This is a genomic window from Falsiroseomonas frigidaquae (assembly GCF_012163145.1).
Taxonomy (GTDB): domain Bacteria; phylum Pseudomonadota; class Alphaproteobacteria; order Acetobacterales; family Acetobacteraceae; genus Falsiroseomonas; species Falsiroseomonas frigidaquae.
The window spans coordinates 226,998-283,868 of the sequence record NZ_JAAVTX010000007.1 but is presented as its reverse complement, the minus strand read 5'-3'; the positions used below and the strand labels follow the sequence as shown (position 1 = coordinate 283,868).

The 56,871-nt window shown below is 70.6% G+C and carries 49 protein-coding genes (2 of these 49 running past the window's edge); 34 read left to right on the top strand and 15 right to left on the bottom strand.

From position 1 onward, the window contains the following. Window positions 1–846, bottom strand: partial view of a DMT family transporter gene (locus HB662_RS23995; protein ID WP_245185860.1) — the 5' portion only. 66 nt of this gene lie to the left of the window's left edge; the window shows 846 of its 912 coding nt (coding positions 1–846); the start codon lies at window positions 844–846; its stop codon lies off the left edge, out of view. A gap of 4 nt (window positions 847–850) precedes the next feature. Next, on the bottom strand, window positions 851–1,042 hold the full coding sequence (locus HB662_RS23990) for a hypothetical protein (RefSeq protein ID WP_168053626.1): 192 nt from the start codon (window positions 1,040–1,042) through the stop codon (window positions 851–853). A 259-nt stretch (window positions 1,043–1,301) separates the two neighbouring features. Between HB662_RS23990 and HB662_RS23985 the strand changes: the two genes are divergently transcribed. The 11 genes from HB662_RS23985 (at window position 1,302) to HB662_RS23935 (ending at window position 15,388) form a co-directional block, all read left to right on the top strand. Further along, on the top strand, window positions 1,302–2,528 hold the full coding sequence (locus HB662_RS23985) for an ABC transporter substrate-binding protein (RefSeq protein ID WP_168053624.1): 1,227 nt from the start codon (window positions 1,302–1,304) through the stop codon (window positions 2,526–2,528). Window positions 2,529–2,640: 112 nt separating this feature from the next. After that, window positions 2,641–3,519 carry a branched-chain amino acid ABC transporter permease gene (locus HB662_RS23980; protein WP_168053622.1) on the top strand — a complete coding sequence of 293 codons (879 nt, stop codon included), beginning with the start codon at window positions 2,641–2,643 and terminating at the stop codon, window positions 3,517–3,519. Beyond that, window positions 3,516–4,457 carry a branched-chain amino acid ABC transporter permease gene (locus HB662_RS23975; protein WP_168053620.1) on the top strand — a complete coding sequence of 314 codons (942 nt, stop codon included), beginning with the start codon at window positions 3,516–3,518 and terminating at the stop codon, window positions 4,455–4,457. Before HB662_RS23980 ends, HB662_RS23975 begins: the two co-directional genes overlap by 4 nt. Further along, complete coding sequence (locus HB662_RS23970) at window positions 4,454–5,200, top strand: ABC transporter ATP-binding protein (protein ID WP_168053618.1); 747 nt, start codon at window positions 4,454–4,456, stop codon at window positions 5,198–5,200. The genes HB662_RS23975 and HB662_RS23970 overlap by 4 nt, the downstream gene beginning before the upstream one ends. After that, window positions 5,193–5,894: an ABC transporter ATP-binding protein gene (locus tag HB662_RS23965; protein ID WP_168053616.1), complete on the top strand. Its 702-nt coding sequence runs from the start codon at window positions 5,193–5,195 to the stop codon at window positions 5,892–5,894. Before HB662_RS23970 ends, HB662_RS23965 begins: the two co-directional genes overlap by 8 nt. Before the next feature lie 16 nt (window positions 5,895–5,910). Further along, window positions 5,911–7,302, top strand: coding sequence for an MmgE/PrpD family protein (locus HB662_RS23960; protein WP_168053614.1), 1,392 nt, complete (start codon window positions 5,911–5,913; stop codon window positions 7,300–7,302). Beyond that, entirely contained in the window at window positions 7,299–8,975 is a 1,677-nt protein-coding gene (locus tag HB662_RS23955) for a hydantoinase B/oxoprolinase family protein (protein WP_209443458.1), read from the top strand. Before HB662_RS23960 ends, HB662_RS23955 begins: the two co-directional genes overlap by 4 nt. Next, entirely contained in the window at window positions 8,972–11,050 is a 2,079-nt protein-coding gene (locus tag HB662_RS23950) for a hydantoinase/oxoprolinase family protein (protein ID WP_245185859.1), read from the top strand. The genes HB662_RS23955 and HB662_RS23950 overlap by 4 nt, the downstream gene beginning before the upstream one ends. Window positions 11,051–11,055: 5 nt before the next feature. Beyond that, window positions 11,056–11,646, top strand: a complete 591-nt coding sequence (locus HB662_RS23945) for a cysteine hydrolase (RefSeq protein ID WP_168053612.1) — start codon at window positions 11,056–11,058, stop codon at window positions 11,644–11,646. After that, window positions 11,643–13,031, top strand: a complete 1,389-nt coding sequence (locus tag HB662_RS23940; protein ID WP_168053610.1) for an FAD-dependent oxidoreductase — start codon at window positions 11,643–11,645, stop codon at window positions 13,029–13,031. Before HB662_RS23945 ends, HB662_RS23940 begins: the two co-directional genes overlap by 4 nt. A 14-nt stretch (window positions 13,032–13,045) precedes the next feature. Then, complete coding sequence (locus HB662_RS23935) at window positions 13,046–15,388, top strand: xanthine dehydrogenase family protein molybdopterin-binding subunit (RefSeq protein ID WP_168053608.1); 2,343 nt, start codon at window positions 13,046–13,048, stop codon at window positions 15,386–15,388. 10 nt (window positions 15,389–15,398) lie between these two features. Here HB662_RS23935 and HB662_RS23930 read toward each other — a convergent pair whose 3' ends face one another. Together HB662_RS23930 and HB662_RS23925 are read right to left on the bottom strand one after the other, a co-directional pair. Then, window positions 15,399–15,746, bottom strand: a complete 348-nt coding sequence (locus tag HB662_RS23930; protein ID WP_168053606.1) for a DUF6220 domain-containing protein — start codon at window positions 15,744–15,746, stop codon at window positions 15,399–15,401. Further along, window positions 15,743–16,297, bottom strand: coding sequence for an NAD(P)H-dependent oxidoreductase (locus HB662_RS23925; protein WP_168053604.1), 555 nt, complete (start codon window positions 16,295–16,297; stop codon window positions 15,743–15,745). The genes HB662_RS23930 and HB662_RS23925 overlap by 4 nt, the downstream gene beginning before the upstream one ends. 85 nt (window positions 16,298–16,382) lie before the next feature. Between HB662_RS23925 and HB662_RS23920 the strand changes: the two genes are divergently transcribed. Next, window positions 16,383–17,279 (top strand): LysR family transcriptional regulator, encoded by an 897-nt coding sequence (locus HB662_RS23920; RefSeq protein WP_168053602.1) that lies wholly within the window; start codon window positions 16,383–16,385, stop codon window positions 17,277–17,279. A 4-nt stretch (window positions 17,280–17,283) separates the two neighbouring features. Here the strand turns inward: HB662_RS23920 and HB662_RS23915 are convergent, their stop codons facing one another. Then, a complete protein-coding gene (locus HB662_RS23915; protein WP_168053600.1) occupies window positions 17,284–19,110 on the bottom strand; it encodes a solute carrier family 23 protein in 1,827 nt (608 codons plus the stop codon). 62 nt (window positions 19,111–19,172) lie between these two features. Further along, on the bottom strand, window positions 19,173–20,777 hold the full coding sequence (locus tag HB662_RS23910; RefSeq protein WP_168053598.1) for a Na/Pi symporter: 1,605 nt from the start codon (window positions 20,775–20,777) through the stop codon (window positions 19,173–19,175). A 219-nt stretch (window positions 20,778–20,996) separates the two neighbouring features. On the opposite strand from HB662_RS23910, the gene HB662_RS23905 reads away from it, so the two are divergent. The 8 genes from HB662_RS23905 to HB662_RS23870 all read left to right on the top strand — a co-directional run bounded on the left by HB662_RS23905 (window position 20,997) and on the right by HB662_RS23870 (window position 30,471). Further along, on the top strand, window positions 20,997–21,401 hold the full coding sequence (locus HB662_RS23905) for an ATP-binding protein (protein ID WP_168053596.1): 405 nt from the start codon (window positions 20,997–20,999) through the stop codon (window positions 21,399–21,401). Window positions 21,402–21,410: 9 nt separating this feature from the next. Beyond that, window positions 21,411–22,217 (top strand): CheR family methyltransferase, encoded by an 807-nt coding sequence (locus tag HB662_RS23900; RefSeq protein ID WP_168053594.1) that lies wholly within the window; start codon window positions 21,411–21,413, stop codon window positions 22,215–22,217. Further along, window positions 22,210–23,430 carry a chemotaxis protein CheW gene (locus tag HB662_RS23895; protein ID WP_168053592.1) on the top strand — a complete coding sequence of 407 codons (1,221 nt, stop codon included), beginning with the start codon at window positions 22,210–22,212 and terminating at the stop codon, window positions 23,428–23,430. Before HB662_RS23900 ends, HB662_RS23895 begins: the two co-directional genes overlap by 8 nt. 49 nt (window positions 23,431–23,479) lie before the next feature. Then, the gene (locus tag HB662_RS23890) at window positions 23,480–24,517 is read left to right on the top strand and encodes a chemotaxis protein CheB (protein WP_168053590.1); all 1,038 of its coding nucleotides are present in this window, start codon (window positions 23,480–23,482) and stop codon (window positions 24,515–24,517) included. After that, the gene (locus tag HB662_RS23885; RefSeq protein WP_168053588.1) at window positions 24,514–26,103 is read left to right on the top strand and encodes a response regulator; all 1,590 of its coding nucleotides are present in this window, start codon (window positions 24,514–24,516) and stop codon (window positions 26,101–26,103) included. The genes HB662_RS23890 and HB662_RS23885 overlap by 4 nt, the downstream gene beginning before the upstream one ends. A 22-nt stretch (window positions 26,104–26,125) precedes the next feature. After that, window positions 26,126–28,843, top strand: coding sequence for a chemotaxis protein CheA (locus tag HB662_RS29845; protein ID WP_168053586.1), 2,718 nt, complete (start codon window positions 26,126–26,128; stop codon window positions 28,841–28,843). Between the two features lie 127 nt (window positions 28,844–28,970). Then, the gene (locus HB662_RS23875; protein WP_168053584.1) at window positions 28,971–29,540 is read left to right on the top strand and encodes a fasciclin domain-containing protein; all 570 of its coding nucleotides are present in this window, start codon (window positions 28,971–28,973) and stop codon (window positions 29,538–29,540) included. 271 nt (window positions 29,541–29,811) lie between these two features. Further along, complete coding sequence (locus HB662_RS23870; protein ID WP_168053582.1) at window positions 29,812–30,471, top strand: hypothetical protein; 660 nt, start codon at window positions 29,812–29,814, stop codon at window positions 30,469–30,471. Between the two features lie 37 nt (window positions 30,472–30,508). Here HB662_RS23870 and HB662_RS23865 read toward each other — a convergent pair whose 3' ends face one another. Beyond that, complete coding sequence (locus HB662_RS23865) at window positions 30,509–31,339, bottom strand: amidohydrolase family protein (protein ID WP_168053580.1); 831 nt, start codon at window positions 31,337–31,339, stop codon at window positions 30,509–30,511. Window positions 31,340–31,437: 98 nt separating this feature from the next. On the opposite strand from HB662_RS23865, the gene HB662_RS23860 reads away from it, so the two are divergent. After that, a complete protein-coding gene (locus tag HB662_RS23860; protein WP_168053578.1) occupies window positions 31,438–32,388 on the top strand; it encodes a tripartite tricarboxylate transporter substrate binding protein in 951 nt (316 codons plus the stop codon). A gap of 36 nt (window positions 32,389–32,424) precedes the next feature. Here the strand turns inward: HB662_RS23860 and HB662_RS30000 are convergent, their stop codons facing one another. Together HB662_RS30000 and HB662_RS23850 are read right to left on the bottom strand one after the other, a co-directional pair. Beyond that, on the bottom strand, window positions 32,425–33,606 hold the full coding sequence (locus HB662_RS30000; protein WP_342449578.1) for a PP2C family protein-serine/threonine phosphatase: 1,182 nt from the start codon (window positions 33,604–33,606) through the stop codon (window positions 32,425–32,427). After that, complete coding sequence (locus tag HB662_RS23850; RefSeq protein WP_168053576.1) at window positions 33,603–35,294, bottom strand: methyl-accepting chemotaxis protein; 1,692 nt, start codon at window positions 35,292–35,294, stop codon at window positions 33,603–33,605. The genes HB662_RS30000 and HB662_RS23850 overlap by 4 nt, the downstream gene beginning before the upstream one ends. A gap of 176 nt (window positions 35,295–35,470) precedes the next feature. Here HB662_RS23850 and HB662_RS23845 point away from each other — a divergent pair, with 176 nt between their 5' ends. The 4 genes from HB662_RS23845 (at window position 35,471) to HB662_RS29830 (ending at window position 39,497) form a co-directional block, all read left to right on the top strand. Beyond that, window positions 35,471–36,178, top strand: a complete 708-nt coding sequence (locus tag HB662_RS23845; RefSeq protein WP_168053574.1) for an RraA family protein — start codon at window positions 35,471–35,473, stop codon at window positions 36,176–36,178. Further along, complete coding sequence (locus HB662_RS23840; RefSeq protein WP_168053572.1) at window positions 36,175–36,561, top strand: hypothetical protein; 387 nt, start codon at window positions 36,175–36,177, stop codon at window positions 36,559–36,561. Before HB662_RS23845 ends, HB662_RS23840 begins: the two co-directional genes overlap by 4 nt. A gap of 4 nt (window positions 36,562–36,565) precedes the next feature. After that, complete coding sequence (locus tag HB662_RS23835) at window positions 36,566–37,009, top strand: acyl-CoA thioesterase (RefSeq protein ID WP_168053570.1); 444 nt, start codon at window positions 36,566–36,568, stop codon at window positions 37,007–37,009. 373 nt (window positions 37,010–37,382) lie between these two features. After that, entirely contained in the window at window positions 37,383–39,497 is a 2,115-nt protein-coding gene (locus HB662_RS29830) for a putative bifunctional diguanylate cyclase/phosphodiesterase (protein WP_168053568.1), read from the top strand. 46 nt (window positions 39,498–39,543) lie between these two features. On the opposite strand, the gene HB662_RS23825 is transcribed toward HB662_RS29830, so the two are convergent. The 5 genes from HB662_RS23825 to HB662_RS23805 are packed head-to-tail and all read right to left on the bottom strand — an operon-like array spanning window position 39,544 to window position 45,844. After that, window positions 39,544–41,409 (bottom strand): ABC transporter ATP-binding protein, encoded by a 1,866-nt coding sequence (locus tag HB662_RS23825; RefSeq protein ID WP_245185857.1) that lies wholly within the window; start codon window positions 41,407–41,409, stop codon window positions 39,544–39,546. Then, window positions 41,406–42,296 (bottom strand): DMT family transporter, encoded by an 891-nt coding sequence (locus tag HB662_RS23820; protein ID WP_342449577.1) that lies wholly within the window; start codon window positions 42,294–42,296, stop codon window positions 41,406–41,408. The genes HB662_RS23825 and HB662_RS23820 overlap by 4 nt, the downstream gene beginning before the upstream one ends. 22 nt (window positions 42,297–42,318) lie before the next feature. Continuing rightward, on the bottom strand, window positions 42,319–43,929 hold the full coding sequence (locus HB662_RS23815) for an amidohydrolase (RefSeq protein WP_168053566.1): 1,611 nt from the start codon (window positions 43,927–43,929) through the stop codon (window positions 42,319–42,321). A 2-nt stretch (window positions 43,930–43,931) separates the two neighbouring features. Continuing rightward, on the bottom strand, window positions 43,932–44,477 hold the full coding sequence (locus HB662_RS23810) for a hypothetical protein (RefSeq protein ID WP_168053564.1): 546 nt from the start codon (window positions 44,475–44,477) through the stop codon (window positions 43,932–43,934). 44 nt (window positions 44,478–44,521) lie between these two features. Then, window positions 44,522–45,844 carry an NAD(P)/FAD-dependent oxidoreductase gene (locus HB662_RS23805; protein ID WP_168053562.1) on the bottom strand — a complete coding sequence of 441 codons (1,323 nt, stop codon included), beginning with the start codon at window positions 45,842–45,844 and terminating at the stop codon, window positions 44,522–44,524. Window positions 45,845–45,950: 106 nt separating this feature from the next. Between HB662_RS23805 and HB662_RS23800 the strand changes: the two genes are divergently transcribed. The 8 genes from HB662_RS23800 to hflX are packed head-to-tail and all read left to right on the top strand — an operon-like array spanning window position 45,951 to window position 53,965. After that, window positions 45,951–47,057: an extracellular solute-binding protein gene (locus HB662_RS23800; RefSeq protein WP_168053560.1), complete on the top strand. Its 1,107-nt coding sequence runs from the start codon at window positions 45,951–45,953 to the stop codon at window positions 47,055–47,057. Between the two features lie 58 nt (window positions 47,058–47,115). Next, window positions 47,116–48,057, top strand: coding sequence for a 2-hydroxyacid dehydrogenase (locus HB662_RS23795; protein WP_168053558.1), 942 nt, complete (start codon window positions 47,116–47,118; stop codon window positions 48,055–48,057). Next, a complete protein-coding gene (locus HB662_RS23790; protein ID WP_168053556.1) occupies window positions 48,058–48,828 on the top strand; it encodes a class II aldolase/adducin family protein in 771 nt (256 codons plus the stop codon). After that, entirely contained in the window at window positions 48,828–49,934 is a 1,107-nt protein-coding gene (locus tag HB662_RS23785; RefSeq protein WP_168053554.1) for an ABC transporter ATP-binding protein, read from the top strand. The genes HB662_RS23790 and HB662_RS23785 overlap by 1 nt, the downstream gene beginning before the upstream one ends. Next, entirely contained in the window at window positions 49,931–50,773 is an 843-nt protein-coding gene (locus HB662_RS23780) for an ABC transporter permease (RefSeq protein ID WP_168053552.1), read from the top strand. The genes HB662_RS23785 and HB662_RS23780 overlap by 4 nt, the downstream gene beginning before the upstream one ends. Then, on the top strand, window positions 50,770–51,555 hold the full coding sequence (locus tag HB662_RS23775; RefSeq protein ID WP_168053551.1) for an ABC transporter permease: 786 nt from the start codon (window positions 50,770–50,772) through the stop codon (window positions 51,553–51,555). The genes HB662_RS23780 and HB662_RS23775 overlap by 4 nt, the downstream gene beginning before the upstream one ends. A 10-nt stretch (window positions 51,556–51,565) precedes the next feature. Next, a complete protein-coding gene (locus HB662_RS23770) occupies window positions 51,566–52,576 on the top strand; it encodes a dimethylarginine dimethylaminohydrolase family protein (protein WP_168053549.1) in 1,011 nt (336 codons plus the stop codon). A 33-nt stretch (window positions 52,577–52,609) separates the two neighbouring features. Next, window positions 52,610–53,965, top strand: a complete 1,356-nt coding sequence (gene hflX / locus HB662_RS23765; protein WP_168053547.1) for a GTPase HflX — start codon at window positions 52,610–52,612, stop codon at window positions 53,963–53,965. 3 nt (window positions 53,966–53,968) lie between these two features. On the opposite strand, the gene HB662_RS23760 is transcribed toward hflX, so the two are convergent. After that, window positions 53,969–55,543: an ABC transporter substrate-binding protein gene (locus HB662_RS23760; protein ID WP_245185856.1), complete on the bottom strand. Its 1,575-nt coding sequence runs from the start codon at window positions 55,541–55,543 to the stop codon at window positions 53,969–53,971. A gap of 165 nt (window positions 55,544–55,708) precedes the next feature. On the opposite strand from HB662_RS23760, the gene HB662_RS23755 reads away from it, so the two are divergent. Further along, window positions 55,709–56,871, top strand: partial view of an amidohydrolase gene (locus HB662_RS23755; protein ID WP_168053545.1) — the 5' portion only. It continues 469 nt past the right edge of the window; only the first 1,163 of its 1,632 coding nucleotides appear in the window; it begins with the start codon at window positions 55,709–55,711; the stop codon falls past the right edge of the window.

The following is a 56,871-nucleotide window of genomic DNA, read 5'->3' as shown; positions in this document are numbered from 1 at the left end:
GAGCAGGCTCCAGCCCGGCGCTTCCCCGAAGACCGCCAGGCCGATCATCGCAGCCGCCGGGATCTGCACGTATTCAATCGGCGCCAGCAGCCCCACAGGCGTGCGTCGCGCCGACCAGGAGGCGAGGAAATCCCCGGCGATCGCGCAGGCGGAGCCGGCGATCAGTAGCAACAGCGCCTTCAGGGACGGCGTCTGCCAGACGAAAGCGGAAACCGGCCCCCAGATCAGCACGGAGCATATCGCATACCAGGCGACGACGCGCGCCGGCGGCTCGGTGGAGGACAGGTTCTTCACCGCCACCAGCACGCCAGCGCCGCAGGCGCCGCCCGCCAGCGCGGCCATCAGCCCCAGCGCCGGCGCGTCTGCCAGCCCACCGGCCGGGCCGACGATCACCAGCACGCCGGCAAAGCCCACCGCGGCCGCGATGGCGCGGTCCCAGCCCACCTTCTCCCCCAGCAGCAGGAAGGCCAGCGGCAGCGCCCAGAGCGGCTTGGCGTGCAGGATCGCCACCGCATCTGCCAGCGGCAGCCACAGCAGCGCGAACATGGACAGGATGAAGCTGAGGGAGCCGGTGGCGCAGCGGGCGACATGGGCGCCGGGCCGGCGGGTGGCGAGCGCCGCGCTGCCGAATCGTAGCAACCAGGGCAGCATCACCAGGGTGGTGAAGACGCCGCGGGCGAAGGGGACCAGCGGCACCGGCAGGCCTTCCTGCATCGCGGCACGGAAGCAGGCACTCATCACGGCGAAGATCAGGCAGCAGCCCACCATAAGGCCCATGCCCACCAGAACGCGCCGCCCATCCGGCGAGGCGGGCGGCGCCTGGGAAGGGGGCGCCGCCTCCGGCATGGGGCTACTTGCGCTCCGGCGCCAGCTCCGCCTCGAGCTCCTTGATCCGGGCGAGCAGGGTGGTGCGCAGGGTGGGAGAATTATGCGGCTTGATCCCGGCCAGCGTCTCCTTCAGCTCCGCCAGCAAGCGGCGCTTTTCCTGAGGAGACCGCCGGATCGGGCGGTTGTCGGAGAACTGGCCCTCATGCGAGCGCATCGGCGTGACCTTCCCGGGCTGTTGTTGACGGCCAGGGGTTACGGGCAGGCGCGGCGGGCGTCAACGCGCGCAGAGGCTGCCCATTCATGCATCAGCGTGCCTTGCCGACCGGCAGCTTTCGCCTGCGCGCGCCGCCTGCCGCGCCCCGGCAGCTTGCCCAAAAGGACGTGGCGGCGCAGATATCGGCCCAGCGCGGTTGCGCGCTGCAGGCCAGCGCGGGCGCCGCGCCGCAGGGATCATGAACGGGGAACCGAGAACAATGCCGAACGCATTCCAGCCCTCCCGCCGCGCCGTGCTGCTTGGAGCAGTAGGGGGGGCCGCCGGCACCCTGGCCGCCCCCGGCCTGCTGCGCGCCCAGCCCGCCGCCATCAAGCTCGGCATCCTGCAGCCCGTGACCGGCGCGCTGGCGCAGGATGGCGAATATGGCCGCCTCGGCGCCGAGCTGGCGATCAATGAGATCAACGCGACCGGCGGCATCAAGGCCCTCGGCGGCGCGCAGATCCAGATGGTGTTCGGCGATGCCCGCTCCTCGCCCGAAGGCGGCACGGCGGAAGTGGAGCGCATGCAGGCGGAGGGTGTGGTGGCCGTGGTCGGCGGCTTCGCCAGCCCGATCTGCCTCGCTTCCTCCCAGGCCGCGTCCCGCTACGACCTGCCCTATGTGGCGGATGTCGGCGTCTCGGATGCCATCGTCACGCGCGGGCTGAAGAACACCTTCCGCTTCTCCCCGGGCTTCGGCAGCATCACGGCCGCGGCGCTCGACAACCTGGTGAAGCTGAACGACGCCGCCGGCAAGCCGGCCAAGACCGTGGTCGTGGTGCATGAGGATGGGCTGTTCGGCTCCGGCATGGCCCGCCTGATGGGCGCCGAGCTGCCGAAGCGTGGCTTCGAGGTGCTGGAGACGATCAGCCACCCGACCCCGGCGCGCGACATGTCCAACATCGCGCTGCGCATCCGCGCTCTGAACCCGGACCTGATCATCCCCTCCAGCTACTACGCCGAATTCGTGCTGCTGAGCCGCACGCTGCAGCAGCGCCGCATCCGGCCGAAGGGCATCTACTGCGTGCTGAACGGCGCGGCCTCCAACTACCGCTTCGTGCGGGAATTCCCGGACGCGGCAAACCTGGTGATGGACGTCAACCACTGGGCCGACCCGCGCAAGCCGAAGACGGCGGAGCTGCGCCGGCAGGTGGAGGCGCAGAACCGCTTCTGGCTGTACAATACGCCGATGAACTATTCCGCCGTGATGCTGGTGGCCGATGCGCTGGAACGCGCGGGTGCCGCCGACCGCGCCAAGGTGATCGATGCGATCGCGGCGACGGATGGCAAGTTCGACCGCCACATCATGCCCTATGGCCCGACGCGCTTCGTCAACGGCCAGAACCAGGCGGGGCAGGCGGTGAATACGCAGATCCAGGGCAACGACATCAAGGTGATCTTCCCCGCCGAGTTCGCCGACGCCCAGGCTGTCTTCCCCTGGCCGGCCTGAGGTTTTCCATGACCCTCACACGCCGGGCGTCGGCCCTGCGGCCGCCTTGGCTTCGCCGCACGCGCGGCGGCGGCCATTCGGCCGCTCGGCGCGCCTGAGGTAGAGGCGCCGCATGCGGAATTTTCCACCCGAGATCGTGATGGAGGCCGTGGCCAACGGCCTCCTCACCGGCGCGGTCTATGGCCTGGTCGCGCTGGGGCTGACGCTGGTCTACGGCGTTCTGCACATCATCAACTTCGCGCATGGCGCGCTGCTGACGCTGGCGATGTATGCCGCCTGGGTGGCCTGGGCCGCCTTCGGGCTGGACCCTTACGTCGCGATCCTGCCGCTGGTGCCGATCTTCTTCGCGCTCGGCTATGGCGTGCAGCGCCTGGTGATCGGGCCGGCCAGCCGGGGCGAGGATTCCAACATCCTGCTGGTCACGCTCGGCCTGTCCATCGTGCTGGAGAACGCCATGCTGGCGATCTTCCGGTCCGATACGCTGTCCGTGCAGGTGGACTACGCGATGGAGGTGATCGAGGCGGGACCGATGCTGCTGTCCTTCCCGCGGGTCGTCGGCTTTGGCGTTGCCTTCGTGGTGGCGGCAGTGCTGTTCGTGCTGCTGCGGATGACCGATACCGGGCGGGCGATCCGCGCCGTGGCGAAGGAACGCACCGGCGCGGCGCTGGTCGGCATCGATGTCGGCCATGTCTACGCCGTGACCTTCGGCATCGGCACGGCCTGCCTGGCTGTGGCGGCCTGCCTGCTGCTGCCTTCGTTCTATGTGAACCCGCGGGTCGGTAATGCCTTCGTGCTGGTGGCCTTCACCATCGTCGTGCTCGGCGGCATGGGCAGCGTGCCGGGCGCGCTGCTGGGCGGGCTGGTGATCGGCGTGGTGGAGAGCCTGTCGGGACTCTATCTCGGCGACAGCCTGGGGCAGCTCGGCATCTTCGTCATCTTCATCCTGGTTCTGCTGTTCAAGCCGACCGGCCTGTTCGGGGCGCGCGCATGACGGCGCGGGATGTCTTGCCGATCCTGCTGTTCGGCGCGGTCGCGGCGCTGCTGCCGGTCTTCGTCACGGCGGGCACGCTGCTGAACTTCGCCATCTTCACGCTGATCCTGTGCCTGGCGGCGCAGGGCTGGAACATCCTCGGCGGCTTCGGCGGGCAGTATTCCTTCGGGCATGCGGCGTTCTTCGGCACGGGCGCCTATGCCACCGCAGTGCTGCAGGTGCGCTACGGCGTGAACCCCTATGTCACCTTCCTGGCCGGCATCGCGTTGGCGTCGGTGGTGGGCTGGGTGATCGGCTTCCTGTCCTTCCGCTCCGGCCTGCGCGGCAGCTATTTCGCGCTGGTCACGCTGGCCTTCGCCGAGGTTTTCCGAGTCCTGTCCAATGCCGTGCCCTTCACCGGCGGCGCGGCGGGGCTGCTGATTCCGCTGAACCAGCGGGCGGCGAATTTCCAGTTCGAATCGCGCGGCTGGTTCTACCTGCTGGTGCTGGCGCTGGTCGTCGTGGCGCTGCTGCTGACCCGCGCGCTCGAACGCTCCCGCCTCGGCGCGCAGCTTGTCGCGGTGCGGGAGAATGAGGATGCGGCACGCGCCGTCGGCGTCGATGCGCTCCGGGTGAAGCTCTCCGCCATCACGCTATCCGCTGCCATGACCGGCGCGGCGGGCGGGCTTTATGCGCAGTATTTTCTCTACCTCGACAGCACCATCGCCTATGGCACCTGGATTTCGGTGGAGGCGCTGCTGGCGCCGATCATCGGCGGGGCGGGCACAGTCTTCGGCCCGGTGATCGGCGCCGTCATCCTGCACACGCTTGCGGAGGCGACCCGCATGATGGTCGGCCGCATCCCGGGCATCGACCTGGTGATCTACGGCGTGCTGCTGATCCTGGTGGTGCGCTTCCCGCCGCGCAACCTGCTGCCCTGGCTGCGGGGGCGCCGATGAGCTTCCTGCAGATCCGCAACGTCTCGATGCGCTTCGGCGGGCTGATGGCCGTCTCCGACGCCAGCTTCGACGTCGCCGAGGGCAGCATCACCGGGCTGATCGGACCCAATGGCGCGGGCAAGACCACGCTGTTTGCCATCGTCTCCGGCTTCCAGAAGCCGACCAGCGGCCAGGTGCTGTGGCGCGGTGCGGAGATCACCGCGCGGCCACCGCATGTGCTGGCGGCGGAGGGCCTGTCCCGCACCTTCCAGATCGTGCAGCCCTTCGCCGGGCTGTCTGTGCGGGAGAATATCGCCGTCGGCGCCTTCCTGCGCCACCGCCGTCGCGCCGATGCCATCGCGCTGGCGGAGCAGGTGGCGGAACAGGTCGGCCTGACCGCGGAACTCGACAAGCCTGCCGCCGCGTTGACGGTCTCCGGCCGCAAGCGGGTGGAGCTCGGCAAGGCGCTGGCGACGCAGCCGAAGCTGCTGCTGCTGGATGAGGTCCTGGCCGGGCTGAACCCCAGCGAGGTGCGCGACATCGTACCGGTGGTGCGCGCCATCCGCGATTCCGGCGTGACGGTGCTGATGATCGAGCACGTCATGCAGGCCGTGATGAACCTGTGTGAGTCGGTGCATGTGCTGGCGCAGGGCCGCATCATCGCCAGCGGCACGCCGGCCGAGGTGGTGGCGACGCCTGCGGTGGTGGAGGCCTATCTCGGCCATGGCGCGGCCAGCCGGCTGTCAGGGGGCGCGCATGCTTGAGGTGCGGGACCTGGTCGCGGGCTATGGGCTGACGCGGGTGCTGGAAGGCGTCTCGCTGGACGTCACGGCCGGCGAGATCGTCGCCGTGCTGGGCTCCAACGGCGCCGGCAAGACCACGCTGAACATGGTGCTGTCCGGGCTGGTGAAGCCGCGCAGTGGCGAGGTGCGCTTCGCCGGCGAACGCATCACCGGCCTGTCCCCGGCGCAGGTGATGGCGCGCGGACTGATCCAGGTGCCGGAAGGCCGCAAGATCTTTCCGAACCTGAATGTGCGGGAGAACCTGGAGCTCGGTTCGTACCGCCGCGCCAAGGCGAACCGCGCGAAGAATCTGGAGAAGGTCTTCGCCACTTTCCCGCGCCTGCGCGAACGCGTGGCGCAGGCAGCGGGCACGCTTTCGGGCGGCGAGCAGCAGATGCTGGCGATCGGCCGCGGCATGATGGCGGAACCGAAGCTGCTGATCCTGGACGAGCCTTCGCTCGGCCTGTCGCCGCTGCTGGTGGAGGAGATGTTCACCCTGATCCGCCGGCTGCATGGCGAAGGCCTGGCGATCATGCTGGTGGAGCAGAATGTCGCGCAGTCCCTCGACCTCGCGGACCGCGCCTATGTGCTGGAACACGGCGCCTTCGCGCTGGCCGGACCCGCCGCCGAGGTGCGGGAGAATCCGGAACTGAAGCGCGCCTATCTCGGATTGTAGGGAAGGAAGAAGCACCATGGCCATCGTGACGCAGGGCGTACAACCCGCCTCCGCGCTGCTTGCCGCACCACCCTCATCCTGGCTCGGCGAATGGGCCGCCTTCGCGGCGCGCGCCCGTTTCGTGGATCTGCCGGCAGAGGTGGCGCAGCGCACGCGGCTGGCGCTGCTGGACTGCATCGGCGCAATCGCGGCCGGCGCGCAGGAAGGCGAGGCGCATGCGCTGGCGGCGCGCATGATCTGGCGCGAAGGCGGCGGTGACTCGCCCGTCATTGGCTATGCCGGCGGCGCGCGGCCTGGCACGGCGGCCTTCCTCAACGGCACTTCCGGCACCATGCTGGAGCTGGATGAGGGCAACCAGTATGCGCGCGGCCATCCGGCCATCCATGTGGTGCCCGCGCTGCTGGCGGCGCCGCGCGGCGATGGTGCGGGATTCCTGATGGCGCTGGCGCTGGGCTATGAGTTGGGCGCGCGCGTCGGTATCGCCAGCAAGCTGAATGTCGCGATGCATCCCCATGGTACCTGGGGCACGCTTGGCGCGGCCGTGGCTGTGGCCAAGTTGCATGGCGCCGGCGCGGCGGAATTCCGCGGCGTGATCAACATGGCCTCCTCGCTCGGCCTCGCCACCTCCCGCAACAACATGCTGGAGGGCGGCACCGTGCGGAACACCTATGCCGGCGTGTCCAACATGCTGGGGCTGACGGTGTGGGATCTGGCGCGGGCGGGCTTCGAGGCGGAGCGCGACGGCGTCGCGACCATCTTCGGCCAGGTCTCCGGCAGTGACTTCCGCCCCGATGAGATGGTGGCCGAGCTCGGCACGCGGTGGGAAGTGGCGCGCAACTACTTCAAGCGCCACGCCGCCTGCCGCTACACCCATGGCGCGCTGGACGCGCTGGCGCGCATCACGGCGAGCACCGGCAAGCTCGACCCGGCGCAGGTCAAGTCGATCGCGGTGGAGACCTACGTGTGGGCTGCGCAGCTCGACAGCACCGCGGCGCCGAACATGCTGGCGGCGAAGTTCAGCATTCCCTTCGCGCTGGCCACCTTCATCGTCCACGGCGCCGCCACGGTGCCCGCCTTCCGCGGCCCGGCGCGGGAGAATCCCGAGATCCTGGCGCTGGCATCGCGCGTGACGGTGGATGAGGATGCGGCGATGACGGCGCAGCTTCCGGGCCTGCGCCCGGCGCGCGTCACGCTGGTGATGCAGGACGGCACGCGCCACGTCGCGGAGGTCACGACCAACCGCGGCGACACCGAGGACCCCTTCACGGAGGCCGAGGTGCGCGAGAAATTCCATGAATTGACGGACCCGGTCTATGGCCGGGCGCGTGCCTCGGCGATCGAGGGCGCGGTGATGGGGATGGGGCCGCATACCGAGGCCTCCGCATTGGTGGAACTTTTGAAATCATGAGTCTGGATGCCGTCACTCTGGCCGTGCTGAAGGGCCGGCTGGAACAGATCGCCGATGAGATGGACGCGACGCTGTACCGCAGCGCCTTCAACCCGATCATCGCGGAGGCGCGCGACGCCTGCCACGGGCTGTACCAGGCGGAGAGCGGTGCCACGCTGGTGCAGGGCACCAAGGGCCTGCCGATCTTCGTCGGCGCCATGTCCTTCGCCGTGCAGGCCGTGATCAAGCGGGTGCAGGCGGGCGCCGGGCTGGAGCCGGGCGACACCTTCATCTTCAACGATCCCTATGAGGGCGGCACCCACCTGAACGATTTCCGGCTGGTGCGGCCGGTGTTCCGTTCGGGAAAGCTGTTCTGCTGGCTGGCGAGCGTCGGCCATTGGCTCGACATCGGCGGCAATGTGCCGGGCAACTACAATCCGCGCGCGACGGAAAGCCACCAGGAAGGCGTGCGCTTCCCGCCCGTGAAGCTGTTCCGCGCCGGGGTGATCCAGCAGGACATCCTGGACATCCTGGCCGCCAATTCGCGCGTGCCGCAATCCAACTGGGGCGACCTCAACGGCCAGCTGAATGCGCTGGACCTCGGTGAGCGGCGGCTGCTGGAATTGCTGGACGATACCGGCGATGCCGTGGTGGAAGCCGCCTTCACCGCGCTCGCCGATCGCGCCGCCGCGCTGATGCAGGCAGAGGTCGAGGCGCTGCCGGATGGCCACTACGCCTTCGAGGATTACCTCGACAATGACGGCGTGGTGGATGAGCGGCTGACCATCGCGCTGGACATGACGGTGCAGGGCGGGCGGATGACGCTCGATTTCTCGCGCAGTTCGGCGGCGTGCCTCGGGCCGATCAACATCAGCTACGCCACCAGCGTCGCCGCCTGCTATGTCGCGCTGAAGCACGCCTTCCCGGATGTGCCGGCGAATGCGGGCGTGCTGCGGCCGATCGACTTCGTCATCCCGGATACGTCGATGCTCGGCGTCGGCCCGCCGCGGCCGGTGGCCGGCTATACCGAAACCATCCTGCGGCTGATCGGCGTGATCTTCGGCGCGCTGGGCAAGGCCGTGCCGGAACGCGCCACGGCGGCGCCCTTCGGCACCATCAATGCGCTGTCGCTGTCCGGCCAGAAGCAGGACGGCACGCGATGGGTCATGTTCTCCTTCTTCGGCGGCGGGCTCGGCGGCAATCCGGAATCGGATGGGCTGCACCACGCCAACAACCCGATCTCCACCGCGACGATTCCGCCGGCGGAGATCATGGAAGCCGCCTATCCGGTGATGTTCACGCAATGGGCGTTGCGGCCGGATAGCGGCGGTGTCGGCCTTCATCGTGGCGGCGTCGGCGCGGTGTATGAGATCGAGGCGCTGTCGCCCGGTACCACCGAAGTGGCGCTGCTGGGCGAGCGTGGCCGCTACGCGCCCTTCGGTGTCTCGGGTGGCGGGCAGGGGGCGCTCAACCGCTTCGCCTGGCAGGACGGGCAGGGCTGGCAGACGCCGCCCATGGCCAGCAAGATCGTCGGCGTGAAGCTGCAGAAGGGCCAGCGGCTGCGGCTGGAAAGCCCGGGCGGCGGCGGCTGGGGTGATGCGAAGCAGCGGCCGAGGGAGGCCGTGGCGCGCGACCTGCGGCTCGGCTTCGTGACGGCGGATGTGGCGAAGCGCGAATACGGATACGAGGCATGAGCGGCGATTCCATGGTTGGGTCGGGGGTTGGCCCGGTGGTCGGAGTAGATGTCGGCGGCACCTTCACCGATCTGTTCCTGTTCGATCCTGCGCTCGGCACCTTCCGTGTCGCCAAGGTGCCGTCGAACCGTGGTGATGAGGCGGTGGGCTTCATGGCCGGCCTGCGAAAGCTCGGCGGCCCGGCGGGGTTCGAGGCGATCGTGCACGGCACGACGGTCGGCACCAATGCGCTGCTGGAACGCAAGGGCTGCAAGCTCGGCATCATCACCACCGCCGGGTTCCGGGACGTGCTGGAGATGCGCCGCCGCGACCGCCGCCACACCTGGGGGCTGTGGGGCGAATTCCAGCCGGTGACGGAACGCGACATGCGGGTGGAGGTGGCGGAGCGCGTGCTGGCGGATGGCACCATCCACACCCAGGTCCACGCGGCGGAGGTGCAGAAGGCGGCGCGGGAATTGCTGGCACGCGGTGCGGAAGCCTGCGCCATCGTCTTCATCAATTCCTACGCCAACCCACGCAATGAACGGGCCGCGGCCATGGCGGTGCGGGCGATGTGGCCGAACCCGCATGTCTCGGTTTCGTCCGAGATCCTGCCGGAGATCCGGGAGTTCGAGCGCGCCTCCACCACCGCGCTGAATGCCTATCTGCAGCCGGTCGTCGCCAGCTATCTCGGCAAGCTGGAACGCGCGCTGGGCGAGGATGGCTTCAGCGGCCGCTTCCACATCGTGCAGTCGAATGGCGGCATCATGTCCACCGCAACGGCGCGCGGCGTGCCGGTGCGCACCGCGCTGTCCGGCCCCGCTGCCGGCGTGATCGCGGCGGCGGCGATCGCCAAGGCGGCGGGGTTCGAGAACGCCATCACCTGCGACCTCGGTGGTACCAGCTTCGACGTCTCGCTGGTCAGTCGCGGGCGGATGGAGCTGGCGGCTCAGGCGACCATCGATTTCGGCCTGGTGATCCGCAGCCCGATGATCGAGATCACCACCATCGGCGCCGGCGGTGGCTCCATCGCGCATGTCGATCGTGGCGGGCTGCTGCAGGTGGGGCCGGAATCCGCCGGCAGCCGCCCGGGGCCGGTCTGCTACGGCCAGGGCAATACGCGACCGACCCTGACGGATGCGAATGTCGTGCTTGGCCGCATCAATGCCGACAAGCCGATCGGCGGCGCGCTGGCGCGGCTGGATGTGGAGGGGGCGAAGGCCGCCATCGCGGAGCATGTGGGCGGGCCGCTCGGCCTCGATCCCATGCAGGCGGCGGAGGCCATCGTGCGCGTCGCCAATGCGAAAATGGCCGGCGCCATCCGGCTCGTCTCCATCGAGCGTGGGCATGACCCGCAGAAGTTCGTGGCGCTGCCCTTCGGTGGCGGCGGTGCGCTGCATGTCGGCGCGCTGATCAAGGAAGTCGGCCTGCAGGCCGCGCTGGTGCCGCGCTTCCCGGGCGTGACCTCGGCGATTGGCTGCGTCATCGCCGATGTGCGGCACGACCAGGTGCGCACGCTGAACCTGAATCTCAATGGCATCGATGCCTTCGCGCTCGACAAGCGGATGGTGGAGGAGGCCACTGCCGCCCGCGCCGTGGTGGATGGCGCCGGCCTTCCCGTGACGCGCACGGAAATCCGCTTCGAGCTGGACATGCACTATGCCGGCCAGACCCACACGGTGGGCGTGCCGGTGCCGGTGCATGTGATCGACGGCACGACGGGGGTGTCCGAGGCCATCATCCGCACCGCCTTCGAAGCCGCCTACCAGACCGCCTTCAGCCGGCTGCTGCCGGGACTGCCGATCCGCATCGTCTCGCTGCGCACGGCGGCCATCGGCGTGCGCCCCGATTTCGACCTGAAGGCGCTGGCGCCGCCCAAGGACGCCACGGTGGAAGGTGCGGCGCGTGGCGTGCGCCAGGTGTGGTTCGACGGCGCCTGGCACGCGGCGAACGTCTGGTCTCGGCTGGACCTGCCAGAGGGTGCGCGGGTGCATGGCCCGGCCATCCTGGAACAGCCGGATGCGACGGTGGTGGTGGACCCGGATCTGGTCGCCCGCGTCGATGGCTACGGCAATCTGATCATCGAGCGGGAGTGACGCGAATGCTGGCCGATACCGCGCTGCTGCTGTGCGACCTGCAGAATGATTTCATCCATCCCGACGGCGCCTATGGCCGGGCCGGGCAGGGGGCGGCGGAGATCGCCGCCATCCCGGCGCGGCTGAAGCCGCTGGCGGACAGGCTGCGGGAGAAGGGCGGCTGGATCGCGTCCACCCACTTCACCCTGTTCACCGGCAAGCAGGGAGAACCCTTCATCGACCCGCATCTGCGCCACCTGCGGCCCTTCCTGAAGAAGGGCGATTTCGTGCAGGGAAGCTGGGGCCATGCGGTGGTGGATGAGCTCGCGCCGTCCGATCTGCCGGTGGAGAAGGTGGGCTACGATGCCTTCTACCAGACACGCCTGGAATGGCTGCTCCGTAAGGCCGGCGTGAAGAAACTGCTGGTGGCCGGCATCGTCACCAATGGTGGCGTGTCCTCCACCGTGCGCGGCGCGCATGTGCGGGAATTCGACGTGACGGTGCTGGAGGATGCCTGCGCCGCCTTCTCCCGCGATGTGCATGAGACGGCGATCGCGGCGCTGCGCCCGGTGGCGAAGATCAGCACCGTCGCGGCCGAACTGGCGAAGCTGCAATGAGCATCAGCCGCGAGCAGGACCCGGTCTTCGACGCGGAGGTTCCTGTCGCCATCATCGGCGCCGGCGCCGCCGGCCTGGTCGCGGCACTCGCCTGCCGCGGCTCAGGGGTGGAGCCGCTGGTGCTGGAGCGGGATGCGGTGCCGCGCGGCAGCACATCCCTCTCCGCCGGGCTGATCCCGGCCGCCGGCACGCGGTTCCAGCGCGCCCATGGCATCACCGATGATGCCGAAACCTTTGCCGCCGATATCCAGCGCAAGGCGCATGGCGATGCCGAGCCGGGCACGGTCGCCACGGTCGCGCGGGAAGCGGCGCCGACGCTGGAATGGCTGGCGGAAGCGCATGGCCTCGATTTCAGCGTGGTGCATGATTTCGACTATCCCGGCCACAGCCACCGCCGCATGCACGGCCTGCCGAGCCGCAGCGGCGCGGAGCTGGTGGACAGGCTGCGCGCGGCAGCGGAAGCCGCCGAGGTGCCGCTGCTGACCGAAGCCCGCGTCACCACCCTGGTGCTGGACCAGCATGGCGCGATCCGCGGCCTGGTGGCGCAACGGCCGGATGGCACGCGGGAACGCATCGGTGCCAAGGCCATCGTGCTCGCCTGCTGCGGCTATGCCGGCAACAAGTCGCTGGTCGCGCGCTACATCCCGGACCTGGCAGAGGCCGTCTATTTCGGCCATCCGGGCAATGAGGGCGAGGCGCTCGCCTGGGGCGAGGCGCTGGGCGCCGAGCTGCGCGACATGACCGGCCACCAGGGCCACGGCTCCGTCGCGCATCCGCAAGGCATTCTGGTCTCCTGGGCCGTCATCATGGAGGGCGGCTTCCAGGTAAACGCCGCAGGCGCGCGCTTCTGGAACGAATCCAGCGGCTATTCCGAGGCCGGCCGCGCCGTGATGAGCCAGCCCGGCCACATCGCCTGGGACATCTTCGACAGTCGCATCGCGGCCGTCACGCGGCAGTTCGAGGATTTCCGGCAGGCGGAGGCGCAGGGCGCGGTGCTGGTCGCGGACAGCATCGCAGAGCTGGCGCGCCTCACGAAGCTGCCGCTGGAGTCCGAGATGGCAACCGTCGCCGCGCTGAAGCAGGCCGGCGCCACCGACGGCTTTGGTCGCACTTGGGCCGGTGTCGCGCAGCTCGCGCCGCCCTATTGCGCCGTGCGCGTCACCGGCGCGCTGTTCCACAGCCAGGGCGGCATGGTGGTGGATGACCGCGCACGGGTGCGCCTTGCGGCTGGCGGGATCGTGCCGAATCTCTTCGCGGCGGGCGGTGCGGCCTGTGGCGTATCCGGGCCGGACGCTTCGGGCTACCTTTCGGGAAATGGGCTGCTCAGCGCAGTGACCCTCGGCCGTATCGCCGGGGAACAGGCTGCGAGGCTGGGCCACGAATAAGGGTGGGACAGAGAATGGACGCGAACGCGACGCAGACGGCTGAGGATCAGTTCGGCATCGGCCAGCCGGTGCGGCGGAAGGAGGATGTGCGCCTGCTGACCGGCGGCGGCACCTATACCGACGACATCAACCTGCCCGGCCAGGCGCATCTCGCCATCCTGCGCTCGCCCCACGCCCATGCGCGTATCTTGTCCCTCGACACCAGCGCGGCGAAGGCCGCACCCGGCGTACTGCTGGTGCTGACCGGGCATGATGCGGCGGCCGATGGAATCGGCCTGTTCCCGGTGATGGTGGAAGTGCCGCCGATGGACGGCACGCAGCCCCTCTACGCCCCGCCGCGCAGCATCCTGCAGACCGAGGCCGTGCGCTTCGTCGGCGACCCCGTCGTCGCCATCGTGGCCGAAACCCGCGCCCAGGCGATGGATGCGGCGGAACTGGTCGAGATCGACTACGAGATGCTGCCCTCCGTCACCGACACGGCCCGCGCGCTGGACCCCGACGCGCCGGTGATCTGGCCGGAGCGTGGCAGCAACCTGTGTGTCACCTGGTCGAACGGCCGCAAGGCGGAGACGGATGCGGCCTTCGCCAAGGCGCACAGGATCGCCAAGGTCGAGCTGGTGCAGAACCGCCTGGTCGGCAACCCGATGGAACCCCGCGTCGCCGTGGGTGCCTTCGACATGGCGCGGGACCGCTACGAACTGCACAGCCCGAGCCAGGGCGTGATGAAGGTGCGGGAGTCGCTGGCGAAGTTCATCTTCAAGATCCCGATGGAGAAGCTGCGCGTCGTCTCCCGCGATGTCGGCGGCGGCTTCGGCCTGCGCGGCAAGAATTTTCCGGAATCTGCCATGGTGCTCTGGGCGGCGAAGAAGCTCGGCCGGCCGGTGAAGTGGCGCGCGGATCGCACCGAAACCTTCCTGTCCGACCCGCATGGCCGCGACCATGTGACGAAGGCGGAGATGGCCTTCGACGCGAATGGCAAGGCGCTCGGCATGCGGACCAACACCATGGCCGCGATGGGTGCCTATCTCTTCGATTTCGGCCCGCGCATCCCGACCGTCGCCGGCGCGCGCATCGCCGGCACGGTCTATGACCTGCAGGCGGTGAACCTGCAGGTGCAATGCGTCTTCACCAACACCCATTCCACGGACGCGTATCGTGGCGCCGGGCGGCCCGAGATCGCCTATACGGTGGAACGCCTGCTGGATGTCGGCGCGAACATGTTCGGGCTGGAGAAGGACGAGATCCGCCGCCGCAACTACATCCGCCCGGACCAGATGCCCTACGTCAACTGCGTGGGCAACGAGCTGGACAGCGGCGATTTCGCCGGCACGCAGCAGATGGCGCTGGACCTCGCGGACTGGACCGGCTTCGCGGCGCGTCGCGCGGAATCCGAGGCCAAGGGGAAGAAGCGCGGCCGCGGCATCGGCTATTTCATCGAGGCCTCGGGCGGCCAGCCGCAGGAATGGGCGCGGCTGAACATGGGCGCCGATGGCAAGGCTCGACTGCATGTCGGCACCTTCAGCCACGGCCAGGGGCATGAGACGGCCTTCGCCCAGATCGTGCATGCCCGCCTTGGCATCCCCTTCGGCGATATCGAACTGGTGCAGGGCGACACCGATGAGGTGGAGCAGGGTTTCGGGACTGGCGGATCGCGCTCCTCCCAGATGGGCGGCGTCGCGACGTCGCGCGCCTCGGAAGCCGTGCTGGCCAAGGCGAAGCGCATCGCCGCGCATCTGCTGGAAGCCGGTGTGGCCGATGTGGAGTTCCACGCCGGCCGCTTCGCCGTGGCGGGCACCGACCTCGCCGTGACCTGGAAACAGGTCGCCGCCGCCGCGCAGGACCCGACGAAACTGCCGGAGGGCGAGGAGCCGGGGCTGGATGAGCGCGTGCTCTACAAGCGCAGCACCGAATGCAACTTCCCCAATGGCTGCCATGTGGCGGAGGTCGAGATCGATCCGGAAACCGGCGTGCTGACGGTGGACCGCTACGCCGCGGTGGATGACGTGGGCAATGTCATCAACCCGATGCTGGTGCACGGCCAGTCGCATGGCGGCATCGCCCAGGGGCTCGGCCAGGCAGTGCTGGAACACGCGCTGTACGACAATGAATCCGGCCAGTTCCTGACCGCCACCTTCCAGGACTATGCGATGCCACGCGCGCAGGATTTGCCGGACCTCGCCATCGGCTTCAACATCGTCCCGACGCCGATCAACGAACTGGGCGTGAAGGGCGCGGGGGAGGGCGGCGCCTGCGGTGCGCCGCCGGCCATCGTCTCCGCGGCCTGCGATGCGCTCGGTCTCGATCACATCGACATGCCGCTGACGCCGGAACGCGTCTGGCGCGCGCTGGGGCGCTGAGGCCCGGCGGTCAGGCGCTGCTTGTGGCCTTCATCGCCACCATCAGCGCCGCCACCAGCAGCAGCCCGGCATTGAACGGGTGCAGGGCCATCAGCGTGGCGGCGCCAAGATCCTGCCCCAGCACGATCCAGGCGATCTGAAGCCCGTAGAGCAGCGCCAGCAGCAGGGCCCAGCGGCGCAGCGGCCGGGCCAGGAACAGCAGCAGGATCGGCAGCAGCAGCGCGCCACCCAGGGCCTTGTGCGCGGACCAGCCGGTGCCGCCGGGGAACAGCGCCAGCCCGGCGAGCAGGAACTGCGCCAGGATCAGCACCGGCAGGGCCAGGGCCGCCATCCGGACCGGCAGCGAGACGCGCGTCACAGCGCCAATTCCGGCACCGCGCCGGCAAAGGCCCGCAGCCGCGCGGCGTAGGCGGTGCCGGCAGCATCCAGCCCCGCCGAATCCAGGCGGTTGGCGCGATAGACCACGAAGGGCGCCGACCAGGCCATGCCGCAGCGATGCGCGGTGGTGCGCAGCGGCGCCAGCATGTCCTCCATCGGGAACAGGTTGGCACCATCGGGCGCATAGGCGTCCCGGGCATTGCCGGCGGTGACGGCGACCAGCAGCGGCACGCCGTCCAGCGCCCGCCCTTCCTCGGGGTGGATGTAGAACATGCGGGTCAGCACGGCATCCATCCACGCCTTCATCGGCGCCGGCGTGGCGTACCAATGCAGCGGGAATTGCAGCACCAACCGGCCCGCGCCGCGCAGCAGCGCCACCTCCGCCGCCGCATCCACCACGCCGGCCGGATGGCGCGCCTGCATGTCGATCACCTCGACCTCCGGCAGCGCCCGGGCCGCGGCGGCGAGGGCGGCATTGGCGCGGGACCGGGCGGGATCCGGGTGGAACATCAGGATCAGGGTTCTCGTCATCACTTGCCTCCTTCGGCTGCGGCGAAGGTGGCGAAGGGCGCGAAATCCTTCCAATCGATAACCGATATACCGCATTATCCGGCGCATGAATTTACGCGCTATCGATCTCAATCTTCTGGTCGTGCTGGATGCCCTGCTGGAGGAGGCGCATGTCTCCCGCGCCGCCAGCCGGCTTGGCCTGTCGCAGCCCGCGGCCTCGGCGGCGCTCGACCGCTGCCGGCACCTTTTCGGTGACCGGCTGCTGGAACGCGGCCAGGCCGGCATGCGGCCCACCGCGAAGGCGGAGGCGCTGCGCCCCCGCCTGAAGGACCTGCTGGCGGAGGTCGAGGGCCTGCTGGACCCGCCCGCGCCGGAACTCGCCACGCTGCGCCAGGCGGTGCGGCTGGTGCTGGCGGATCATCCCGCCAGCATCCTGCTGCCAGCCCTCCTCAAGGCCCTGGCCGCCTCGGCGCCCGGCCTCGATCTGGTGATCATGCCCTGGCGTGGCGCGGCGGAGGCGGTGGAGGCGCTGGGCCGCGGCGCGGCGGACCTCGCCTGTTCCGTCCTACCCGCGCTCGGCGCCGATTTCCGGCGCAGCCTGCTGTTGGAGGAAAGCTACCGCGTGCTGATGCGCCGGGATCATCCGGCGGCCGCTTCCTTCGGGCTGGAGCCATGGCTCGCGCATCCGCATGTGCTCGTCTCCGGCCAGGGCGCGACGCGCGGCGCGCTGGATGAGGCGCTGGCGAAACTCGGCCGCGCCAGGCGGGTGGGCTTGGTGGTGCCGAGCTTCCTGCTGGTGCCGCCACTGGTGGCGGCCTCCGACCTGATCGCCCTGCTGCCAAGCCGCACCCTGCCGGAGGACCCGGAGGGGCGCTTCCTGCATTTCGCCCCGCCCATCCCGGTGCCCGGCTTCCCGCTACACCTCGCCTGGCATGCGCGACGGGACCGGGATCTGGCGGTGCGCCATGTGGCGGCACTGGTGCAGGCGGTGCTGGCGCCCTGAGCCTTCAATCCGCGAAGGCCAGCCGCAGCTCCTCGCCGCCATCGGGTCGCTGCCGCTGGTCCACCCGGTCCGCGTTGCGGGTGGCGAGCCACAGAGCAAATGCCTCCTGCGCCACGGCGGGGCCTTCCAGATCCGTGGCGGAGGGGCGTGGCGAGGGACGCGGCAGCTGCGCGCCGTCCCAGGCGGCGATGATCTGCACCTGGTCCGTCGCATAGGTCGCCTGCACGCGAATCTCGGCCACGCCACGGCTCGCCAGCAGTTCCTCCAGCTCCAGCAGCGCATGGCCCACATGGCTCATCGTCTCCCGCCGCGCGCCCCAGCCGCCGCCCAATGCCTCCACCTCATCCAGCAGCGCCTGGTTCATCCCGGCGCCGGGGCGGATGGTGAAATCCGTGCGCTGCGCCACCAGCGGCGCGGTCAGCAGGTTCAGCAGGATGGCAACCAGCGCGCCGGCGGTGACGGGCGCCTGCAGCATCGGCGGCAGAAATTCCTCGAAGACCGGCACGCGCAGCAGCGTGCCGATGCCAATGGCGATGCCGAGCCCCACGGTGAAGGTGCGGCGCGTGTCCAGCATGCGCTGGCCCATCAGCTGGCAGCCGGTCGCGATCATGAAGCAGCACACATACAGCAGCATGGCCGCTTCCACCGGGTCTGGCAGCGCCAGCAGCAGCGCCAGCAGCTTCGGGCAGCAGGCCAGCGCCAGCAGGCCGACGGAGCCCCAGATGGCGACGCGTCGCGCCAGCACACGGGTCGCGATGGAAAGCCCGACGCAGGCCGAGGAACTGCCGGGCGGCATGCCACCCAGCGCCGCCGTGGTCGCGAAGGCAATGCTGTGCGCCAGCAGCCCGCGGCGGATCGGCGGCGTATCCGGCCGCCGCCAGCCGCCATCGGCGGCGCGCTGGAAGGCCACCAGATCGCCGGCCCATGATGCGAAGCAGGCCAGCAGCGCGACGATGAAGGGCGGCAGCATCGCCAGATCGAAGCCGCCCAGCGCCGGCAGCATCGGACGCGGCAGCGCGAACCACGGCGCGGCGCGCAGCATTGCGCCGTCGCTCACACCAATGCCATGCGCCAGCGCCACCAGCGTGCCGCAACCGGCGCCGACCAGCACCGCGAAGCGCGAGAGCTTTCCGCCGCGCAATGCCACCCCCATCATCACCGCCAGCGTCACCAGCGCCAGCGCCGCATGCGCCGTCGTCGGGCCGGTGGCGGCCAGGGCGCGCGGCAGCAGGCTCACGCCGATCAGCAGGATGACAACGCCCGCCACCTCGGTCGGCACCACCTTCTGCAATCGCCGCAGCGTGCCGGCCAGCAGTACGCCGATCAGGCCCGTGACCAGCGCCGCCGCGGACACCGCCGCCAGCCCCACCCCGGGCGTCGCCGCCAGGTAGACCGCGACGAAGATCGGGGTCGGGATCGCCGCGATCGGGTAGCCGGACCCGATCGGCCCGCGTGGCAGCGCCTGCAGCAGACCGGCCAGCGCGATGGCCACGACGGACAGGCTGACGAAGTTCAGGATGTCCAGCGGCAGCAGCCCGAAATGCGCGCCGACCAGCCCGGGCAGGATCAGGTAGATCGACTGGATGCCGATCTGCTGTGCGGCCAGCCCCAGGGTCTGCGCCGCGCCGGGCCGGTCCTCCACCCCATGCTCGATCTGGGGCGGACGGCTGGTCGGGCGGTCGGCGCGCGGCGCGAACAGGCGGTGCAGCGGGCTGGCAAGGGAACCGGAATGAGGGCGAATGCGGGAACTTCCTTGGTGCCAATGGCCTTGCGCCACATGCCGGCAGATGATGCGGAAGGCGCGCGGGATGGATGACGACCGCGCCACCATTCTGCATGTTTCTGTAAATGCCTCCTTTCCAGGCGGCAACCGATGGCGTCCGGCCGGTATCCTCAGCCGGCGCGGGCCGGCTCCGGCCGCAGCAGCAGCGCCTGCCGGCGAACCAGCCAGACCGCCCTTTCGAATTGCGCGGTGGCGGCGAACAGCAGGGTGCGTGCGGCCATCGGCAGTTCCGGCTCCTCCCGCGCCAGGCGGCGGCGCAGGCCGTTCATCATGTCGCTGCGGTCGTCGCTCAGTTGGCGCAGCATCTCGGCATCCTCCGCGTCGCCAGCGGCGGTCAGCCCGGCCAGTTCGCCAAGCAGCAGGTGCAGCGCCTCGGCCAGCGTCTGGAGGGAAGGTCGCAGCGCCGGGCCGGCGGCGATGCAGGCTTCGACATTCGCGGCGAAATCGGCCAGCGTCTCGCGCAATGCCGCGAGGCCGGCATTGGCCGCCTCCAGCGTCACCGCGCGTTCCAGATGCGCGCGTCCGCCGCCGCGGGTCAGCACCTCGCCCAGGAAATGCGCGATCGCCTGTTCCAGCGCGGCGCTCGCCTCCAATAGCCCGGCGCGCTGCGCGGGCGCTTCCTCCGGTTCCGCCCGCAAGGCATCGACCAGCGTGGGCAGGCGGGCGGCCAGGCGCTGCTGCTCCAGCGCCACCAGGTCCAGCGCGGTCGGCGGGTGCTCCAGCGCCTGGTCGTGCAGGTAGCGCGGCCGCCCGGCCGTCTCCGTCGCGCTGTCCGGGGCTAGCCGGGCGAGCAGCGCCTCGATCGGCGCGGCGGGCGCCAGGCCGGGCAGGGCGGCGGCCAGTTGCAGCAGCAGGAACAGCAGGCCGATGCGGTGCTGCGCGTCTTCCGCCAGGTGCCCGGTGGCCGCCAGCACCAGCGGCACACCCGCCAGGTGCTCCGGCAGGAACAGCAGCAGGAACAGCGCCGCGCTGGCGGCCTTCAGCAGCGCCTGGAACACCGCCAGCCGCCGCGCCGAGCCCCGCAGGCTGGCCGCCACCAGCAGCACCGCCCCGCCGGAGCCGAGGCAGGCGCCGTAGACCGCGAGCGCCGTCTGCTCCAGCGTCATCAACCCGGCGCCATGCAGCGTCAGCGCCAGGATGGTGACGGTGGAGGAGGATTGGGTCAGCAGGGTGACCAGCGCGCCGGCCAGGAAGGCCAGCGCCAGCCCCGTGGCGCCGGTGAGCCGGAAATTCGCCGCCAGTTCCTGCAGCGGGCCGCTATCGGTGCGCATCAGGTCGAGGCCGAGGAACATCAGCGCCAGCCCCAGCAGCGCGCCCAGCGCAGGCTTCAACCCGCCGATGCGGTCCAGGTCGAAGGCGCTGGTCAGGCCGACCAGCCCGACCAGCCACAGCACCGCCAGCCGGATGTCCACCGTGGTCAGCAGCACCAGCCCGGCGGTGCCCGGATTGGCGAAGGCCGTGATCGCCAGGGCGCGCCGCAGCGGCAGCACGCCCGCCTGGACCATCGCGGTGACGATGAAGGTCACGGCGTTGCTGCTCTGGGTCAGGCCACCCAGCATCAGTCCGGTGGCGGCGCTTGCCGGGCGGCTGCGCGTGGCGCGTGCCACGACGGATCGCATCCGTGGGCCGGTCAGGGCGCGCAGGTTGGTGGCGAGGCCCTTGATTCCCACCAGGAACAGGCCGAGCCCTCCTAGCAGCGTCGCGATCAGATCCATGCCATGGCCGGAAAATCTGTCATACGTTCTTCATAACCTATTGAACAGAAATGATTTTCCAGTTTGACGGAAGATGCGGTTACGGTCCAGGGCCGCGGCCCAGAGTAGGGCGAGCCGGCTTTCGCCGCGTGTTGCCCCAGGGGGCGCGACATTCGCCGCGCCCGGCGCTAATCTTCCGCATCCCATCCAGAAAGCAGGGACGTGCCGCCAGCGCTTGCCATGACCATTCCGCCCGCGACGGATGAGGTGACGCGCCTGCTGGACGCGCTGGAGGCGTTCGCCGAGGAAGCCTCGCTGCCGCCCAAGGCAGCGCACCGGCTTTCCGTGGTGATCGAGGAACTCGCCGCCAACGTGGTCATGCATGGCAGCAGCGGGCCGGGTGCGGCGACCTTCGTGGCCGTGACGGTGCGCCAGGACGGCAATGCCCTGGTCGCCACCATCGAGGATGACGGCCGCGCCTTCGACCCGCTGGTGCAGGCGGCGCCTGACACCGATGCGGCGCTGGAGGATCGGGACATCGGCGGGCTAGGCGTGCACTTCGTGCAGCAGATGACCCGCACGCTGGACTACAGCCGGGAGGATGGCCGCAACCGGCTGGTCGCCGTGCTGGACCTGGCCGGCTGACCCGAATCGATGGCTGAGGCGCTGGCCTCTCCGGCCTTGGGCCCCGCCTTGGGTGCCATTCAGGAAAGGCTGGCCGGGCTTGCCGGGTTCTCCGAATCCGACGTGCTGCGGAACCGCCTGCTGCGTGCCGGCCCCATCCTGTCGCGCCTGCCGCTGGACCGCGCCAGCCTGGACCGCGCCAGCATCGACCACCCCGATTGGGCGGCGCTGCTGGATGCGGTGACGGTGCAGGAAACCCGGATGTTCCGCGCCGCCGCGCAGATCGCGGCCTTCCGGGCGGAGGTGCTGCCGGCACTCGCACCGGGCGGCACGCTGTCCCTGGTCTCGGCCGGCTGCGCGACGGGGGAGGAAGCCTGGACCCTGGCGATCCTTGCCACGGGCCTCGGCCGGCCCTGGCAGGTGGAGGGGCTGGATCTGTGCCGCCCGGCTCTGGAAGCCGCCGTCGCGGCGCGCTACCGCCTCGGCCCGCCCGATGCGCTGCGGGAGGTGCCGGAGGCCGACCGCGCCATGCTCGACATCGCCGATGGCTGGTTCGAGCCGGTGGCCGCGCTGCGCCCACAGGTGCGGTTCCGCCGCGCCAACCTGCTGGATGCCTGCCTGCCGGATGCGGCGGCGGATGCCATCCTGTGCCGCAACGTGCTGATCTACATGACGGAGGAAGGGCGCCTGGCCGTGCTGAAGCGGCTGGTGGCGGCGCTGCGCCCGGGTGCCGCATTGCTGCTCGGCCCGACCGACCGGCCGCCGCGCGGCATCGGCCTGCAGCCATGGTCGCGCGACCTGATCGGCATCTGGCGGCGGGAGGGTGCCGATGCCTGAGGCCCTGCTCGCGGGCGGCCAGATCTTCGCCCTGCCGGAGGATGCCCGGGTGGTGGAGGCCGCGGCGCTGCGCCCGGCACCGCTGGCCGCCGCCGGCATGCTCGGCGTCGCCGTGGTGGGCGGGCAGGTGGTGCCGGTGATGGCGGCCATGCCCGGCTTCCCGGGCGGCTCCGCCTGGGTGCTGCTGGACGGGCCGGGCGGCCGGGTGGTGGTCGCCGGGCAGGGCTTCGTGCCTCTGCCACCGCATGGCGCACCGCTGCTGGTGCCGCCGCGCCTGGCCGCGCGCCGCGTGCCGCCGCCGCTGCCGGTGGCCGCCGATGGGACGCAGGGCTGGACGGTGCCGATGCGCGGCGCGCCGAACCGCCAGATGGCGCTGGCGGCGGAATACGGCGCGCTGCGCCTGGTACTGCCCTTTGCCGCCCTGGAACGGGTGGTGCCGATGCCCGTGCTGCGCCCCGCACCGGCCGCCGGCGCCGCCGCGCTGGGCTATGCGGTGGCCGCCGGCGCGCCGGTGCTGGTGCTGGACGCCGCCTGGCTGATGCAGGCGGAGGCGCAGACCCCGCAGCAGGCCGGGTTGCTGGTGCTGTTCCGCCATGGCGGCCGCCGCCTCGGCCTGCCCTGCAGCCGGATCGGCCCCGCCCGCCCGGGGGAGGCGACGCTGTCGCACCGGCTGGACCAGGTGGCGGAAGCGCTGGCCGCCGCCCCGCTGGCCGAGGCGGCCGCCCCGCCCGCCCCGGCGCCGACCCGCGCGCTGCTGCTGTGCAGTGCCGGCGGCCAGGCCTTTGCCCTGCCGGTGGAGGAGGTGGTGGCGGTGGTTCCGCCCACCGCGCCCACCCCGGCGCCGGACCATGAGGAGGAATCGCTGCCCGGTTTTCGCGGCGCCGCGGCGCATCTGGGCTTTGGCGCCGCCGCCGCGTATCGCGGCTTTCGCGGCGTCGCGGCGCATCGGGGCGATGTGCTGCCGGTGCTGGATGCCGGGCTGCGCCTCGGCGCCATGCCGGTACTGGGCTGGCCGGGGGCGGAGGCACCGATGCTGCGGCTGGTGGGCACGCCCGCCGTCGCGCTCGCCGTCAGCCACGTCACCGGCCTGCGCCGCATTCCCGAACACGACATCGCCGCGGTGGCCGGGGAGGGTCTGGTCTCGGCCGTGGTGACGATGGGCGACCAACCGCTTCCGGTCTGCCGTGCCGCCGTGCTGGGTGCGTTCCGATGATGCGCCCGCTGGAGGCGGGACGATCGGTACGCCCGCCGGAGGCGGGACGATGATCCGCGTGCTGGTGGTGGACGACAGCGGCTTCATGCGGATGGCCCTGCGCCGCATCATCGAGGCGGATGGCGACCTCAAGGTGGTGGGCGAGGCCGCGGATGGCGAGGCGGCGCTGGAACAGGCGGCAAAGCTGCGCCCGGACGTCATCGCCATGGATGTGGAGATGCCGAAGCTCGATGGGCTGGAGGCGACGCGGCGGATCATGGCGCTGCCCGATCCGCCGGCGGTGCTGATGGTCAGCCACCACACCAGCGACGGATCGGCCACCGCGCTGGCGGCACTGGATCGCGGGGCGGTGGATTACCTCTGCAAGGATGGCGACCTCGGCGGGGTGGACCTGTCCATGCTGGACCGCGAATTGCGCGGCCGGCTGCGGCACTGGGCCGGGCAGCGCGCGGCAGTGCGGCCGGCGGCGCGTGGCGCGGCGCCGGTGCGGGTGGTGCGGGCTGCGGGCGGCTGCGACGTGGTGGTGCTCGGCGCCTCCACCGGCGGCCCGGATGCGCTGGCGGCCTTCCTGTCCGCCGCCGGGCGGTTGCCGGTGCCCTGCGTGGTGGCGCAGCACATGCCGGCCGAGCTGGCGCCGGACCTGGCGCAGCACCTGGCGCGGCTGTCCGGCGTGCCGGTCGGCGTCGGCCGTGCCGGGCAGCGGCTGATGTCCGGCGAGGTCACCGTGATCCCGGGCGGGACGGATGGGCACCTGGCGCGCGGTGCGGGGGTGGAGGGGGGGTTGGTATTGCGGCTCGCGGTCGGCGCCGCGGCGGTGCATCCTTCCGTGGACCTACTGTTCCAGTCGGCGGCGCTGGTGGCGGAGCGGGCGCTCGGCGTGGTGCTGACGGGCATGGGGCGGGACGGGCTGCTGGGGGCGCGGGCGATGCAGGACAGGGGAATGCCGGTGCTGGCCCAGACCGTCGCGAGCTGCGTGGTCGGCGGCATGCCGGGCTCCGTCATCGAGGCCGGGCTCGCCATCGAGACCGCGGACCCCGCCGGCCTCGGCCGCCGCGTCGCGGCGCTGGTGCGGGAGAAGGTGGCATGATGCCGTCCGATGGGCGTAGCGCCGAAGGGCGCGAAGCGCTGAATCGGCCGGTGGGCAACAATCCGTCCGATGGGCGTAGCGCCGAAGGGCGCGAAGCCCTGAATCGGCCGGTGGACCACAATCCGTCCGATGGGCGTAGCGCCGAAGGGCGCGAAGCGCTGAATCGGCCGGTGGACCACAATCCTGCCGATGGGCGCAGCGCCGCAGGGCGGGAAGCCCTGAATCGGCCAGCCAGCCAGGGCACCCTGGACCGCGACCTGCTGGACGCCTTCGTGCCGGAATTCGAAGCCGAGGCGGTGCGGCTTGCCATGGTGCGGGATGCCGCGGCGGCCGGCCGGGCGCTCGACCAGCTTCGGGCCATGGCGGCCGCGCTTGGCGCGCCGTCGCTGGCCACGCTGGTGGACCGCACGGCGCAGAGGCTGGACCCGCTGGACTGGCCCGCCCTGCATGCGGGGGCGGAGGCGCTGGCGCGGCAGGCGGTGGCGATCGGCGCTGCCGGCACCGATCTGCCATTGGCGCAGCCTGCAGCGGCGCAGCCTGAACCCGAACTGGCCGCACCGCCCGCCGCGCTGGTGGACCGCGAGATGCTGGAGGCCTTCGCCCCCGAATTCGCCACCGCCTGCGACCGGCTGGCCAAGGCCAGCGATGCGGCCGCGGCAGGGCGGGCGCTGGATGGGCTGCGCGCCATGGCGGGCGCGGTGGAGCTCACCTCCTTGCTGCGGCTGCTGGAGCCGGCCGCCGGGCTGCTCGACCCCTTCGATGCCGCCGCGCTGCATGCATTGGCGGCGAGGCTGCGGGAGCAGGCCGCGCGCATCGTCGCGGCCGGCGCCGATGTCGCGCCGCCCGAGCCGGAGCCGGTCCCTGATGTTGCGGCGCCGGTTGCTGCGGCATTGGATGCCGAGCTGCTGGCCGCCTTCACGCCCGAATTCGCCGCCGCCTGCACCCGGCTGGCCACCGCCCCGGATGCCGCCATGGCGGCGCGGGCGACGGAGGCGCTGCGCGGCATGGCGGCCTCGTTTGGCCTGGCCTCGCTGGGCGCGATGCTGGCGGATGCGCCGCCCGATGATCCGGCCGCGCTGCCCGGCCTGGCCGCCGCGCTGGTCGGCCACGCCGCGGCCATTGCCGCGGCGGGCCACGACCTGCCGCCTCCCGATTCCCTGCCTGCCGGACGTCGCCGCGTGCTGGTGGTGGATGACAGCGCCATGATGCGCCGCCTGGTGCGGGAGGCACTGGCGCTGGATGCGGATTTCGAGGTGGTGGGCGAAGCGGCGGACGGCATCCAGGCGCTGGCCGCGATGCAGCGCCTGGCGCCCGACCTGACGATGCTGGACATCGAGATGCCGGAACTGGACGGGCTGGGCGTGCTGCGGCGCTGGGCACTGGAAGGCGGCGGCGCGGTGGTGATCGTTTCCTCGGCCGCGCGGCCGGGCTCCGCCACCGCGGTGACGGCGCGGCGGCTCGGCGCGGCGGGCATTGTCGGCAAGCCTTCCGGCGCGCTCAGCCCGGATTTGCGGGAACGCCAGGGCGTGGCGCTGCTGCGAACCGCGCGGCGCGCCGCCGGCCTGCCGGTGGAGGCTGGGCGGTGAGTGGGCCAGCGGGAGTCCTGCGATGATTGAGGACGAGGCGCTCTGGCAGGAATTCGCCGGTGAGTCGGAGGACCACCTGGATGCGATCGACCGCATCCTGTCCGCCGGCCAGTCGGACCGTGCGGCGGTGGACCGGCTGTTCCGCGCCTTCCACTCGCTGAAGGGCATGTCCGATGCGCTCGGCGCGCCAGGCATGAAGCATGTTGCGCACAGGGCGGAGGATCTGCTCGGCCTGGCGCGTAACGGCCGCCTGGCGGTGCAGGGCGCGGTGGCCGAGGGGCTGCTGGCCGCGGTGGACACGCTGCGCCGCCAGCGCGCGACGGTGCTGGAGGCGCATCGCGACGTGCCCGCCCCGGCCGAACTGCTGGCGCGCCTGGCCGCCCTGGCCGAGGGCGATGCGGCGCGCGCCGCGCCGAAGCCCGTGTCGCCACGCATATCGGCACCCATACCGGCACCCACGCCGCCACCGCCCATGCTGGGCGCCGGCGCGGCTTTGATGGGTGCGCTCGCCTCCCGCTTCCTGTCCGCCGCCCCGCTGATGGCGGGCCTCGCGCAGGACCGCAGGGCGGATGCGGTGCGGGAGGCGACGGAACTGGCCGAGGCGGCGCGGATGCTGCGCCTCGCCCGGCTGGCGGAGGCGGTGGAGCGCCTGGCCGCCGCGGCCGGCGGGCCGGCGGCGCTGCCGGCGCTGGGCGCGCTGCGGCGCAGCCTGGCCCTGCTGGAGGAGGCGGCCGGCGAACCGGCCGGCGCCGTGCTGCTGGCCGGGCCGCCGGGCGGCGAATCGGTGGCGCTCGGCCCGCGCCTGGCGGCGCTCGCCCTGCAGCTTGAGGCAGCGCTGGCCGGCGGCGATGCCACCGCCGCGATGTCGGGCGCGATGGAAGCGGCGGAGGTCGCCGCCGCCTTCGGCCTGGAGGGGCTGGAGCATTTTCTGCTGGCGCTGGCGGATCTGGCGGATCGCGCCGCGGACCCGGATGCGGCGGCACTGCTGGCAGCGCAGGGCCCGGCGCTGGTGGAGCGGCTTCGCATCGCGGCGGAAGGCGGGCTGGCGGCGCTGCGCGCGGTGCCGGACTCGTTGCCCGGCGCGGAACCGACCGATCCGCGCATCCCCCCTGGCTTCGCCGGATTGCTCGGCGCCGAGGGCCGCCGGCGCGTGGTGGCGGCGGTCGAGGGGGGGCGGCTGCTGGTGCGGCTGCGGCTGGCGATCGGCCTGCCGGCGGAGCAGGAGGCCGCCATCGCCGCCGCCCTGGCCGCCGAGGCGGAGGTGCTGACGAGCCGCACGGTGCTGGATGGCCAGCCGCCGCATCTCGACATGCTGCTGGCCGGCCCGGCGGAGTTCGAGGCGCTGTCCCGTGCGCTGACCGCCGCCGACCCGGCCGGCAGCGCCATCCTGGACCTGGCCCCGGCGGAGACCGGCCCGGCGCCCGACACCCGGCCGGCCCGCGGCGCGCCGGTGACCATGCGGGTGCGGCAGGAGACGATCGACCAGATCATCACGCTGGAGACGGAGGTGCGCGCCGCCGCCCTGGCGCTGGCGGAGGCGCTGGATGATGGCGGCGCGGCGGAGGCGCTGGCCACGCTCGGCGCGCTGGAACGCCGCCTGCCCGGTGGCGCGGCACGGGAACTGGGCGGCGCGCTGGCCCGGCTGCGGCAGTTGCAGGAAACCCTGGAACGCAGCGAAAGCCGCCTCGCCACCGGCATGCGCCGGCTGGATGATGCGGTGATGGAGCTGCGCGTGGTGCCGGTGGGCACGCTGTTCGGCCGCCTGCCGCGCGTGGTGCGCGCCGTCGCCCAGGCCTCGGCGCGGGAGGTCGAGCTGGTGATGGAGGGCGAGGACGTCACCATCGACCGCAGCCTGGTCGAATTGCTGGCCGACCCGCTGCTGCACCTGACCCGCAACGCCGTGGACCATGGCATCGAGCCGCCGGAGGCGCGGGAGGCGGCGGGCAAGCCGCGCCGCGGCCAGCTTCGCGTCTCCGCCGCGCGCCGTACCGGCCAGGTCTGGGTACGGGTATCCGAGGATGGCCGTGGCATCGACCGCGACCGGGTGCTGGCCCGTGCAATGGCGCGCGGACTGGTCTCCGCCGAACAGGCCGCGCAGATGGGGGAGGAGGAGGTCTTCGCCCTGCTGTTCCGGCCCGGCTTTTCCACCGCCGAGACGGTGACCGAGACCTCCGGCCGCGGGGTCGGGCTGGATGTGGTGCAGGACGCGATCCGCCGCGCCGGCGGCACGGTGGAGGTTGCAAGCCAGCCGGGGCAGGGCACCAGCTTCACCCTGCGCCTGCCGCTGACCGCCGCGGTGCAGCCGGTGTTGCTGGTGGAGGCCGCCGGCCACCCCTATGCGCTGCCTGCCGCGCGGGTGGAGGCGGTGCTGGAAGCCGGCAGCGCCGCCGGCTGCGACGTGCTGTCGCTGGCCGCGCTGCTCGGCGCCGGTCCGGCACTGGCGCCAGCAGGTGGGGCAGGGGGTGGCCACGGGGGCGTTTCGGGCGGGGCCAGCCCGGGGGCCACGGCGGGGGCCACGGCGGGGGCCACGGCGGGGGCCATCGTGATCGTGAAGTCGGGTGGGCGCAGCTTTGGCCTGGCGGTGGACCGGGTGCAGAAGCGTACCGATCTGCTGCTGCGCCCGCTGCATCCGGCGCTTGCCGTGCTGCCGGGAATCGGCGGCGTGGGGGTTCTGGGCAATGGCGAGCCGGTATTGGTTCTGGAACCGGATGGGTTCGCGCCGGAGGTGGCGCCAGGGTGACTGGCGGCCTGCCGCGGGGGTGCTGGACGCTGTCGCGCGCCAAGGCTAAGGCCGGACTTACGCGCCGTCAGGGCGACTCGCCCCGGCCCGAAGAATGGCCGCTCGATACTTGTGGAAGGACTTGCCCGTGATTGCCCGACGCCACGCCATCGGTGCCGGCGGCCTCGCGCTGCTGCTGGCCGCCTGCCAGAACGTCGTCCCCCAGCGTGCCTTGCCGGAAGACGGTACGATCGACCTGCTGACGCTGCTGCGCGGCAAGCCGGAGCATCGCCGCTTCGCCAACGCCCTGGCGGTTGCCGGAGCCACGCCGCGGCTCGGCCTCCGCAGTGGCGCGGTGACGCTGTTCGCGCCGGTGAATGAGGGCTTCGACGGCCTGCCCGCCCCGGTGCTGGCGCTGCTGGACAACCCGCCCGGCAGCCCGACCGAGGCGCAGCGCGCGCTGGTGCAGCCCATCGTCTTCGCCAACGCCGCCTTCGGCCTGCTGCGCTTCCAGGATATCGCGGCGCGGCGCAACACGGTGGTGACCTGGGATCGCGCCCGCCTCCAGGTGCGGCCGACCGGCGGCCGCACCGCGACGCTGGCGCGGGAAGGCGTGACCCCGGTCGCCGGCCGCGCCCCGGTGACCATCACGCGCGGCGACGTGCTGGCCTCGGATGGCGTGTTCCATGTGACCAACGCGCCGGTCCTGCCGGGCTGACCGTCCCGGCGCCGGCCCTGAGCCAGCGTCCCGCAAGCCTTCCCAGCCGACGCAGCAGGCTGGGGAGGAGCATGCCATGCCCCAGCGCGCCAAGCCGCGCGCGCAACCCAGGGTCGGTATAGGTTACAACCCTGCGGGGTCTCCGGGATTCGTATCGCCAAGATATTGAACCCACTCGCAGAATTTTCTGGCACCCGACTTGCTGAAGCACCCGCGCGGCGTCGTCTCGACCCGCGCCGGACCCGGTCCGGCTCTCCAGGAGAGTGGACAGATGAGAATGAAACTGGCGGCGGCCCTCGGGCTGATGGCGACGATCGCGTTGCCGTTGAGTGCCGGGGCGACCGTGATCAACTTCGACGACCAGGGGATCACCGGCCCCTCGACCTTCGCCGCGGCGAGCCCCAGCCCGCAGACGATTGTCGTGCCGACCGCGGACGGCAACGTCACCTTCGAGGGCGGCGTCGTCCTGGCCAACACTACGGCACTGCCGGCGAACCAGACCTCGCTCTATGGCACCGCCTATTTCGGCAACGGGTTGAGCAACCCGATCACGCTGACCTTCGAGAACGCGATCACCAACTTCCTGATCGACGTGGTCAACGGCCTGACAACGCCGATCGAGTACACGGTGGCCGACAATCTCGGCAATTCCTCGACCTTCACGCTGCCGTCCAATGCCGCCGGCGGCATCACCACGATCGGCTTCGCGGCGGCCGGCACGGTGGTGACGGTCAGCAGCGTCACCGCGCCGACCAATATCTTCGACTTCTTCGTCGACAACATCACCTTCAACGTGCCGATCGAATGCGGCCCGGATGGCTGCACGACGCCGCCGGTGGCGGTTCCGGTACCTGCGGCGCTGCCGATCTTCGCCATGGGCCTGCTCGGGCTCGGGCTGGTGCAGCGGCGCCGCGGCCAGTCCGCGGCCTGACCGATGGCGGTGGCCCGCTTCGGCGGGCCGCCGCGCTTCAGAAATCGTAGAGGCGCGCCGGGTTGTCCACCAGCACGGCGCGCCAGGTGGCCTCATCCGGCACCCAGTCGGCCAGCAGGGCGAGCAGCGCGGCGACGTCCGGCTTCGGCTCCGGCGCATTGGGGTGTGGCCAGTTCGAGCCCCACACCACGCGGCCCGGCGCCGCCGCGATCAGGCTGCGGGCCAGCGCCGCGACATCGGCGTAATCCGGCGGCCCGCTGCGCGAGGTGCCGTAGGGGGATGAGGCCTTGAGCCACACCTTCCCGGTCTCCAGCAGCCGCAGCAGGGCTCGCATCGGCGCGGCATCGGGCGCCACGGGGGTTTCGAAGCGGCCGATATGGTCGATCACGACGGGGCAGGGCAGGTCGCGGATCAGCGCCTCGCGTTGCTCCATCTCGCCGCCGTCGAACTGCAACTGCACGTGCCAGCCGAGCGGCGCGACATGCGCCGCCAGGTCATGCAGCCTTTCCCATGGCACCAGCCCGCCCTTCAGCAGGAAGGCGCGGGCGCCGCGGGCGCCCAGCGCGTGCAGGCGGTGCAGTTCCGCCACCGGTGTCTCCGGCGTCACCACCACCACGGCGCGGGCCTCGCCGAGGGCGGCCACCGCATCCAGCGTGCAGGCATTGTCGGCGCCATAGGCGGTGGGCTGCACCACCACGGTCCGCCCCATCCCGACCCGCTGGCGCAGCGCCGCATAGGCCGCCAGGTCATAGGCGAACGGCACCGGGGAGGGGTTGGTGGGGGCCACGGGGTAGCGGGATTCGGGGCCATAGATGTGCATGTGGCAATCGGTGGTCGCGGCGGGCACGGCGAAGCGGGGGCGGGTCATGGCGTCTCCTTTGTCCGCAGCGAAGCCTCCGGCCCGCCGGTTGTCCACTGGCCGCGACCGACATAGGTTGACCGCAACAACCATCGAGGGAGGACGCCATGCTGCGTCGCAGAACGATTCTGGCGGGGGCCGCGGGCCTCGGATTGGCGCGTGGCGCGCAGGCGGCGTGGGAGCCGAGCCGGCCGGTGCAGCTCATCGTCGGCTTCGCGCCGGGCGGCGGCGCGGACCTCGCCGGGCGCGCCATCGCGGAGGCGTCCTCCCGCTTCTTCCCGGCCCCGCTGGTGGTGCTGAACCGGCCGGGTGCCGGCGGCGCGATCGCCGCGCAGCATGTGGCGGGGCTGCCGCCGGACGGGCTGAACCTGCTGGTCGGCGGCGGCAGCGAGAGTACCTCCCTGCCGGCCTTCCGCGAACTGCCCTATGACCCGAAGCGGTCCTTCCGTTCCATCATCCGGCTGACCCGCCAGCCGCTGGTCATCGTCGCCAAGAAGGGCAGCCGGTTCACCGACATCGCCTCCGTCGTCGCCGCGGCCAAGCGGGACCCGGGCGGCGTGCCGCATGCCTCCTCCGGCATCGGCTCGATCTACCATGCGGTCTTCGTGCTGTTCTCGAAGGCGGCGGGGATCGAGCTGCTGCACGTGCCGTTCAGCGGCGGCGCACCTTCGCTGCAGGCGCTGCTGTCCGGCACCGTGCAGCTGGCGGTGCTGGCGCCGGAGGAGATGGCCGGGCTGCTGCAGGCCGGTGAGGTGACGCCGCTGGCGGTCGCGTCCGAGGAGCGGCTGGCACTGATGCCGCAGGTGCCGACCCTGCGCGAATCCGGCTTCGACGTGGTGGTGGAGAATATGAAGGGCCTCAGCGCCCCGGCGGGCCTGTCGGACGAGGCAGCGGCCTCGCTGCATGACCGCTTCCGGCAGGGCATGCAGCAGCCGGCCTGGAAGACCTTCCTGGAGCGCACCGGCGCGATGGATGGCTACCTGGACGGGCCAGGCTTCCAGGCCGCGATGGATGGGGTGCTGGACGCGCTGCGGCGCAACCTGCCGCCGCCGGCCTGAATGACGAAGCTCCCCCGTCCCGGCGGGGGAGCGCCTTCAGCTGCCGTAGCGCAGCGCCAGCGCTGTGATGTCATCGGCCTGCGGCGCGCCATCGGCGAAGGCGGTAACGGCGCGCAGCACGGCCTCGACCAGCGCGCGCGGGTCTGTGCCGGCGCCGGCCAGCGCGTCTTCCAGTCGCTGCCGGCCGAAGAAGCCGCCCTTGTCGTCCTCCGCCTCCGACACGCCGTCGGAGTAGCAGAACATCGTCTCGCCCGGCGCAAGCTGGAAGGCGTCCGAGCTGTAGGAGATGCCCTCCATCACGCCGAGCGCGGGCTGGCGGCGCGGCTTCTCCAGCAGGCGTGGCGCCGTGCCGGCGGCGACCAGCAGCGGAATGTCGTGCCCCGCCACGGCGATGCGGCCGGCGCCGGTGGTGCCATCGATCACGCCGAGCACCACGGTGACGAAGGTCTGGCTTTCATTCTCCGCCGCCAGGTCGTCGTTGGTCATGGCGAGGATCGCGCCGGGGTCCGGCGCGGCATCCTTCGGCGCCAGGCGCTTCGCCGCGGCGCGCATCAGGCCCAGGGTGCGCGCCATGGTCAGCCCGGCCGGCGCGCCCTTGCCGGAAACGTCGGCCACGGCGAACAGCATGTGCTTCGCATCCAGCCGCAGGCAGTCATACAGGTCGCCGCCCACCTGGCGGGCCGGCACCATGGCGGCATGCACGGCCAGCGCCCCGGTCGCGGCGGCCGCGAAGTCGCGTGGCACCAGCGAAAGCTGCGCGGCGCGAGCCGATTCCAGTTCCGCCTCCAGCGCCGCGAGCCGGGCATCGGCCAGGTCGCGCAGGCGCTTCTTCTCCAGCACTGCGCCCAGGCGGGCCTTGAGCAGCGGCGGGTCGAAGGATTTCGGCAGGTAGTCCTCGGCGCCCAGTTCGATGCAGCGGACGATCTTGTCCATCTCCGTCAGCGCGGAGATGACGATGACCGGCGGCGCGGCGCCGCGCGCCACGCGCAACTGTTCCAGCACGCCGATGCCGTCCAGGTTCGGCATCTCGAGGTCGAGCAGCATGATGTCGAAGCGCGCCTTCTCCAGCGCCGCCAGCCCCTGCAGCCCGTCCTCGGCCATCGTCACGTTGGGGTAGCCGAGTTCGGCGAGGCGGCGCTTCAGCACCAGGCGGTTGAAGCTGCTGTCATCGACGATGAGGATCGCGACATCCTCGCCGTGCTGGATCGTCTCGCTCACGCTTTCTTCCCTCGATCGGAGGCCCCACGGTCTGAAGCCCCACGGTCTGAAGCCATGGCCTCCACCACGCTGCGGGTTTCGGCGGCCAGCTTGGACAGGTCGATCATGGTGACCGTGATCTCCTCCGCCGCCGTCGCGTTGGACTGGCCGATGCGGGACAGGGTGCTGACGCGCTCGGTGATGGAGGTGACGGTGGCCTGCTGTTCCTCCATCGCCACCGCGATGGCGCCGGCCAGGCGGGCAGATTCGGTGACCAGGGTCTCCAGCTCGTCCATCGCCTCGCCCACCGCGGCGGCGGTGCCGCTGCCTTCGCGGGTGCGGCGGCCGGCGACGAGAACGACGTCGGCGATTTCCTGCGCCAGGGTCTCGCTGCTGGCGGCGAGCGCGCGCACTTCCTCCGCCACCACCGCCAGGCCGCGGCCATGTTCGCCGGCGCGGGCGGCCTCGATGGCGGCGTTGATCGCCAGGATGTTGGTCTGGGTGGCGATCTTGGCGATGGTGCCGGCGATGCGGGTGACGCGCTCGGTATCCTCGGCGACCGCATCGACCAGCTCGATCAGGCTACGCAGCTTCACCAGGTTGGTGGCGAGCAGGGTCTTCGATTCATCGGCGCGGTCGCTGCTGTCCTGCGTCGTGCGGTTCACCTCGCGCACCGCATCCTGAGTTTGGCCGAGCGCTTCCTCCACCTGGCGCAGCTCCGCCAGCTGGGTCATCGCGCCATCCGAGACCTGGCTGATGGCGTCGGATGCCTGGGTGGTGGCGACGGCGGTGCGCCGGGCGTTTTCCAGCGCGGTTTCCGTCAGGTTGCGGGCGGCGACCAGGTTGTCGCGGAACACCAGCACGGCGCGCGCCATGTCGCCCACCTGGTCGGTGCGGTCCGCCCCCGGCACCGTGGTCTCCACCGCGCCGCGCGACAGGCTGACCATGGCCATGGCGAGGCGCGACAGCGGCCGCGCCAGTAGCCGCACCAGCACCACCCAGACCAGCGCGCAGCCCACCAGCCCGGCGGCGGCGGCGGCGATGACGATGGTGCGCGCCTGCTGTTCGAGCTGCCGCGCGGCCTCCAGCGATTCATCGGAGCTGCGCTTCACCTCGGTTCGCGCCGCGGTGGCCACGCGGTTGAAGGCGGAGGCGAAGTCCAGCCATTCCTCATGCAGCGGGCCGAACATCGGGCGCTGCCGCGCGGCGAAGGCGGCGCGCACCTGTTCGGTGAAATCGGGCAGGCGGCGGGCCATGTCGATGCCACCGCCGAGCACGATGGGGTCGAGCTGCGGGCCCAGGATCTCCACCATGCGGTCGAAGGATTCGCCGATCAGCACGCCGTTGCGGACCATGCGCTGCGCGCTTGGCCCCGGCTGCAGCACGCCGGCGATGACGCTGGCGAAGGCGGAGGAGAAATCCGCCACGTTCAGCGCCAGGTCGTCCACCGCCGCATCCGCGTTGCGGTCGCGCAGGCCGAGCTGTTCGATGATCACCACCTGTCGCGCCACGACCACCAATGCGGCGCCGGACAGCAGCCCGACGACCATCACCATGAGCAGGGTGATCAGCCCCGCCCGCACGCCGATGCGGCCCAGCCAGGCGCCGAAGCGGGATGCGCCGGGCCTGGCGGTGCCGGCGCGCAGGCCGGCGGTATGTGGCGGCGCGGCATTGCGCGCGGAACCGGGCGGGGCGGAAACATCCGGCATGGCTCAGCCCTGGTCCTGGGTGGGTGCGAAGCGGCGCATGCGGGATCCGGTGGCCTCGTTTACCTTCCGGTCAGGCTACAGGCCGCGCGGGGCGGCAACAAGCGCGGCCGGTTTGACGTCGGGCGCCGGGCGCCGGATGCTCCCCCCGCGCAGAGACGCAGGAGGAAAATGCGACCATGGCCGAGCATCCGTTCACGCTGGAAGACCTGGAAACGCTGCGGCAGTGGGATACGCCGACAATCTGCAACGCCCTGGAATATGTGGTGCCGGCGCGGCGTGGCCATGGCTTCACGGTGCGGCCGATGGTGGCCGCGGACCGCAAGCTGCCGCCGATCTGCGGCCTGGCCCGCACCGGCACCATTCGCGCTGCCGCGCCCTCCGGCCGGCCGAAGGAGGTGGACCGCAAGATCCGGCTGGGCTGGTACGAATATGTCGAGCGTGCCTCCCTGCCGACCATCGTGGTGCTGCAGGACCTGGACGACACGCCCGGCGTCGGCGCCTTCTGGGGAGAGGTGCATTCGGCGGTGCACAAGGCGCTCGGTGCGCAGGGCGGCGTCACCAATGGCTCGATCCGCGACCTCGACATGCTGGCGCCGGGCTTCCAGCTCATCGCCGGCGTGGTGAATCCGTCTCACGCTTTCGTGCACATGGTGGCCTTCGGGCAGGAGGTCTCCGTGCACGGCATGCATGTGCAGCATGAGGACGTGGTGCATGCCGACCACCACGGCGCCGTGGTCATCCCGCATGACGCGGTGCGCAAGATCCCGGCCGCGATCGAGCTGGGCGCGCGGCGGGAGAAGGTTATCCTGGACCTGTGCAAGGACCCGGATTTCAGCGCCGCCAAGCTGGCCGCGGCAATCGCGCAGGCGGACGAGATCCATTGAGGCGCGCCACCCTGGCGCTGGCGCTGCTGGCCGCCCCGGCCGCCGCCCAGGCGCCGGGGTGGGAAGCGCGGGTGGTGGAGTACGCCCCCGCGCTGCGTGCCTGCCTGGCCACGAAGCCGGAGGCGATGGTGCTGGAGGCCTGGCCCGCCGCGCGCGGGATGACCCTGGCGCGGCTGCTGCTGCCGGACGGGACGCGAGAGGATTGCCTGGCGCACCCGAACGGCATGTTGGTGGAAGGCCGGCGCGCGGTGCCGGAGGAGGAGCGCCGGCCGGGGGAGGGCCTGCGCGCCTTCATGCTGCAACGCCGCTGCGTCGATGCCTGGCGCGTGGTGGATGGTGAAGGGAAGGAACTGGGGTGGCTGGCGTATCCGGGATGCGGGTAGATCGATGCGGGTAGAACTTGGTCGCGTTCGCCCGGAATGGGTGGACCATTACGGTCACATGAACCTGGCCTATTATCTGGTGGTCTTCGACCTCGCCACGGATGCCGTCTGGCCGGAATGGGGCTTGGGGCCGGCGCTGCGGGCGCGGGGCCTCGGCACCTTCGCCGTCGAATCCTGGCAGGGCTACCGGCGGGAGGTGGTGCTGGACGCACCGCTTGCCGCGGAGACGGGGCTGCTGGCCTTCGATACCAAGCGCCTGCTGCTGCGCCACCGGCTGTATCACGCGGCGGAGGGCTTTCTCTCGGCCGAGAACGAGGTTCTGTACCTCTGCGTGGACCTCGCCACCCGCCGTGTCGCGGCCTGGCCGGAGGAGGTGATGGCCCGCTTCGCTGCGGTGCGGATCGCGGAGGAAGCGCCGCAGCGCCTGGCGCTGAAGCGGCGCGAATAGGGACGAAAAAGGCCCTTGCCTGTCGAGCCGGACCGGATGGCAGGCCGGGCCGCCGCCGCGCCGACCGCCATTGCTGCGCTGCGTCAGACCGCCGTGCGGCACTGACGGGCCCGTTCTGCTCCGGCCAAAAGAAAAAGGCTGGCAACGAAACCGCAAGATTCATCATATAAGGACGGTGCGCAGCAGAAACGGTTTCGAGCATGTATACTTTGTTTAGGGCGCGCTGGCCCGCAAACTGCTGCAAGCCGCTCCACACCCCAGTTCAGCCTGGAGCCGGGCTGGGGGGTAGCACGGTCGACTTCGCGGCATTGGCTGCCTCGGAACGCCGAAGGGGCTCGCCGCGTCTGCCGGCGGGTCGCGGAAACCCCGATTGATGGATCGGACGGACGGCGCCGGGGCTCCCGCCGGCAGCGGCCTGCCGCTGGCCTGGCGGGATCAGTCCCATGTGCTGGATCGGCTGGTCACCGCCGTCTGGATCTTCGACATCGACCATTGCCGCGTGGTCTGGGCCAATGCCGCGGCGCTCGATGCCTGGAGTGCGCCCTCGCTGGCAGAATTGCAGGCGCGCGACCTGAAGGCCGACATGTCTCCGGCGGTCGCCCGCCGGCTGCGCCAGTACCAGGGCGACTTCATCAGCCACGACGCCACCTTCACCGAGATATGGACGCTGTATCCGCACAGCGTGCCGCGGCCGCTGGAGGTGCGACTCAGCGGCGCGCTGCTCGATGATGACCGCATGGCGATGCTGTGCGAGGCGCGGGACGAGGCAAGCCTGCAGCCGGAGGCGCTGCGCAGCGCCGATGCGCTGCTGCACACCAAGCTGATGATCTCGCTGCACGACCTCGACGGACGCACCCTGTATTGCAACCCGGCCGCGCGGGCGAGCTTCGACACGCCGCACCAGGACCTGCCGTCGCGCTTCCTGCACCGCCGGGACTATGAGCGGATGATGGAGCAGATCCACAGCGACGCCGAAGCGGGCCTGATCGCCGAGGTGATCTGCGCCGCCGGGCAGCGCTGGCACGAACTGACGGCGCGATCCTGCCATGACCCGGTGTCCGGGCGCCCCTCCATCCTGGTCAGCGAGACGGATGTGACGGAGCTGAAGGAGGCCGAGGCGCTGGCGCAGAGCCGGGCACACCACGACCCGCTGACCGGCCTGCCGAACCGCCTGGCGATGCCGGCGCGATTCGGTGCGCTGGTCCGCAAGGCGGAACAGCGCGGCGCGCGGATCGGCGTGCTGTTCATCGATCTCGACCAGTTCAAGGCGGTGAACGACACGCTCGGCCACCTGCATGGCGACGGCGTGCTGATGGAGGTGGCGCGGCGGCTTTCGGAACTGCGCTGCGAGGATGACGCGGTGATCCGCCTCGGCGGCGACGAATTCCTGTTCCTGGCCACCGAGGGGCCGGAGGAACCGGACCGCGTGGAGGCATTGGCGAAGCGCATCCTGGAACGCCTGGCGCTGCCGGTGCATGGCGAGCGCCGCAAGCTGATGGTGACGCCGAGCGTCGGCATCGCCTGCTTCCCGCATCACGGCACCAACGCCCAGATCCTGATGCAGCGCGCCGACCTTGCCATGTACGAGGCGAAGTCCGGCGGCCGGAACCAGTACCGCTTCTTCGATGAGACCATGCGCAACCAGCGGGAGGAGGAGCTGGAACTGCTGGCGGACCTGCGCGAGGCGCTGCGGGCCGGTCACATCCTGCCCTATTACCAGCCGCGGTATTCGCCCTGCACCCGGCGCGTGGTGGCGGTGGAGGCGCTGGCCCGCTGGATGCATCCGGAACGCGGCCTGATCCTGCCCTCGGAATTCATCCCGCTCTCGGAGAAATCCGGCCTGATCAACCAGATCGGCCTGACCATCCTGGAACAGGCGGTGCGCCAGCGCTGCGAATGGCAGCGGCAGGGCATGGATGTCTCGGTCTCGGTCAATGTCTCCCTGCGGCAGCTCTGCGAGGCGGATTTCGCGGCGACGGTGCAGCGGATCCTGGAAGCCGACGGCTGCGACCCGCGGCGGCTGGAACTGGAAGTGACGGAAACGCTGCTGCTGGAGGAAAATCCGGCCGTCGCCCGCAACCTGGAGAAGGTGCGGCTGCTCGGCATCCGCATCGCGATCGACGATTTCGGCACCGGCTACTCGAATCTCGCCCGGCTCAACGAGATGGCCGTGGATTGCATCAAGATCGACCGCAGCCTGATCCAGGGCCTGCCGCGCAACGAGGAGATCGTCCGGCTGGTGATCGCGATGTGCAACTTCATGCAGGTCACCATCGTCGCGGAAGGCATCGAGACGCTGGCGATGGCCGAATGGGCGCATCGGCACGGCTGCCATGAGCTGCAGGGCTATTTCTACAGCTGCCCGGTGGAAGCCGGGCAGATGGAAGGCCTGCTGCGCGGCGAACCAGGCCTGGCGCAGCCGGCGCGCACCCGTGCCTGGATCGGCGACCAAATCGGGCGCACCCGCATCGTAACCGCGCCGGCCTGACGGAAACCCTGCGCGCCGCCGGCTTGCCGGGACGGCTGGTGCTGGCTCAGCGGTAGCCGGCGGCCTGGAGTTCGAAAAGCTCGGCATAGCGGCCGCCTGCCGCCAGCAGCGCCTCATGCGTGCCTTCCGCCTCCACCCTGCCATCGGCCAGCACCAGGATGCGGTCGGCCATGCGGACGGAGGAGAAGCGGTGCGAGATCAGCACCGCCGTCCGCCGCTCGCTGAGGTCCTTGAAGCGGGCGAAGACCTCGTATTCGGCGCGGGCGTCGAGTGCGGCGGTTGGCTCGTCCAGGATCAGCACCTGGGCCTCCCGCATATAGGCGCGCGCGATGGCCATCTTCTGCCATTCGCCGCCGGATAGCTCGACGCCGTTCTTGAAGCGCTTGCCGATCATCTGGGCGAGGCCGGCGGGCAGGCGGGCGATGACGGCATCCGCCTGGCTGCGCCGGGCCGCGCGTTCGATGCGCGACGTGTCGTCGCGCGCGGCGATGCGGCCGACGGCGATATTGTCCGCGGCCGTCAGGTTGTAGCGCACGAAATCCTGGAAGATCACGCCGATGCCGGCGCGCAGCGCGTCCAGGTCGTAGTCCCGCAGGTCGCGGCCATCCAGCAGGATGCGGCCCTCCACCGGGTCGTAGAGCCGCGTCAGCAGTTTCACCAATGTCGTCTTGCCGGCGCCGTTCTCGCCGACCAGGGCGACGACCTCGCCGGCGTGGAGGGTGAAGGACAGGTGGCGCACGGCCCAGCGCTCGGCGCCGGGATAGCGGAAGCCGACATCCTCGAAGACGAAGCCCTGCTGGATCGGAGTGGGGAAGGGCAGGGGATCGGGTGGGGAAAGGATGCCGGGCTGCACCCGGAAGAAGCTGAACAGGTCGTCAAGGTACAGCGCCTGGCTGGCCGTGGTCGAAAAACCGGTCAGCAGCCCCTCCAGCAATTGCCGCAGCCGCCGAAAAGACCCGGCGAGGAAGGTCAGGTCGCCGACGCTGAAGGCGCCCTCCAGCGTGCGCCAGACGATGAAGGCGAAGGCGAGGTAGTAGCCCACGGTGCCGATCGCGGTCAGCGCGCCGCCCCAGAGGGCGCGCTCTCGCGCCAGGCGCCGGTTGCCGGCGTAGAAGGCGGCGGAGACTTCCGCATAGCGGTCGATCAGGAAGTCGTTCAGGCCGAAGACCTTCACCTCCTTCGCCGTCTCGGCGCTGGCGGCGGTGGCGCGGACGTAATCCAACTCCCGCCGCTCCGGCGCGCGGAAATAGTCCAGCGCATAGCCCTGGGCGTTGAAATGCGCCTCGCCCAGGAAGGCAGGGCCGAGGGCGACGAGCAGCAGCAGGATCAGCCAGGGGGCATAGAAGACCAGGCCGGCGGCGAAGCTGGCGACCGTCACCAGGTCCTGCACCTGGTTGAAGATCTGGCCCATCAGCCCCATCCGGCCGCTGGTCTGGCGGCGGGCGCGGTCGAGCTGGTCCTGGAAGGCGGCATCCTCGAAGCTTTCGAGGTCCAGCGTCGCCGCATGGCGCATCAGCCGGATGGAGGCGTCATTCGCTACCCGCTCCCCCAGCAGCGCATCCACCAGGGTCACCAGCCGGCCGAGCAGGTCACCCAGCACCGCCAGCCCGAATTCCGCGGCGACCAGCGTGGCGAGCCAATCGAGCCGCCCCGACTCCCACCAGACCCAGGGGCTCGCCGGGCGCGGCTGTTCGCCGAGCAGCGCCACCACATCGTCGATGATCAGCTTGCCGATGAACAGCGCCACCACCGGCAGCAGCGCCCGGCACAGCCGCAGCAGAAGGGACGCCGCGGTCAGCCAGGGGCTGGTGCGCCAGACCATGGCGAGGAAGGGCGCCAGGTTGCGCAGCGCGCCCAGCCTTTCCTGGAAGGATTTTGCGACGCGTGGCGGGGGACCGCGCCGGCCGCTCATGCGCGGTTCTCTTCGCGCGGCCCCGCGCGGTTGACGATCACGATGCCGCCGCCGATCAGCAGCAGCGCGCCGAGCAACGCCGGCGTGACGGGCTCCGCCAGGATCAAGGCGGAGAACAGCACACCGAAGGCAGGCGTCAGGAACAGAAAGGGGGCGAGGCGCGAGGCCGGGTGTCGGGCGACCATCCAGAACCAGGCGACGTAGCTGGCAAACGCCACGCCCAGCACCTGGTAGGCCAGCGACCACCAGACCACCGCACTCGGCGCGAATATGCCGGGCTCGCCGAGCGCATAGCCGAGGGGGATGAGCAGGCAGGACACCAGCAGCTGATACAGCAGCGTGCGCTCCGGTGCGATGCAGGTCAGGCGGCTGACCTTGATGGTGGCGATCGTGCCGCCCCAGGCCAGCCCCGCCAGCAGCGCCAGCGCGTCGCCGGCAAGCTGCGCACCGCCCAGCCGGTCCGCGAAGATCAGCGGCGGGCCGCACAGCGCCATCAGCAGGCCGGCGAGCTTGCGCCGCGTCAGCCGGTCATCCGGCAGCAGGAAATGCGTGGCGAGGGTTGCGAAGAAGGGCGCGGTGTAGAGCAGCACGGCGACACGCGCCGCCGTGGTGCGCTCCAGCGCCGCGAAGATTGCCCAGAATTCCAGCGCGAACAGCGCGCCGCAGAGCAGCCCGGCCGGCAGGCTGCCATCCCGCTTCAGCAGCACGACGCCGCGCCACCAGCACCAGGCCAGCACCGGCGGCACCGCCAGGGCGGAGCGCAGCCCGGCCTGGACCAGGGGTGAAATGCCCTCGCCGCCCAGCTTCATCGCCACCTGCGCGAAGCCCCAACTCGCGCAGAGCAGCAGCAGCAGCGCGATGTCGGGCGGATTCAGTCGCGGTGTCACGCCTCGTGGCTCAGCCACGGTATCACGCCTGGTGGCGCAGCACGCCGCCGACGATGGTGGCCTTCACCTGCGTGCCGCCGATGTCCTCCCCGTTCAGAACGTCGCGGTCGAGCACGATGCAGTCGGCCAGCTTGCCGATCTCCAGCGAGCCCTTCTCGGCTTCCTCCCGCTGCGCCCAGGCACCGAGGGTGGTGTAGGCGCGCAGCGCTTCCAGCGGCGTGATCGCCTGGCTCGCGTCGAGGTCCGCGCCGGTGCTGGTACGGCGGGTGACCATGGCGGCCAGCGCGGTCCAGGGGGAGACGCGGCAGACGGCGAAATCCGAATGGCCCGGCGCCGGCACCCCGGCATCGATCAGCGCGCGGTGCGGCCACATGTGGCGCATGGCGTCCTGGCCGCGATTGGCGACATAGGCTTCCCCCAATTCATCCATGAAGCCGGTGGCGGAACTGTCGACGAAGCCGCCGCGCTTCAACCTTGCCAGGATGGGCGGCGTGACGAAGCAGCAATGCTCCACCCGCATCCGGTGATCCGCCACGGGATGCGCGGCGAGTGCGGCCTCCATCACATCGAGTGCGAAATCGATGCCGCGGTCGCCGACGCCCTCGATCATCACCTGCAGCCCGGCGGCATGGGCCGCCGTGGCGCGCTGGGTCAGATCCTCCTTCTCATACAGCAGCATGCCGGTATTCGGCACCGGCTCCCCCGGCACCGGCGTGCCGAGATACGGCTCCCAATAGGCGGCGGTGCGACCGCTGGTGGAGCAATCGGGACACCACTCGACGCCAATCAATCGGAGAAAATCGTCGCCGAAGCCGGATTGGATGCCGGCGCCGATCAGCGCCGGGATCAGCGGTTCGTCGCGGCCGGAGGCGATGATGCCCATGCGCATGCGCCACAGGCCCTCCCGCCGCATGCGCTGATAGGCGCGGATCGCCTTGGTCGGCGTCAGGGAATTGGCGACGGAGGTGATGCCGGCGGCGAGGCACTGGTCCTGCACCTGCTCCATGCCCTCGGCGATATCGGCCTCGCTGTCCTGGCCGTGCACGGCGTTGAGGAAGACATGCGCCGCCGTCTCCCGCACCAGGCCGGTGAAGCCGCCATCGGGCAGGCGGTCGAAGCGGCCGAAGGCGGGGCCGGGGGTTTCGCGCGTGACGCCGCAGGCGGCGAAGGCGGCGGAATTGGCCAGGCCGAGGTGGCCATCAGTGCGCAGGATAAAGACCGGCCGGCCGAGGCTGGCCGCATCCAGCTCCGCCAGCGTCGGATAGCCGCCACTGGCGCGTTCGTTCAGTCGGTAGAAGGCGCACCATTGGCCGGGCGCCGCCTTCTCGCAGCGGGCGCGGATGCGCGACAGCAGCGCATCGCGTGTCGCCACATGGTCGGGCGAAACCAGCGTCCAGGCGCGCAGCCGTAGCGCATAGGCATCCGGATGCGCGTGGCTGTCGACGATGCCGGGCAGCACGCGGGCGCCTTCGGCATCCAGGATGGTGGTGCCGGGGCCGGCGAGGTCGCGCAGGCCAGCATCGCCGAGCGCCACGATGCGGCCGTTGACCGCGGCAAGCGCCGTGCATTCGCTGCCGGCCGCATCAAGGGTGGCGATGCGGCCGTTGAGCAGCAGGAAATCCACGCAGGCCATGGTCAGCGGGCTTCGGTCCGGGCAGGGATGTCGCCGAGCATCCAGGCGGCCTCGCCCGCCAGCGCCTCCGCAACCTCGCCCCGCAGGGTCCAGCAATACTGGCTGCCGCGGGTGTCCCCGGCCTCGCCATCGGCCAGCGTCCAACTCCAGACCGGCTTCTGGTCGGAGGCGCGCAGCGGCGGGACGTAGCCCACATCCTCCGCCACGATCCGGCCGAGCTGCCCGAACCGCAGATTGGCCGCCTCATGGCCCGCGAAGCCGGCGGCGGCGGCAAGCTGCGTGGCGGTCAGGCCCGCCGGCGCCTGGCGCAGGGCCTGCAGCATGCGGCGATGCGCCGGCGTCACCTTGTCCCGGTGCGCGGCGAAGGCCGCGGCGATCTCCTGGCCGGTCGGGATGGAATCGCGGCGATCGGCCAGCGAGGCCGCGTCGCGCGCGTCCAGCGCCTCCCGCACCACGCGGATCGCCTCGGCAACGGTCGCCGCGCTGGATGGCGGCAGCGCCTTCTGGCCATGGAAGGGCTGCGCCCGAGCGCCCTTGGCGACCATCATGGCGCGGATCCTGTAGCGGCCGTGAACAACTTCCTGCACGGGATTCATGCGGCCATCCTGTCGATCTGGTCGCGCAGCCGATACCAGCCGCCGACGAAGGGAAGAAACCAGGGCGTGCCGGAATAGGTCGGCCTGGTCGGGAAGTTCAGCCCGTCCAACGCGAATCGCTCATTCGCCGCGCCGGCCAGTTTCAGCGCCACATTGTGACCGAGCCAGGTGGCCATGGCGACGCCGCTGCCCTGGCACCCGGCGGCGAAGTGAACACCATCCTGTACGCCGATATGCGGCAGGTAGTCGAAGGTGAAGGCGACATAGCCGGTCCAGGCATGGGTGATCCGTGTCCGTGCCAGCTCGGGGAATGTCGCCGTCATGTAGCCATGCAGCGTCGGGGCGGATTGTTCTGCCGTCGCCGCGCGGAAGCTGGCGCGTCCGCCCCACAATACGCGCTTGCCGTCCGGCGAGGGCCGGAAATAGTTCAGCACGCGCTTGCTGTCGCTGATCATGCGGCGGCCGGGGAACAGCCGGTCCATCGTTTCCGGCGGCAATTCCTCGGTCGCGATGATGTAGGAGTTCAGCGGGATCAGGCGGCGCGCCAGCCAGGGCAGGGCAGTGCCGCGCGGATCCTTGCTGTAGCCATTGGTGGCGACCAGCACGGCATCGGCGCGCAGCTCGCCCTTGTCGGTCGCCAGCCGGAAGCCGCTGCCTTCCTGCTTCACGCCGGAGACGCGCACGCCATCCACCAGCCGCGCGCCCGCACCTTCCGCCGCGGCGGCGAGGCCACGCGCATATTTGCCCGGATGCAGGCTGCCGGTGGCCGCGGCGGCCATGCCGCCATGGTAGTGGTCGCTGCCCAGGAATTCGCGCTGGCGCGACTTCGGCACCATCTCCGTCGGCAGGCCGGTGACCTGGGCGATCCACTCCGCCCGGCCTTCCATCGCGCGGTAGTGGCCCTTCGACCAGGCGCCCATGTAGCGGCCGCAGCGGACATAGTCGCAGTCGATGCCCTCCCGCGCGATGGTCTCCTCGATGAAGGGGAAGGACGCCGCCGCGGCTTCCGTGATGCGCTGCGCCTGGTCCGCGCCATAGGTCTGCGCCAGCCTGGTGGAAGCCACCTTCAGCCCGCCCGAGACCATGCCCCCGTTGCGGGAGGATGCGCCCCAGCCGATCCGCTCCGCATCCAGCACCGTGACCTGATGCCCCAGCCGGCGCAGCGTCAGCGCGGCGGACAGCCCGGCATAACCGCCGCCGACGATGGCGACCGCGGTGTGGTCCGGCAGGGTATTGTCGCGCGCCGAGGGCTCGGCCGCTTCCCACCACCAGGGGCGTGCCTTGAAGCCGGGCGCGAAAATCGGATGAAGATCAGACATTGCCGTGGCGCGCGTCCCGCTGTTCACTTGCTCCCGGCGAGGTTCCTGCCGGAGACGCTCCGGATCAAGGGACCAATCGGGGGCTTCAACAAAAAGGGGATTTCGTATGCAAACCTTCCAGCAGGACTGCGTCGAATTGGCGCTGGAGAAGTTTCGCCGTGGCGAAGTGAGCCGGCGCGGGCTGATGGCCGGCCTCGCGGCGCTGGGCGCGGCGAGCGCGCTGCCAGATGCGGCGCGGGCCCAGGCGGCGCAGCAGCTTGTGATGGTGAACTGGGGCGGTATCGCCAACCAGGGCTTCGGCAATTTCTACGGCAAGCCCTTTGCCGATGCGAACCCGGGCGTGACCGTGGTGCAGGACAGCACCGGGCCTTCCGCCGGTCGCATCCGGTCCATGGTCGAATCCGGGCGCGTGACCTGGGACCTCTGCGACAGCTCCGCCACCACATCCTACCTGCTGGGCGGGCGCGGCCTGCTGAACCCCATCGACTACAACGTGGTGGACCGCAACAACGTCATCGGTCCGACCTTCGCGCTGGAACATGGCGCCGCGCCGTATTCGTTCAGCAACGTGCTGGTCTATGACAGCAGCAAGTTCCAGACGGCACCGACCGGCTGGGCGGATTTCTGGGACCTGCAGAAATTCCCCGGCACGCGCCTGCTGCGTCGCGATGCCGCCGGCGCGCTGGACGTGGCGCAGCTTTCGCTCGGCAAGAGCCCGGACAACCTGTATCCGCTCGACCTTCGCGCCTGCCTGGCGCGCGTGCGTGAAATCCGGCGCAGCCTGGTGTTCTGGACCAGCGGTTCGGAATCCGAGCAGTTCATCCGCACCGGCGAGGCGGTGATGGGCATGCTGTGGCACACCCGCGCCAAGGTGCTGGAGACGGAAAGCAACGGCCGCTTCAAGTTCATCTGGAACCAGGGCATCCTGCAGCCCGGCATCTTCGTCAGCCCGAAGGGCAACCCCGGCGGCGCGCTGGCGCAGAAGCTGCTGGCCTCCATGCTGGACAACGCCGCGGGGCAGGTGGATCTGCTGAAGCTCATGGGCAATGGCCCGACCAACCCGAAGGCCGCGGCGCTCGTGCCGGAGGAATTCAAGAAGTACAACCCGACAGAGCCGGCCAATGCGCGGGTGCAGGTGCCGCAGGATGGCCGCTGGTGGGGGCAGAATTATGCCCAGGCCAACGCGGACTATATCGACATGGTCACCGGCTGAGGGCATTTTTGCTGCGGCGCGGCATGACCGCGCCGCCCGCAGATTGATTAGGGACTTCATGCCGACGATCCTGGTGAAATCCGGCGGCGAGGCTGCCATGCCGGAATGGCAGAGGCATTTCGCCGAATTCGCACCGGGGCTGGAGGTGCGCTGGTGGGATGATCCGACCGTGGCGCCGGATACGGTGGATTTCGTGCTGTGCTGGGATCCGGATGCCGGACGCCTCGCCGGACTGCCCAATCTGAAGGTGATCTTCGGCAGCGGCGCCGGCGTGGACCTCATCACCGCCGACCCGGCCCTGCCGCGGCATCTGCCGCTGATGCGGATGGCGCCCGGCGGCGCCACGCAGCGCATGGGCGAATTCGTCTGCTGGGCGGCGCTGTCGCTGCTGAAGGATGCGCGGCAGATGGCGCTGAATCAGGCGGCCGCGAAATGGGCCTATGTCGAGCCGGAAGGCACGGCACATGAGACGCCAGTCGGCATCATGGGTCTCGGCAACATGGGCAGCCGTGCCTGCGCGATGCTGCAGGGCCTCGGCTTTCCCGTGCGCGGCTGGTCGCGCACGCGCAAGCACCTGCCGGGCGTAACCTGTTTCGCCGGGCCGGATGAACTGGATGCCTTCCTGGCGGAAACGAAGATCCTGGTCTGCCTGTTGCCGGCGACGGCGGAAACCCGCGGCATCCTCGCCGCGCCGCTGCTGGCGAAGCTGCCACGGGGCGCCGGGCTGGTGAATGTCGGCCGCGGCAGCCACCAGAACATCGAGGATATCATCGCCGCGCTGGAGTCCGGCCAGCTAGGCGGCGCCGTGCTCGACGTGTTCGCGACGGAGCCGCTGGCCGCGGACCATCCGGCCTGGACGCATCCGAAGATCATCGTCACGCCGCATGTCGCAAGCCTGCCGAGCCGCCGCGAACGTGCAAGCTATGTCGCCGAGGCGATCGCGGACTTCACCGCCGGACGCCCGCTTGCCAACCTGTACGACCACGCGCGAGGCTACTGAATGGGACTCCCGCCGCCGCCCGTCCGGCCCGACCCGGACCACGTGCCGACCGAGCAGGAACTGCGCGAGGACCTCGCCGCCGCCTATCGGCTGATCGCGCTGCACGGGATGACGGACCTGGTGTTCACGCACCTTTCCGTGCGGGTTCCCGGCGAGGGGCATCGCTTCCTGGTCAATCCCTACGGCCTGTTGTTCGAGGAGATCACGGCGTCATCCCTCGTGCTGGTCGATGCCGATGGCGAACCGCGGCAGCAGACCAGCTGGCCGGTCAACCCGGCGGGCTTCGTCATCCATTCCGCCGTGCATCGCGGCCGCGACAACGCGAATTGCGTGATGCACACGCACACCCTGGCGGGCATGGCGGTGGCGGCGCAGCAAGGCGGGTTGCTGCCTCTGAACCAGATGATGATGGAGTTCATCGGCCGCGTCGCGATCCACGACTACGAAGGCGTGGCGGATGACGACAACCTCTCGGAGCGGGAACGGCTGGTGCAGGATCTCGGCGACAAGCCCGCGATGATCCTCCGCAACCACGGCCTGCTGACGGTGGGACACACGGTGGCGGAGGCCTTCTACTGGATGTGGTACCTGGAACAGAGCTGCCGCATCCAGATCGCTGCGCAATCTTCCGGCGCGCCGCTTGCGATCGCCTCCGACGCCACCGTGGAACGCACGCGCAGGCAGTTCAGCACCGGGCCCACCAAGGGCTGGCTGCCCTGGCAGGCGCTGCGGCGAAAACTGGACCGCGAGCAGCCGGATTACCGCGCCTGATGTCGGCCGCGGGACACGCGCTCGCCCTGCGCGGCTTGAGCAAGCGCTATGGCAGCTTCACCGCCGTCGCCGATGTGTCGCTGGATGTCGGGCAGGGCGAATTCCTGACCCTGCTCGGCCCCTCCGGCAGCGGCAAGACCACCATCCTGATGTGCATCGCGGGCTTCGTGGAGCCGAGCGAGGGCGCCATCCTGCTCGACGGGCGGGACATCACCGCGCTGCCGCCGGAACGCCGCGACTTCGGCATGGTATTCCAGGGCTATGCGCTGTTCCCGCACATGACGGTGGCGGAGAACGTCGCCTTCCCGCTGCGTGTCCGCAAGCTCGGCGCGGCGGAGCGTGAGGCCAAGGTACGCGCGGCGCTGGACCTGGTGCAGCTTTCCGCCTTCGGGGAACGCCTGCCACGCCAGCTTTCCGGCGGCCAGCAGCAGCGCGTGGCGCTGGCGCGCGCGCTGGTCTTCGAACCCGCCCTGCTGCTGCTGGACGAGCCGCTTTCGGCGCTGGACAAGAAGCTGCGCGCGGAACTGCAGGATGAGCTGAAGGCGCTGCATCGCCGCATCGGCCGCACCTTCGTCAACGTGACGCATGACCAGGAGGAGGCGCTGTCGCTGTCCGACCGCGTCGCCATCCTCAACCATGGCAGGCTGATCCAGCAGGGCGCGCCGGCCGAATTGTATGAGCGCCCGGTAACGCGCTTCGTCGCCGACTTCCTGGGCAAGTCGAACTTCCTGGCCGGCACGGTTCAGGAGGCGCTGGAAGGTGGCTTCGCCATCGGTGCCGGGGCCACGCGTATCCTGCAGGCCGCCACCTCCACGCCGCCCATCGGCACGCCGGTCCTGCTCAGCCTGCGGCCGGAGAAGATGGCGCTGCTGGCGGAGGGCGAGACGGCGGAGAATGCGGTGGCCGGCACCATCGCCGGCTGGTCCTATCTCGGAGCCGGCTATGCGCTGAACGTCGCCACGCCGGATTTCGGCACGCTGCGCGTGACCCTGCCGACCTGGAACGCCCCGATCGCGCCGCGTGAGGGGCTGGAGGTGCGGCTCGGCTGGAGTTCCGCGGCCAGTGTGCCGGTGCTGGATGACGTATCGCCGGATGACGCGGCATGATGCGCCGGCAGGATGTGGGCTGGTGGCTGCTGATCCTGCCGGCCTTCCTGCTGATGACGGCCTTCTACGTGGCGCCCATCGCGCAGGTGCTGGCCATCTCCTTCACCGAGCCGACGCCGGGGCTCGGCAATTACGAACGGCTGTTCACCAGTGAGAGCGTGCAGCGCGTCATCGTCACGACCTTGCGGATCTGCGTGATCACCACGTCGCTGTCGCTGCTGCTGGGCTATGTGCTGTCTTATCGCATCGCGCTGGCCAGCCCTTCCGCGCAGCGCTGGTGGATTCTCGCGGTGCTCGTGCCGCTCTGGATCTCCGTGCTGGTGCGTGCCTTCGCCTGGGTGACGCTGCTGCGCCGCCAGGGGCTGGTGAACGAGACGCTGATCGGCACCGGGCTGATCTCGGAACCGCTCGCGCTGGTCTGGAATGAATTCGGCATCGTCGTGGGCATGGTGCACTACATGGTGCCCTATGCCGTGCTGCCGATGCTGGCGAGCATGCGGGAGATCGACCCGCGGCTGCTGGCCGCCGCGCGTGGCCTGGGGGCCAACCGCCTGACCATCTTCGGCCGCATCTTCCTGCCGTTGTCGCTGCCGGGGCTGCTGGCGGCGGGCGTGCTGGTCTTCATCTTCACGCTCGGCTTCTACATCACGCCGGCGCTGCTGGGCGGCGGCAAGACGCTGATGGTGGCGGAATGGATCGGGCTGCAGATCCTGGACCTGCTGCGCTGGGGGCTGGGGACCATGATGGCGACGGTGCTGGTCGTCGCCATCCTGGTGACGTTGGCGATCTTCTCCCGCCTCGTGGACATGAAACGCGTGTTCGGGGGCGGCGGCGCATGATGTCCTTCCAGCCCGGCCTGTTCGCCCGCGGCTCCGCCTGGGTGGTGGCGATGTACCTGCTGCTGCCGATCAGCATCATCATCCCGGTCTCGATGACCGACCAGCGCTTCCTGTCCTTGCCGAAGGAGGCGCTGTCGCTGCAGCACTATGCAACAGTGCTGAATTCGCCCGAATGGCTCGGCTCCATCTGGCAATCCTTCCTGATCGCGGTCGTGGCGACGGGCATCGCGGTGCTGGCGGGCACGCTGTGCGCCATTGGCTGCTGGCGGCTGTCGCGGCGGTCCACCAACCTGATCCGGGCCCTGATGCTGCTGCCCATCATCATCCCGTCCATCGTCTATGCCATCGGCCTGTATCGCTACTTCGCCGGGCTGGACCTCCTGGACCGCTTCATGGGGGTGGCGATCGCACACGGCGTCACCGGCATTCCCTATGTCGTCATCACCGTCTCCACCGCGCTGGCCGCCTTCGACCCGCGGCTGGAGCAGGCGGCGCGGGGCATGGGGGCGTCCCTGATGCAGACGCTGCGCTGGGTGATCCTGCCGCGCATCACGCCCGGCATCCTCTCGGGCGGCATCTTCGCCTTCATCCACAGCTGGGATGAGCTGGTGATCGTGCTGTTCATCGCCTCCCGCGACGTCTTCACCCTGCCGCGCCGCATCTGGGACGGCATCAACGAGAACCTGGACCCGGCGATGGCGGCGGTGGCGGTGCTGCTGGTGGTGTTCACCACGGCGCTGCTGCTGCTGGACCTGGCGCTTCGCAGACGCCGGGCCGAATGAGGGAAACACCATGACGCGTGCGATGAGTGAGTTCGACCACCGCTACAACATGCTGATCGAGCGCTTCGCCAGCGAGCCGGAGCCGGCATTCGAGACCGCCGGCGAGCAGGCCTTCACCTGGGGCCGCGAATGGGGCTGCAATTCCGATGTCGGCACGCTGCGCCTGGTGCTGATGCACCGCCCCGGCGAGGAAATGCGCGTGGTGGACACGCTGCCGCATATCCCGGAGCTGAACGCCTTCGGCGACCCGAGGACCGGCGCCTATTGGCGCGGCGACACCCGGCCGACGCTGGAACAGCAGCAGGCACAGCATGATGCACTGGCCGCGGCGCTGCGGGAGGAAGGCGTCGAGGTGGTGTACCTGAAGCGCGCGGCAGCGGGCCGGCACAAATCCATCTACACGCGGGACAGCTGCATCGGCATCCAGGGCGGCGCCATCGTCACCCGCATGGGCCCGCGCATCCGGCGCGGGGAGGAAGCGCCGGTGACGGAGACGCTGGCGGCGCTCGGCATGCCGATCCTGCGCACCATCCACGGCACCGGGCTGATGGAAGGCGGCAGCTTCGCCTATATCCGGCCCGACCTCGCCGTGGTCGGCGTCTCCTCCCGCGTCAATGAGGAAGGCGCGCGGCAGCTGGAGGAGGTTCTGGCGGTGCAGGGCACGAAGCTGATCCGCGTGCAGATCCCGGGCTTCCGGCTGCATATCGACGGCGCCTTCGTGATGATCGACCACGACACCGCCATCGTGAATCCCTCCACGCTGCCCTTCGTCTTCATGGAGGAGATGAAGCGCCAGGGCGTGAAGCTGATCCATGTGAACCACGAGGACCCGTCCTGGACCATCAACTGCCTGGCGGTCCGGCCTGGCCGCATCTTGATGAGCGACAAGGTCGGAACGCGGACGCAGGAAGCGCTGGACAAGGCCAATATCTCCATCCGCCTGGTCGATTACGACAAGGTCGGCCTGGGCGGCGGCGGCATCCATTGCTCCACCAGCCCGCTGGTGCGCGACCGGCTCTGAGCTTTTTGGCGGGATCCGTGCTAGGTCCCGCCGATGGAGACCAAAGCCCCCACCCCGCGTGCCGTCCTCGTCGGAATCCAGACGCCGGAGGTGGATGACATCGCCCACGCCGCCAGCCTCGAGGAACTCGGGCGGCTGGTGAAGACGCTGGGTTATGAGGTGGTGGGCCAGGTGTCCCAGCGCCGCGAAGGCACCGGCGCTGGGTCCCTGCTCGGCAGCGGCAAGCTGGCGGAGCTGGCGGCGCTGACCGGCGGCAGCGGTGAGGTCGGTACCATGGCGCCGCCGCCGAAATCCAAGGCGCGGCAGCGCTTCGAAGGCGCGGCCGCCACCGCCGAGGAGCCGGAGGAGGCGCCCAAAGCCCCCGCCCGCCGCCCCGAGTTCGTCATCGTCGACCACGAGCTTTCGCCGAGCCAGATCCGCAATCTGGAACGCGCCACCGGCGCCCAGGTGCTGGATCGCACCGGCGTGATCGTCGAGATCTTCCACCGCCACGCGAATACGCGGGAGGCAAAGCTCCAGGTGGAGATGGCGCGGCTGAAATATGTCGCGCCGCGGCTGCGGGAATCCTCGGGCGGCGGCGGGCGGCAGCAGGGGCCGGGTGCGGGCGAGACCACGCTGGACCTCGACCGCCGCAAGATCCGCGACCGCATCGCGGAGTTGAAGGATCAGCTCGAGTCGGTGCAGCGGGACGCCGACAACCGCCGCTCCGCCCGCCGGGACCAGCTGCGGGTGGCGCTGGTCGGCTACACCAATGCGGGCAAATCCTCCCTGATGCGGGCGCTGACCGGCAGCCAGGTGCTGGTGGAGGACAAGCTCTTTGCCACGCTGGACACCACCGTGCGCATCCTGCAGCCGGAGACGCGGCCGCGCGTGCTGGTCTCCGATACCGTCGGCTTCATCAAGCAATTGCCGCATGATCTGGTGGCTTCGTTCCGCTCGACGCTGGCGGAGGCGCTGGAGGCGTCGCTGCTGCTGTTCGTGGTCGATGCCTCCGACCCGACCTATGAGGCGCAGCTCGAGGTCAGCCGCAGCGTGCTGCGCGAGATCGGTGCGGATGTGGTGCCGTCGCGGCTGGTGCTGAACAAGATGGACCGCGTCGATGCGGCCGGGCGCGAGGCGCTGCTCGCGAAGCACCCGGACGCCATCCAGCTATCCGCCCATGCGCCGGAGGATGTCGCGGCGCTGCGCGAAACGCTCATCGGCTTCTTCGAGGAGCAGATGGTGGAGGATGTGCTGCGACTGCCCTATGCGAAGCAGGGACTCATCGGCGAGGTTTATGAAAGCGCCCGCGTCCTGTCCGAGGACTACGACGAGACTGGCCGCGTCCTGAAGGTCCGTGGCCTGCCCGGCGCCATCGCGAGGCTCCAGCGGAGCCTCGCAGGGTCGTAGAGGCTACCGCTTCGTCACGCCCCAGAACACCGGCACCGTGGTCGGGCGCAGGCCTTCGACGTTGCTGCGATGCGCCGCCAGCGTGCGGAACTGCCCGGCATTGATGTAGGGCAGCACGTGGTAGGCCCGGGCGTGGACGCGGTGCAGGATTTCCTGCCGCTTGGCCGCGTCATTCTCCTCCCACCACGACCGGCGCAGCGCCTCCAGCTCCGCATCGCAGGGCCAGCCGGTCAGGCCGCCCTCGCAGGGGCTGGCGAGGTACAGGTTGGTCAGCGGGTTCTGGCCGTCCAGCACATTGGCGACCGTGACGAACATGTTCCAGCCGCCCTGTTCCACCGGCTCCCGCCGGTTGCGGCGCTGGGTGACGGTGGCCCAATCCATGCTCGGCACGTCCATGTTGAGCCCGCCGCGCTGGAAGGCCGCGGCCATGGTCAGCGTGGCCGCGTTGTTGATCGGGCTGTCGGCGGCGTTCATGAAGACCACGCGCTGGCCGCTGTAGCCCGCCTGCCGCAGCAGGGCGCGGGCGCGGTCCGCGTTCTCGGCGCGCAGGCCCTCGGCGCCGGCATCCGACTGCAGCGGCGTGTTGCAGAAGAAGTAGGCGGGGCAATAGGGCACCTGCTCACTGGCGCGCACGCCGACGGCGTTCAGCACGTCCTGCTGGTTGACCAGGTGCAGCAGCGCCTGGCGCGCCTCCGGCTTGTCGAAGGGCGGCTGGGTATGGTTCAGCCGCAGCCAGACCATGAAGCCCACCGGGTTCAGCGCGAAGGTACGGATGTTGCGGTTGCGCTCCAGCACCGGGATCAGGTCGGGCGAGGGCTGCTCGATGAAGTCGATCTCGCCGGCCTGCAGCGCGGCGGCCGCCGTGGCGGGGTCCGGCATCGCCACCCATTCCAGCCGGTCGATGTTCACCACCTTGCCGCCGGCCAGCCCGTCCGCCGGCTCTGGCCGTGGGCGATAGGCGGGGTTGCGGAGGTAAACGGCGCGATTGCCGGCCTGCCATTCGCCGGGCTGGAAGATGAAGGGGCCGCTGCCGGTGGCCTCCGTGATCGCGGTACTCGCCGGCGTCTGCGCGATGCGTTCCGGCATGACGAACAGCGCGCTTGCCGTCGGGCGGGCAAGTGCTTCCGTCACCAGCGCGAAGGGGCGCGACAGGCGGATGGTGAAGGTCTTCTCGTCTACCACCTCCATCGCCGCGGTGGCGGCGGCCAGCGCGCGGCCGACGATGTCGCGCTGCGACCAGCGGCGAATCGAGGCGACGGCGTCCGCTGCGCGCACCGGCGTGCCATCATGGAAGGCGAGACCTTCCCGCAGGGTGAAGCGGTGGCTCATGCCATCGGCGCTTGGCTCATGGCTCTGCACCATCTGCGGCCGCGCCACGCCCTGGCTGTCGAGAGCGAAGAGCTGATCGTACACCATGAAGCCATGGTTGCGGACGAAGGCGGCGGTGGAATTCACCGGGTCCAGGCTCGCCAGGTCGTTGATCAGCACGACCCGGAGCGTCGATTGCGCTGCCGCCAGCCCGGGCGCCAGGCTCAACGCCGCGGCCGCGAGCAGGCCCATCCATTTTCCACGCTTCATTGCATATCATCCTGCCTAGGGAAGAAGCGGATCATCTCCATCGTTGCGCCCCGGTGCAATGTTCTTGCGTCATCGCCGGGTTGACGGGTGAAGATCGCCGCATGACAGTCCGGTCATCGAATGCTGCGCCCAAATTCCGGGTGCGAAATGGGGTTTGGCGGCTTGATGGCCCAGGATGTGATTTTCACCGGTGGGCGCGTGTTTCGCGGCCTGGCGGGCGGCTTTGCCGAGGCGCTGGCGGTGCGGGATGGGCTCGTGCTCGCCGTGGGCAGCGAGGCCGAGGTTATGGCCGCCGCCCCTGGGGCGCGCCGCGTTGCGCTGGAGGGACGCGTGGCGATCCCCGCCTTCAACGAGGCGCATATGCACCTGCTGCCCTACGGCCTGGCGCTGGCGGGCGTGAATCTGCGGGCCGAGGAAGTCCGCAGCCTGGATGAGGTGCTGGCGCGAATCGGGCGCGCCGCGAAGGAAGCCCCGAAGGGCGCCTGGGTGCTCGGCCGCGGCTACGACCATGCGGAGCTCGACATCGGTCGCCATCCGACGGCGGCGGAGTTGGATCGCGTCTCGCCAGACAACCCCGTCTTCATCGTCCGCACCTGCGGCCATATGGGCGTGGCGAATTCCGCCGCGATGCGCGCGGCAGGCGTCGGCCACAACACGCCGGATCCAGAGGGCGGCGTGGTGGAGCGCAAGGGCGGCGCGCTGACCGGCCTGTTCCAGGAACGCGCCATGCGGCTTATCCGGGACGTAGTGCCGGAGCCGGACGAGGCGACGCTGGTCGATGCGATCGAACGTGCCGGCAACCATCTCGCCTCGCTCGGCTTCGCTTCCGCCACCGACATGAATGTCGGCATGACGGCGGGCATGGCGGAAGTCGCGGCCTTCCGCACCGCCGTCGCCACAGGGCGCTCGCCGATGCGCATGTGGAACGTGCTCGCCGGCAATCCGGAGGGCATCGCGTTGCAGGCCTGGGAAGCCGGGCTGCGGCCGAACCAGGGCGATGACATGCTGCGCTGGGGCGCCGTGAAGGTGTTCGCGGATGGCTCGGCCGGCGGCCTGACCGCGGCGTTCTTCGATCCGTATCTGGAATCGGCCGGCGGCGGCACGGGTGTCTTCACCTTTCCCGACGACAAGATCCACGCGCTGCTGAAGCTGTTCCACGAACAGGGTTGGCAGCTGGATATCCACGCCATCGGCGATGCGGCGATCGAGCAGGTGCTGGTCGGCATGGAGATGGCGGATACGCCGGAACACCCCTTCAATGGGCGGCGCCACCGCATCGAACACTGCGGCTTCCTGACCTCGCATCAGCGCAAGCGCATGCTGGCGCG

Excerpts from the sequence above, each read along its gene's own strand:
- HB662_RS23990 (WP_168053626.1), bottom strand. The coding sequence starts at position 1,042 with ATGCGCTCGCATGAGGGCCAGTTCTCCGACAACCGCCCGATCCGGCGG.
- HB662_RS23985 (WP_168053624.1), top strand. The coding sequence starts at position 1,302 with ATGCCGAACGCATTCCAGCCCTCCCGCCGCGCCGTGCTGCTTGGAGCA.
- HB662_RS23980 (WP_168053622.1), top strand. The coding sequence starts at position 2,641 with ATGCGGAATTTTCCACCCGAGATCGTGATGGAGGCCGTGGCCAACGGC.
- HB662_RS23975 (WP_168053620.1), top strand. The coding sequence starts at position 3,516 with ATGACGGCGCGGGATGTCTTGCCGATCCTGCTGTTCGGCGCGGTCGCG.
- HB662_RS23970 (WP_168053618.1), top strand. The coding sequence starts at position 4,454 with ATGAGCTTCCTGCAGATCCGCAACGTCTCGATGCGCTTCGGCGGGCTG.
- HB662_RS23965 (WP_168053616.1), top strand. The coding sequence starts at position 5,193 with ATGCTTGAGGTGCGGGACCTGGTCGCGGGCTATGGGCTGACGCGGGTG.
- HB662_RS23960 (WP_168053614.1), top strand. The coding sequence starts at position 5,911 with ATGGCCATCGTGACGCAGGGCGTACAACCCGCCTCCGCGCTGCTTGCC.
- HB662_RS23955 (WP_209443458.1), top strand. The coding sequence starts at position 7,299 with ATGAGTCTGGATGCCGTCACTCTGGCCGTGCTGAAGGGCCGGCTGGAA.
- HB662_RS23950 (WP_245185859.1), top strand. The coding sequence starts at position 8,972 with ATGAGCGGCGATTCCATGGTTGGGTCGGGGGTTGGCCCGGTGGTCGGA.
- HB662_RS23945 (WP_168053612.1), top strand. The coding sequence starts at position 11,056 with ATGCTGGCCGATACCGCGCTGCTGCTGTGCGACCTGCAGAATGATTTC.
- HB662_RS23940 (WP_168053610.1), top strand. The coding sequence starts at position 11,643 with ATGAGCATCAGCCGCGAGCAGGACCCGGTCTTCGACGCGGAGGTTCCT.
- HB662_RS23935 (WP_168053608.1), top strand. The coding sequence starts at position 13,046 with ATGGACGCGAACGCGACGCAGACGGCTGAGGATCAGTTCGGCATCGGC.
- HB662_RS23925 (WP_168053604.1), bottom strand. The coding sequence starts at position 16,297 with ATGACGAGAACCCTGATCCTGATGTTCCACCCGGATCCCGCCCGGTCC.
- HB662_RS23920 (WP_168053602.1), top strand. The coding sequence starts at position 16,383 with ATGAATTTACGCGCTATCGATCTCAATCTTCTGGTCGTGCTGGATGCC.
- HB662_RS23915 (WP_168053600.1), bottom strand. The coding sequence starts at position 19,110 with ATGGTGGCGCGGTCGTCATCCATCCCGCGCGCCTTCCGCATCATCTGC.
- HB662_RS23910 (WP_168053598.1), bottom strand. The coding sequence starts at position 20,777 with ATGGATCTGATCGCGACGCTGCTAGGAGGGCTCGGCCTGTTCCTGGTG.
- HB662_RS23905 (WP_168053596.1), top strand. The coding sequence starts at position 20,997 with ATGACCATTCCGCCCGCGACGGATGAGGTGACGCGCCTGCTGGACGCG.
- HB662_RS23900 (WP_168053594.1), top strand. The coding sequence starts at position 21,411 with ATGGCTGAGGCGCTGGCCTCTCCGGCCTTGGGCCCCGCCTTGGGTGCC.
- HB662_RS23895 (WP_168053592.1), top strand. The coding sequence starts at position 22,210 with ATGCCTGAGGCCCTGCTCGCGGGCGGCCAGATCTTCGCCCTGCCGGAG.
- HB662_RS23890 (WP_168053590.1), top strand. The coding sequence starts at position 23,480 with ATGATCCGCGTGCTGGTGGTGGACGACAGCGGCTTCATGCGGATGGCC.
- HB662_RS23885 (WP_168053588.1), top strand. The coding sequence starts at position 24,514 with ATGATGCCGTCCGATGGGCGTAGCGCCGAAGGGCGCGAAGCGCTGAAT.
- HB662_RS29845 (WP_168053586.1), top strand. The coding sequence starts at position 26,126 with ATGATTGAGGACGAGGCGCTCTGGCAGGAATTCGCCGGTGAGTCGGAG.
- HB662_RS23870 (WP_168053582.1), top strand. The coding sequence starts at position 29,812 with ATGAGAATGAAACTGGCGGCGGCCCTCGGGCTGATGGCGACGATCGCG.
- HB662_RS23865 (WP_168053580.1), bottom strand. The coding sequence starts at position 31,339 with ATGACCCGCCCCCGCTTCGCCGTGCCCGCCGCGACCACCGATTGCCAC.
- HB662_RS23860 (WP_168053578.1), top strand. The coding sequence starts at position 31,438 with ATGCTGCGTCGCAGAACGATTCTGGCGGGGGCCGCGGGCCTCGGATTG.
- HB662_RS23850 (WP_168053576.1), bottom strand. The coding sequence starts at position 35,294 with ATGCCGGATGTTTCCGCCCCGCCCGGTTCCGCGCGCAATGCCGCGCCG.
- HB662_RS23845 (WP_168053574.1), top strand. The coding sequence starts at position 35,471 with ATGGCCGAGCATCCGTTCACGCTGGAAGACCTGGAAACGCTGCGGCAG.
- HB662_RS23835 (WP_168053570.1), top strand. The coding sequence starts at position 36,566 with ATGCGGGTAGAACTTGGTCGCGTTCGCCCGGAATGGGTGGACCATTAC.
- HB662_RS29830 (WP_168053568.1), top strand. The coding sequence starts at position 37,383 with ATGGATCGGACGGACGGCGCCGGGGCTCCCGCCGGCAGCGGCCTGCCG.
- HB662_RS23825 (WP_245185857.1), bottom strand. The coding sequence starts at position 41,409 with ATGAGCGGCCGGCGCGGTCCCCCGCCACGCGTCGCAAAATCCTTCCAG.
- HB662_RS23815 (WP_168053566.1), bottom strand. The coding sequence starts at position 43,929 with ATGGCCTGCGTGGATTTCCTGCTGCTCAACGGCCGCATCGCCACCCTT.
- HB662_RS23810 (WP_168053564.1), bottom strand. The coding sequence starts at position 44,477 with ATGATGGTCGCCAAGGGCGCTCGGGCGCAGCCCTTCCATGGCCAGAAG.
- HB662_RS23805 (WP_168053562.1), bottom strand. The coding sequence starts at position 45,844 with ATGTCTGATCTTCATCCGATTTTCGCGCCCGGCTTCAAGGCACGCCCC.
- HB662_RS23800 (WP_168053560.1), top strand. The coding sequence starts at position 45,951 with ATGCAAACCTTCCAGCAGGACTGCGTCGAATTGGCGCTGGAGAAGTTT.
- HB662_RS23795 (WP_168053558.1), top strand. The coding sequence starts at position 47,116 with ATGCCGACGATCCTGGTGAAATCCGGCGGCGAGGCTGCCATGCCGGAA.
- HB662_RS23790 (WP_168053556.1), top strand. The coding sequence starts at position 48,058 with ATGGGACTCCCGCCGCCGCCCGTCCGGCCCGACCCGGACCACGTGCCG.
- HB662_RS23785 (WP_168053554.1), top strand. The coding sequence starts at position 48,828 with ATGTCGGCCGCGGGACACGCGCTCGCCCTGCGCGGCTTGAGCAAGCGC.
- HB662_RS23780 (WP_168053552.1), top strand. The coding sequence starts at position 49,931 with ATGATGCGCCGGCAGGATGTGGGCTGGTGGCTGCTGATCCTGCCGGCC.
- HB662_RS23775 (WP_168053551.1), top strand. The coding sequence starts at position 50,770 with ATGATGTCCTTCCAGCCCGGCCTGTTCGCCCGCGGCTCCGCCTGGGTG.
- HB662_RS23770 (WP_168053549.1), top strand. The coding sequence starts at position 51,566 with ATGACGCGTGCGATGAGTGAGTTCGACCACCGCTACAACATGCTGATC.
- hflX (WP_168053547.1), top strand. The coding sequence starts at position 52,610 with ATGGAGACCAAAGCCCCCACCCCGCGTGCCGTCCTCGTCGGAATCCAG.
- HB662_RS23760 (WP_245185856.1), bottom strand. The coding sequence starts at position 55,543 with ATGAAGCGTGGAAAATGGATGGGCCTGCTCGCGGCCGCGGCGTTGAGC.